This is a genomic window from Algibacter aquimarinus, from assembly GCF_039543265.1.
GTDB classification, from domain to species: Bacteria; Bacteroidota; Bacteroidia; order Flavobacteriales; family Flavobacteriaceae; genus Algibacter_B; species Algibacter_B aquimarinus.
On sequence record NZ_BAABJK010000004.1, the window covers coordinates 173,015 to 230,086 of the forward strand.

General features: G+C 32.6%; 64 protein-coding genes (2 of these 64 only partly in view). 19 read left to right on the forward strand and 45 right to left on the reverse strand.

The features are described from left to right. The 10 genes from ccoN to ABD939_RS03595 form a co-directional block, all read left to right on the forward strand. Window positions 1-1,509, forward strand: the 3' portion of a protein-coding gene (gene ccoN, locus ABD939_RS03550) for a cytochrome-c oxidase, cbb3-type subunit I (RefSeq protein ID WP_345164601.1). The gene continues 687 nt to the left of window position 1, outside the view; the window shows 1,509 of its 2,196 coding nt (coding positions 688-2,196); its start codon lies beyond the left edge, outside the window; its stop codon occupies window positions 1,507-1,509. A 21-nt stretch (window positions 1,510-1,530) separates the two neighbouring features. Beyond that, the gene (locus tag ABD939_RS03555) at window positions 1,531-1,725 is read left to right on the forward strand and encodes a CcoQ/FixQ family Cbb3-type cytochrome c oxidase assembly chaperone (protein WP_298345438.1); all 195 of its coding nucleotides are present in this window, start codon (window positions 1,531-1,533) and stop codon (window positions 1,723-1,725) included. After that, a complete protein-coding gene (locus ABD939_RS03560; protein ID WP_345164603.1) occupies window positions 1,713-2,642 on the forward strand; it encodes a cbb3-type cytochrome c oxidase N-terminal domain-containing protein in 930 nt (309 codons plus the stop codon). The genes ABD939_RS03555 and ABD939_RS03560 overlap by 13 nt, the downstream gene beginning before the upstream one ends. Window positions 2,643-2,702: 60 nt before the next feature. After that, window positions 2,703-4,127, forward strand: coding sequence for a cytochrome c oxidase accessory protein CcoG (ccoG, locus tag ABD939_RS03565; protein WP_345164605.1), 1,425 nt, complete (start codon window positions 2,703-2,705; stop codon window positions 4,125-4,127). Between the two features lie 138 nt (window positions 4,128-4,265). Beyond that, window positions 4,266-4,712 carry a FixH family protein gene (locus tag ABD939_RS03570; protein ID WP_345164607.1) on the forward strand — a complete coding sequence of 149 codons (447 nt, stop codon included), beginning with the start codon at window positions 4,266-4,268 and terminating at the stop codon, window positions 4,710-4,712. A gap of 1 nt (window position 4,713) precedes the next feature. After that, on the forward strand, window positions 4,714-5,415 hold the full coding sequence (locus tag ABD939_RS03575; RefSeq protein WP_345164609.1) for a sulfite exporter TauE/SafE family protein: 702 nt from the start codon (window positions 4,714-4,716) through the stop codon (window positions 5,413-5,415). Window positions 5,416-5,603: 188 nt separating this feature from the next. Next, window positions 5,604-6,275: a TetR/AcrR family transcriptional regulator gene (locus tag ABD939_RS03580; RefSeq protein WP_345164611.1), complete on the forward strand. Its 672-nt coding sequence runs from the start codon at window positions 5,604-5,606 to the stop codon at window positions 6,273-6,275. 2 nt (window positions 6,276-6,277) lie between these two features. Next, window positions 6,278-7,936, forward strand: coding sequence for a peptidase domain-containing ABC transporter (locus ABD939_RS03585; protein ID WP_345164612.1), 1,659 nt, complete (start codon window positions 6,278-6,280; stop codon window positions 7,934-7,936). A gap of 11 nt (window positions 7,937-7,947) precedes the next feature. Continuing rightward, on the forward strand, window positions 7,948-9,309 hold the full coding sequence (locus ABD939_RS03590) for an HlyD family secretion protein (protein WP_345164613.1): 1,362 nt from the start codon (window positions 7,948-7,950) through the stop codon (window positions 9,307-9,309). Further along, on the forward strand, window positions 9,306-10,709 hold the full coding sequence (locus ABD939_RS03595) for a TolC family protein (RefSeq protein ID WP_345164614.1): 1,404 nt from the start codon (window positions 9,306-9,308) through the stop codon (window positions 10,707-10,709). The genes ABD939_RS03590 and ABD939_RS03595 overlap by 4 nt, the downstream gene beginning before the upstream one ends. 61 nt (window positions 10,710-10,770) lie before the next feature. Here the strand turns inward: ABD939_RS03595 and ABD939_RS03600 are convergent, their stop codons facing one another. Continuing rightward, window positions 10,771-11,604 (reverse strand): universal stress protein, encoded by an 834-nt coding sequence (locus ABD939_RS03600; protein ID WP_345164615.1) that lies wholly within the window; start codon window positions 11,602-11,604, stop codon window positions 10,771-10,773. Between the two features lie 17 nt (window positions 11,605-11,621). Beyond that, window positions 11,622-12,986 carry an oxygen-independent coproporphyrinogen III oxidase gene (gene hemN, locus ABD939_RS03605; protein WP_345164616.1) on the reverse strand — a complete coding sequence of 455 codons (1,365 nt, stop codon included), beginning with the start codon at window positions 12,984-12,986 and terminating at the stop codon, window positions 11,622-11,624. A gap of 124 nt (window positions 12,987-13,110) precedes the next feature. Between hemN and ABD939_RS03610 the strand changes: the two genes are divergently transcribed. Further along, entirely contained in the window at window positions 13,111-13,686 is a 576-nt protein-coding gene (locus ABD939_RS03610) for a superoxide dismutase family protein (RefSeq protein ID WP_345164617.1), read from the forward strand. An 81-nt stretch (window positions 13,687-13,767) separates the two neighbouring features. Here the strand turns inward: ABD939_RS03610 and argS are convergent, their stop codons facing one another. Next, entirely contained in the window at window positions 13,768-15,552 is a 1,785-nt protein-coding gene (gene argS / locus ABD939_RS03615; protein ID WP_345164618.1) for an arginine--tRNA ligase, read from the reverse strand. A 438-nt stretch (window positions 15,553-15,990) separates the two neighbouring features. Here argS and ABD939_RS03620 point away from each other — a divergent pair, with 438 nt between their 5' ends. Further along, on the forward strand, window positions 15,991-18,054 hold the full coding sequence (locus ABD939_RS03620; protein ID WP_345164619.1) for an ATP-binding protein: 2,064 nt from the start codon (window positions 15,991-15,993) through the stop codon (window positions 18,052-18,054). A gap of 7 nt (window positions 18,055-18,061) precedes the next feature. Here the strand turns inward: ABD939_RS03620 and ctlX are convergent, their stop codons facing one another. From ctlX to rpsL, 37 genes are all read right to left on the reverse strand, one after another. Next, entirely contained in the window at window positions 18,062-18,997 is a 936-nt protein-coding gene (gene ctlX / locus ABD939_RS03625) for a citrulline utilization hydrolase CtlX (protein WP_345164620.1), read from the reverse strand. A gap of 5 nt (window positions 18,998-19,002) precedes the next feature. Next, window positions 19,003-19,917, reverse strand: a complete 915-nt coding sequence (locus ABD939_RS03630) for a dimethylarginine dimethylaminohydrolase family protein (protein WP_345164621.1) — start codon at window positions 19,915-19,917, stop codon at window positions 19,003-19,005. Between the two features lie 137 nt (window positions 19,918-20,054). Continuing rightward, window positions 20,055-21,341 carry a citrate synthase gene (locus ABD939_RS03635; RefSeq protein ID WP_345164622.1) on the reverse strand — a complete coding sequence of 429 codons (1,287 nt, stop codon included), beginning with the start codon at window positions 21,339-21,341 and terminating at the stop codon, window positions 20,055-20,057. A gap of 171 nt (window positions 21,342-21,512) precedes the next feature. Further along, window positions 21,513-22,808 (reverse strand): phosphopyruvate hydratase, encoded by a 1,296-nt coding sequence (gene eno / locus ABD939_RS03640; RefSeq protein ID WP_345164624.1) that lies wholly within the window; start codon window positions 22,806-22,808, stop codon window positions 21,513-21,515. Between the two features lie 152 nt (window positions 22,809-22,960). Further along, the gene (gene carA / locus ABD939_RS03645; protein ID WP_345164626.1) at window positions 22,961-24,067 is read right to left on the reverse strand and encodes a glutamine-hydrolyzing carbamoyl-phosphate synthase small subunit; all 1,107 of its coding nucleotides are present in this window, start codon (window positions 24,065-24,067) and stop codon (window positions 22,961-22,963) included. A 176-nt stretch (window positions 24,068-24,243) separates the two neighbouring features. Continuing rightward, a complete protein-coding gene (gene rplQ / locus ABD939_RS03650; protein ID WP_345164628.1) occupies window positions 24,244-24,717 on the reverse strand; it encodes a 50S ribosomal protein L17 in 474 nt (157 codons plus the stop codon). Between the two features lie 59 nt (window positions 24,718-24,776). Next, window positions 24,777-25,769 carry a DNA-directed RNA polymerase subunit alpha gene (locus ABD939_RS03655; protein WP_345164630.1) on the reverse strand — a complete coding sequence of 331 codons (993 nt, stop codon included), beginning with the start codon at window positions 25,767-25,769 and terminating at the stop codon, window positions 24,777-24,779. Window positions 25,770-25,864: 95 nt separating this feature from the next. Beyond that, window positions 25,865-26,470, reverse strand: a complete 606-nt coding sequence (gene rpsD, locus ABD939_RS03660) for a 30S ribosomal protein S4 (RefSeq protein ID WP_345164632.1) — start codon at window positions 26,468-26,470, stop codon at window positions 25,865-25,867. A 191-nt stretch (window positions 26,471-26,661) separates the two neighbouring features. Next, window positions 26,662-27,045, reverse strand: a complete 384-nt coding sequence (rpsK, locus tag ABD939_RS03665) for a 30S ribosomal protein S11 (protein ID WP_345164633.1) — start codon at window positions 27,043-27,045, stop codon at window positions 26,662-26,664. A 105-nt stretch (window positions 27,046-27,150) separates the two neighbouring features. Further along, entirely contained in the window at window positions 27,151-27,525 is a 375-nt protein-coding gene (gene rpsM / locus ABD939_RS03670; RefSeq protein WP_345164635.1) for a 30S ribosomal protein S13, read from the reverse strand. Between the two features lie 2 nt (window positions 27,526-27,527). Further along, entirely contained in the window at window positions 27,528-27,644 is a 117-nt protein-coding gene (gene ykgO, locus ABD939_RS03675; protein ID WP_013305171.1) for a type B 50S ribosomal protein L36, read from the reverse strand. A gap of 4 nt (window positions 27,645-27,648) precedes the next feature. Beyond that, complete coding sequence (gene infA / locus ABD939_RS03680) at window positions 27,649-27,864, reverse strand: translation initiation factor IF-1 (RefSeq protein ID WP_007094967.1); 216 nt, start codon at window positions 27,862-27,864, stop codon at window positions 27,649-27,651. 10 nt (window positions 27,865-27,874) lie between these two features. Next, complete coding sequence (gene secY / locus ABD939_RS03685; RefSeq protein ID WP_345164638.1) at window positions 27,875-29,221, reverse strand: preprotein translocase subunit SecY; 1,347 nt, start codon at window positions 29,219-29,221, stop codon at window positions 27,875-27,877. A gap of 14 nt (window positions 29,222-29,235) precedes the next feature. After that, window positions 29,236-29,688: a 50S ribosomal protein L15 gene (gene rplO / locus ABD939_RS03690; protein WP_345164640.1), complete on the reverse strand. Its 453-nt coding sequence runs from the start codon at window positions 29,686-29,688 to the stop codon at window positions 29,236-29,238. Window positions 29,689-29,704: 16 nt separating this feature from the next. Next, complete coding sequence (rpmD, locus tag ABD939_RS03695; protein WP_345164642.1) at window positions 29,705-29,884, reverse strand: 50S ribosomal protein L30; 180 nt, start codon at window positions 29,882-29,884, stop codon at window positions 29,705-29,707. 11 nt (window positions 29,885-29,895) lie between these two features. Continuing rightward, the gene (gene rpsE / locus ABD939_RS03700; RefSeq protein ID WP_092847729.1) at window positions 29,896-30,420 is read right to left on the reverse strand and encodes a 30S ribosomal protein S5; all 525 of its coding nucleotides are present in this window, start codon (window positions 30,418-30,420) and stop codon (window positions 29,896-29,898) included. A 6-nt stretch (window positions 30,421-30,426) separates the two neighbouring features. Further along, window positions 30,427-30,783, reverse strand: coding sequence for a 50S ribosomal protein L18 (gene rplR / locus ABD939_RS03705; protein ID WP_345164646.1), 357 nt, complete (start codon window positions 30,781-30,783; stop codon window positions 30,427-30,429). Between the two features lie 10 nt (window positions 30,784-30,793). Further along, the gene (gene rplF, locus ABD939_RS03710) at window positions 30,794-31,336 is read right to left on the reverse strand and encodes a 50S ribosomal protein L6 (RefSeq protein ID WP_345164648.1); all 543 of its coding nucleotides are present in this window, start codon (window positions 31,334-31,336) and stop codon (window positions 30,794-30,796) included. A gap of 18 nt (window positions 31,337-31,354) precedes the next feature. Next, a complete protein-coding gene (gene rpsH / locus ABD939_RS03715; RefSeq protein WP_345164650.1) occupies window positions 31,355-31,753 on the reverse strand; it encodes a 30S ribosomal protein S8 in 399 nt (132 codons plus the stop codon). Between the two features lie 68 nt (window positions 31,754-31,821). Continuing rightward, window positions 31,822-32,091 carry a 30S ribosomal protein S14 gene (gene rpsN / locus ABD939_RS03720; RefSeq protein WP_092579393.1) on the reverse strand — a complete coding sequence of 90 codons (270 nt, stop codon included), beginning with the start codon at window positions 32,089-32,091 and terminating at the stop codon, window positions 31,822-31,824. Window positions 32,092-32,094: 3 nt separating this feature from the next. After that, entirely contained in the window at window positions 32,095-32,646 is a 552-nt protein-coding gene (gene rplE / locus ABD939_RS03725) for a 50S ribosomal protein L5 (protein ID WP_345164656.1), read from the reverse strand. Between the two features lie 2 nt (window positions 32,647-32,648). Next, window positions 32,649-32,960: a 50S ribosomal protein L24 gene (gene rplX, locus ABD939_RS03730; protein WP_345164658.1), complete on the reverse strand. Its 312-nt coding sequence runs from the start codon at window positions 32,958-32,960 to the stop codon at window positions 32,649-32,651. A 15-nt stretch (window positions 32,961-32,975) separates the two neighbouring features. Then, on the reverse strand, window positions 32,976-33,344 hold the full coding sequence (gene rplN, locus ABD939_RS03735; RefSeq protein WP_013869034.1) for a 50S ribosomal protein L14: 369 nt from the start codon (window positions 33,342-33,344) through the stop codon (window positions 32,976-32,978). 2 nt (window positions 33,345-33,346) lie between these two features. After that, a complete protein-coding gene (gene rpsQ, locus ABD939_RS03740; protein ID WP_019386276.1) occupies window positions 33,347-33,604 on the reverse strand; it encodes a 30S ribosomal protein S17 in 258 nt (85 codons plus the stop codon). Window positions 33,605-33,622: 18 nt separating this feature from the next. Then, the gene (gene rpmC / locus ABD939_RS03745) at window positions 33,623-33,814 is read right to left on the reverse strand and encodes a 50S ribosomal protein L29 (RefSeq protein ID WP_345167320.1); all 192 of its coding nucleotides are present in this window, start codon (window positions 33,812-33,814) and stop codon (window positions 33,623-33,625) included. Between the two features lie 12 nt (window positions 33,815-33,826). After that, entirely contained in the window at window positions 33,827-34,246 is a 420-nt protein-coding gene (gene rplP, locus ABD939_RS03750) for a 50S ribosomal protein L16 (RefSeq protein WP_139697443.1), read from the reverse strand. A gap of 21 nt (window positions 34,247-34,267) precedes the next feature. Next, window positions 34,268-34,981: a 30S ribosomal protein S3 gene (rpsC, locus tag ABD939_RS03755; RefSeq protein ID WP_345164664.1), complete on the reverse strand. Its 714-nt coding sequence runs from the start codon at window positions 34,979-34,981 to the stop codon at window positions 34,268-34,270. Window positions 34,982-34,988: 7 nt separating this feature from the next. Next, window positions 34,989-35,396, reverse strand: a complete 408-nt coding sequence (gene rplV, locus ABD939_RS03760; RefSeq protein ID WP_345164666.1) for a 50S ribosomal protein L22 — start codon at window positions 35,394-35,396, stop codon at window positions 34,989-34,991. A 6-nt stretch (window positions 35,397-35,402) separates the two neighbouring features. Then, entirely contained in the window at window positions 35,403-35,681 is a 279-nt protein-coding gene (gene rpsS, locus ABD939_RS03765; protein ID WP_034043300.1) for a 30S ribosomal protein S19, read from the reverse strand. Between the two features lie 3 nt (window positions 35,682-35,684). Next, a complete protein-coding gene (gene rplB, locus ABD939_RS03770) occupies window positions 35,685-36,512 on the reverse strand; it encodes a 50S ribosomal protein L2 (RefSeq protein ID WP_345164668.1) in 828 nt (275 codons plus the stop codon). A gap of 10 nt (window positions 36,513-36,522) precedes the next feature. After that, window positions 36,523-36,813, reverse strand: a complete 291-nt coding sequence (gene rplW, locus ABD939_RS03775) for a 50S ribosomal protein L23 (protein WP_345164670.1) — start codon at window positions 36,811-36,813, stop codon at window positions 36,523-36,525. Between the two features lie 7 nt (window positions 36,814-36,820). Next, the gene (gene rplD / locus ABD939_RS03780; protein ID WP_345164672.1) at window positions 36,821-37,450 is read right to left on the reverse strand and encodes a 50S ribosomal protein L4; all 630 of its coding nucleotides are present in this window, start codon (window positions 37,448-37,450) and stop codon (window positions 36,821-36,823) included. Then, entirely contained in the window at window positions 37,450-38,067 is a 618-nt protein-coding gene (gene rplC / locus ABD939_RS03785) for a 50S ribosomal protein L3 (RefSeq protein ID WP_345164674.1), read from the reverse strand. The genes rplD and rplC overlap by 1 nt, the downstream gene beginning before the upstream one ends. Before the next feature lie 165 nt (window positions 38,068-38,232). Further along, window positions 38,233-38,538: a 30S ribosomal protein S10 gene (gene rpsJ / locus ABD939_RS03790; RefSeq protein WP_007650482.1), complete on the reverse strand. Its 306-nt coding sequence runs from the start codon at window positions 38,536-38,538 to the stop codon at window positions 38,233-38,235. An 11-nt stretch (window positions 38,539-38,549) separates the two neighbouring features. Next, window positions 38,550-40,676 carry an elongation factor G gene (gene fusA / locus ABD939_RS03795; protein ID WP_345164676.1) on the reverse strand — a complete coding sequence of 709 codons (2,127 nt, stop codon included), beginning with the start codon at window positions 40,674-40,676 and terminating at the stop codon, window positions 38,550-38,552. A gap of 3 nt (window positions 40,677-40,679) precedes the next feature. Further along, window positions 40,680-41,156 carry a 30S ribosomal protein S7 gene (rpsG, locus tag ABD939_RS03800; RefSeq protein WP_345164678.1) on the reverse strand — a complete coding sequence of 159 codons (477 nt, stop codon included), beginning with the start codon at window positions 41,154-41,156 and terminating at the stop codon, window positions 40,680-40,682. Window positions 41,157-41,177: 21 nt separating this feature from the next. Then, window positions 41,178-41,552, reverse strand: coding sequence for a 30S ribosomal protein S12 (gene rpsL / locus ABD939_RS03805; RefSeq protein ID WP_019386263.1), 375 nt, complete (start codon window positions 41,550-41,552; stop codon window positions 41,178-41,180). A 176-nt stretch (window positions 41,553-41,728) separates the two neighbouring features. Between rpsL and ABD939_RS03810 the strand changes: the two genes are divergently transcribed. The 5 genes from ABD939_RS03810 to ABD939_RS03830 all read left to right on the forward strand — a co-directional run bounded on the left by ABD939_RS03810 (window position 41,729) and on the right by ABD939_RS03830 (window position 48,954). Beyond that, the gene (locus ABD939_RS03810; protein WP_345164681.1) at window positions 41,729-43,423 is read left to right on the forward strand and encodes a POTRA domain-containing protein; all 1,695 of its coding nucleotides are present in this window, start codon (window positions 41,729-41,731) and stop codon (window positions 43,421-43,423) included. A gap of 117 nt (window positions 43,424-43,540) precedes the next feature. After that, a complete protein-coding gene (locus ABD939_RS03815; protein ID WP_345164683.1) occupies window positions 43,541-45,505 on the forward strand; it encodes a SusC/RagA family TonB-linked outer membrane protein in 1,965 nt (654 codons plus the stop codon). A gap of 403 nt (window positions 45,506-45,908) precedes the next feature. Further along, window positions 45,909-46,586, forward strand: a complete 678-nt coding sequence (locus ABD939_RS03820; protein ID WP_345164685.1) for a hypothetical protein — start codon at window positions 45,909-45,911, stop codon at window positions 46,584-46,586. Window positions 46,587-46,597: 11 nt separating this feature from the next. Next, on the forward strand, window positions 46,598-48,097 hold the full coding sequence (locus ABD939_RS03825) for a RagB/SusD family nutrient uptake outer membrane protein (RefSeq protein ID WP_345164687.1): 1,500 nt from the start codon (window positions 46,598-46,600) through the stop codon (window positions 48,095-48,097). Window positions 48,098-48,120: 23 nt separating this feature from the next. Beyond that, window positions 48,121-48,954: a hypothetical protein gene (locus ABD939_RS03830; RefSeq protein ID WP_345164689.1), complete on the forward strand. Its 834-nt coding sequence runs from the start codon at window positions 48,121-48,123 to the stop codon at window positions 48,952-48,954. A gap of 543 nt (window positions 48,955-49,497) precedes the next feature. On the opposite strand, the gene ABD939_RS03835 is transcribed toward ABD939_RS03830, so the two are convergent. Beyond that, window positions 49,498-50,163 (reverse strand): hypothetical protein, encoded by a 666-nt coding sequence (locus ABD939_RS03835; RefSeq protein ID WP_345164691.1) that lies wholly within the window; start codon window positions 50,161-50,163, stop codon window positions 49,498-49,500. A gap of 67 nt (window positions 50,164-50,230) precedes the next feature. Further along, window positions 50,231-51,958 (reverse strand): T9SS type A sorting domain-containing protein, encoded by a 1,728-nt coding sequence (locus tag ABD939_RS03840; RefSeq protein WP_345164693.1) that lies wholly within the window; start codon window positions 51,956-51,958, stop codon window positions 50,231-50,233. A gap of 183 nt (window positions 51,959-52,141) precedes the next feature. Here ABD939_RS03840 and rlmB point away from each other — a divergent pair, with 183 nt between their 5' ends. Next, entirely contained in the window at window positions 52,142-52,876 is a 735-nt protein-coding gene (gene rlmB / locus ABD939_RS03845) for a 23S rRNA (guanosine(2251)-2'-O)-methyltransferase RlmB (protein WP_345164695.1), read from the forward strand. Here the strand turns inward: rlmB and ABD939_RS03850 are convergent. Continuing rightward, entirely contained in the window at window positions 52,873-53,598 is a 726-nt protein-coding gene (locus ABD939_RS03850) for a rhomboid family intramembrane serine protease (protein WP_345164697.1), read from the reverse strand. The two genes, rlmB and ABD939_RS03850, sit on opposite strands and share 4 nt — an antisense overlap. 134 nt (window positions 53,599-53,732) lie before the next feature. On the opposite strand from ABD939_RS03850, the gene ABD939_RS03855 reads away from it, so the two are divergent. Next, window positions 53,733-55,010, forward strand: a complete 1,278-nt coding sequence (locus ABD939_RS03855) for a replication-associated recombination protein A (RefSeq protein ID WP_345164699.1) — start codon at window positions 53,733-53,735, stop codon at window positions 55,008-55,010. A 15-nt stretch (window positions 55,011-55,025) separates the two neighbouring features. Here the strand turns inward: ABD939_RS03855 and ABD939_RS03860 are convergent, their stop codons facing one another. Both ABD939_RS03860 and ABD939_RS03865 read right to left on the reverse strand, forming a co-directional pair. Beyond that, window positions 55,026-55,889: a hypothetical protein gene (locus ABD939_RS03860; protein WP_345164701.1), complete on the reverse strand. Its 864-nt coding sequence runs from the start codon at window positions 55,887-55,889 to the stop codon at window positions 55,026-55,028. Further along, window positions 55,879-57,072, reverse strand: partial view of a DUF5723 family protein gene (locus tag ABD939_RS03865; protein WP_345164703.1) — the 3' portion only. 216 nt of this gene lie beyond the right edge of the window; the window shows 1,194 of its 1,410 coding nt (coding positions 217-1,410); the start codon falls outside the window, past its right edge; the stop codon is at window positions 55,879-55,881. Before ABD939_RS03865 ends, ABD939_RS03860 begins: the two co-directional genes overlap by 11 nt.

A 57,072-nucleotide genomic window follows, 5' to 3' on the forward strand; every position in this document is an offset into this window, starting at 1 on the left:
AATAGACCTGTGTATTCTTATAGATTGTCTATTGTCCACTTTTGGTCTTTAATATTTATTTATATCTGGGCTGGACCACACCACTTATTATACACCGCTTTACCAGAATGGGCGCAAAACTTAGGTGTTGCTTTTTCTGTGATGTTATTGATGCCGTCTTGGGGTGGTATGATAAACGGACTTTTAACACTACGTGGTGCTTGGGATAAGGTTAGAACTGACCCAGTTTTAAAATTTATGGTGGTAGCCATTACGGGTTACGGTATGGCAACTTTTGAAGGCCCTACCCTATCGCTTAAAAACGTAAATGCGATTGCCCACTTTACCGATTGGATTATTGCTCACGTTCACGTTGGTGCATTAGCTTGGAATGGTTTTATGGCTTTTGGTATTATTTATTACTTAATTCCAAGGTTATTTAAAACGAAATTATACTCTTTGGGGCTAGCTAATTTACACTTTTGGTTAGGTACTTTAGGGATTATTATATACGCTTTACCAATGTATGTTGCTGGATTTACACAAGCAAGTATGTGGAAGCAGTTTAATCCTGATGGCACTTTAGTTTATGGTAACTTTTTAGAAACAGTTACTGAAATTATGCCTATGTACTGGATGCGTGCTATTGGTGGTACACTTTATATTGTTGGTATGTTTATACTGGTTTACAATGTAATTGCTACCGTAAGAAGCGGAAGCAAAGTACAAGATGAGCTGGCTGAAGCTCCTGCTTTAGAGCGTGTGACTAAAAAGCGTACAGCTAGCGAAGGATGGCATACTTGGTTGGAAAGACGTCCAATCCAATTAACACTTTTAGCTACTGTAGCTATTTTAATTGGGGGTATTATTCAGATTGTGCCAACCATTATGGTAAAATCGAATATCCCAACTATTGCTAGTGTGAAACCTTATTCGCCTTTAGAATTAGAAGGTAGAGATATTTACATCCGTGAAGGTTGTGTTGGTTGCCACTCTCAAATGATTCGACCGTTTAGAAGTGAAGTAGAACGCTACGGCGAATACTCAAAAGCTGGAGAATTTGTTTACGATCATCCATTCCTTTGGGGTAGTAAACGTACCGGACCAGACTTACACCGTGTTGGCTCTAAGTATTCTGACAATTGGCACTTTAACCACATGTATGATCCGCAGAGTACCTCATCGGGTTCAATAATGCCTCGTTATCCTTGGTTGATTACTGGTAGCAGTAGTGAGTTAGATAAATCAATGACAGAAGCAAAAATGGAAGCCATGGTTACTTTAGGTGTGCCTTACACGGAGGAAGATATTGCCAATGCACAACAGAATATGTTAGACCAAGGGGCTCAAATTGAGCAAAACTTATACAGCGATCCTGATTTTGCTAAAAACTATGAAGCTGATAAAAAATATGCTGCTGATAATGGCGAAAATTTTATAGAGATGAAAAACCGAGAAATAGTAGCACTTATTGCTTATTTACAGCGATTAGGAACTGATATTCAAGTGAAACCAGAACAGCAACAATAACCATCAAAACAATTTAAGACTATGTTGAAATTTGTAAAAAACCACATGGAGAGTATCACAGGCATAGAAATCTATCCTATTATATCACTGCTCATCTTTTTCATCTTTTTTGTTGCACTTTTTTGGTGGGTAGTAACTGCTAAAAAAGACTATATAAAAACTGTTAGTAATATACCATTAGACAACCAAAACGACGATATATCATGCGAAATTTAATCCCATCCTGGATTCGTGTTCCAGTAGCATTCTTTATTATTTTCGGAGCCGTAGAATTCTTTATCGATTCTGGAGAAAAACCTGCATTTATCGAATATCCTGCAGTATTACTTTTTTTACTGTTAGTGCTTTTAATTCTCATAGCTATTGAAGCCATTATTGGTGCCCTAGAAAACGTAATGCTTCATAAACTCGATGAAGAAGCTAAAGCCCGTTTTTTAGCTGAAAAAGAAAAGTCGTTTAAATTTACTTGGTTAAAAGAAACGTACCAAAAACTTCTTGGGCAAAAGCCTATTGAAGAAGAAGGAGAAATTATTTTAGACCATAACTATGATGGTATAAAAGAATTAGATAACAATTTACCACCATGGTGGCTATATGGTTTTTATGCTTCTATCATTTTTGCTGCTGTTTACTTAGTAAAGTATCATGTTTTTGATGGCGATAACCAAATTGATGAGTTAGAAACTGAATTAGCGGATGCTAGAATTGCGATAGAAGCTTATAAAAAAACAGCTAAGAACCTAGTTGACATAAATACGGTTACACAACTTACAGATGCTGCAGATTTAAGTGCTGGTAAAACTATTTTCCAAACCAACTGTGTGGCTTGCCATATGGCTGATGGAGGCGGTGGTATTGGACCAAATTTAACTGACGAATATTGGATACTTGGTGGCGGCATAAAAAACGTGTTTAGAACGGTATCTGAAGGTGGACGTTCAGGAAAAGGAATGATTCCTTGGAAAACACAGTTAAAACCACTAGAAATGGCTCAAGTAGCTAGTTATGTATTAACCTTTCAAGGTACAACATCTGCAAACCCAAAAACTGCAGAAGGCGATATTTGGATAGATGAAAATGCTGAAGTACCAGCTGAAACTGTTATAGACACGACACAAACCATATCAAACTAAGCTAAACACCAGACCTAACAGGATCATTTTAACTCTTGTTGGGTCTTAATCAAAAAAGCTGTGGAAACCCCAGATAACGAAAATTTTAGAGATTCTATTGGTACGGTTACAGAAGACGGTAAGCGTGCTTGGGTATTCCCTAAAAAACCTAGTGGAAAGTTTTATGAATACAGAAAATATGTAAGCTACTTTTTACTGGCTATTTTATTACTGTCTCCTTTCATAAAAATAAACGGTAATCAGTTTTTAATGTTCAATGTATTAGAACGTCGTTTTAATATTTTTGGTTTCCCGTTTTGGCCTCAAGATTTTCATCTGTTTGTAATTTCTATGCTGATTGGTGTTGTTTTTATCACACTATTTACGGTGGCATTTGGTAGAATTTTTTGTGGCTGGATTTGTCCGCAAACCATTTTTATGGAAATGGTATTTCGCAGAATTGAATATTGGATTGAAGGGGATAGAAACAAGCAACGTAAACTAGCTAGACAAAAATGGGATGCTGAAAAAATAAGAAAAAAAGGGCTTAAATTTATCATATTCGCGCTTATCTCTTTCATTATAGCAAATGTATTTTTAGCGTATTTAATTGGTAGTGATAAGCTTATTGAACATATAACTGAAGGGCCATTAAACAATATAAGCACCTTAATTTCTCTGCTTATTTTTACTGCAGTATTTTATTTTGTGTTCGCATGGTTTAGAGAACAGGTTTGTATTATTGCTTGCCCCTACGGAAGATTGCAAGGGGTTTTACTTGACACCAAATCTATTGTTGTGGCTTACGACCATAAACGAGGAGAAGGCGAAAGCGGCAGAAAGAAATTTAGAAAAAATGAAGATCGTGAAGCCTTAGGTCATGGCGATTGTATTGATTGTTTACAATGTGTACATGTTTGTCCAACAGGAATTGATATTAGAAACGGTACTCAATTAGAGTGTGTAAACTGTACAGCTTGTATTGATGAGTGCGACCATATTATGGAAAGTATCAACTTACCAAAAGGTTTGATTCGCTATGCTAGTGAAGAGGAAATAGAAAAGAAAACAAAGTTCAAACTTACACCAAGAATAAAAGGCTATATAGCTGTACTCTCTATAATGGTTGGGTTGTTAATTGGAATGTTGTTTTTAAGAAACGATGTTGAAGCCAATGTACTAAGATTGCCTGGGCAATTATACGAGCATAAAGATGGTAATATTATCAGTAATGTGTTTACTTATAAATTGGTAAATAAAACCTCATCAGATATTGAAGATGTGAGTTTTAAATTGATGTCTCATAAAGGCGAATTGAAATTGGTATCGACTAGTGACGATTTTATAGTACCAAGTCAAGGGATAGCAGAAGGGACTTTGTTTATCGAGATTAATAATTCGGCATTGTCTGGAGATAGGAATAAAATTAAAATTGGCGTTTATAAAGGCGAAAAACTCATTGAAACAACTACGGCTAATTTTTTAGGGCCGAGGAGTTATAAGTAAGTTGGAAGCTTGAAGTTGGAAGTGACTTTGGCGGATAAGTGCATTAGGGATTGAAACGGCATCCTTTTTTGAGGCACGAGAAAAAGATATAGTGGAAAGCCCGACCCGACAGGGTAATGCCATAAAAAAATAGAAATTATGAAATTTAATTGGGGTACCGGAATTGTATTAGCGTTTATTGGATTTATTTCCTTTATTATGTACTTTATTATTACCATGAATGTGGATAATAAGTACGACCACGACTTGGTTAGCGAGGATTATTATGCTGATGAATTGCAATACCAAAACGATATAAATAAGCTTGAAAACGCGAACACTTTAGAGACAAATTTAAGCTACGAAAAAACAGCCGCGGGGCTTTTGATACACTTTCCTGAAACTGTAAATTATAAAGATATTACTGGAAAATTGTTCCTATATAGGCCATCTAACAAACAACTAGACTTTGAGACTGCTATCTCTTTGTCTAATCCATATTTGCTCATACCTGACAAACGTTTGGTAGATGGCCGTTGGAACATTAAAGTGGATTGGCAATATAAGGGAAAATCTTATTTATTTAAAGAATCTATAAACTATTAACATGCTGTTATCAGCCATCATATTAGGATTATTAGGGAGTTTTCATTGCGTAGGGATGTGCGGCCCTATTGCGTTTATGTTACCTGTAGACAGAACAAATCAAGTAAAAAAAATATCTCAAATTGGTATATATCATTTTGGTAGATTAATTGCTTACAGTTTAATTGGGTTAGTGTTCGGACTTATTGGAAAAAGTCTGTTTATTTTTGGTTATCAACAACAACTCTCTATTATAATTGGTATTTTGATGATTTTGGTAGTGGTAATTCCACAGAAAACATTTAACAAATACAATTTTTCAAAACCTATTTATAACATTATTTCAAAAGTAAAATCTGCTTTAGGTTTAGCTCTCAAGAAAAAAACTATGGATACGTTTTTAACCATAGGTTTTTTAAATGGTTTTTTACCATGCGGATTGGTATACATGGCACTTTTTGCTGCTATGGCTTCAGGAAATGCTGCAAGTGGTAGTCTCTATATGGCTGTTTTTGGTGTAGGTACAATACCTTTAATGACAACTGCTATTTACTTTAGCCACTTTTTAAAAGGTACTGCCAGACAACGCATTCAAAAAGCTATTCCCATTTTTGTTGTAATTATAGGTGCACTATTTATCCTTCGAGGCTTGGGTTTAGGTATTCCTTACCTCTCTCCTACGCCAGTTTATGATTTGGTATCTAATAATATGGATTGTCATTAATATTTTATTTTTCAAGTTTTCAATAGCTTCAAAACAGGTATTCTATTAAAAAACGCTGTTTATCAATACTTTAAGTGTACAAATAATTTATCCATAAGATTTATTTATGAGTAATATTTACAAAATCAATAGTTATATATTCTATTATAATAGTATTACTATTATATTTGCAATCAAATTTATTGATTATGGATTCACTACTTTCAAATTTAAAGATTGCTGTTCCTGAAAAAATATACGTAAAAGATCCTGAATCTTCAGACTTAGGTAAACGTATTATAGAACACAGCATAATACTAATTGACGACATTGGTTTCGACAGTTTTACCTTTAAAAAACTAGGAAATAAAATAGGCTCAAACGAGAGTTCAATTTATCGTTATTTTGAAAGTAAACACAAACTATTACTCTATTTATCTTCATGGTACTGGGCATGGATGGAATATCAATTGGTGTTTGAAACGCATACTTTACAACCAAAAGATAAGGTAGAAAAAGCCATCGAAATTGTAACCAGAGAAATTAAAGAAGATTCTAACTTCTCACATATTAACGAGGTAATTTTAAACCGCATCATGGTTAATGAAAATTCAAAGTCCTTTTTAACTAAAGAAGTAGATCAAGAAAACAAAGATGGGTATTTCGTTATTTACAAACGCATTGTTCACCGGTTAAGAGATATGATAAAAGCGATAAAACCTGAGTTTAAATTCCCATCAAGTTTAGCTAGTACAATTATAGAGGGTAGCTTACATCAGCATTTCTTAAAAGACCATTTCACATCAATTACAGATTGTGGTGAGTCTTTAACGCCAACAGATTTTATGAAAAACTTAGTACTTAACACTTTGAAATCCTAACTATGGAAAACAAAAAAATGACTCCTTGGCAACGTCTAGTAGGCTTGCTTCAATTGGAGAAAAGAGATATTTTACAGATTTTTTACTATGCTATTTTCGCAGGAGTTGTTGCGCTATCATTACCATTAGGTATTCAAGCCATAATTAATTTAATTCAAGGTGCACAGATATCAACTTCATGGATAGTTTTGGTAGTTATAGTAACCCTTGGTGTTGCATTCTCTGGCGCACTACAATTAATGCAGCTAAGAATTATAGAAACCATACAACAACGTATTTTTACTAGATCTTCTTTTGAATTAGCTTATCGCTTTCCAAAAATAAAAATGTCGGAATTACGTAATTATTACCCGCCAGAATTAGCGAATCGTTTTTTTGATACGTTAACTATTCAAAAGAGTTTATCAAAAATTTTAATAGATGTACCTACAGCGGTTTTACAAATTTTATTTGCTTTAATACTGTTGTCATTTTACCACCCATTCTTCATTATTTTTGGGCTTTTATTATTGGTACTTGTGTTTGTAGTATTCAAATTTACTGCGAAAAAAGGTTTAGAAACTAGCTTAAACGAATCTAAAAACAAATATAAAGTTGCACATTGGATTCAAGAAATAGCACGCTCTGTTATTAGTTTTAAGCTCTCTGGAAGCACTAATTTAGGTGTAAATAAAAATGATGATTTAGTTAACGGATACCTAAAAGCAAGAGAAAGTCACTTTAAAATTTTGATGCTACAGTTTATACAAATGATAAGTTTCAAGGTTGTAGTAACAGCAAGTTTATTGTTAATTGGTGGAGCTTTAGTTTTAAATCAAGAAATGAATATTGGTCAGTTTGTGGCTGCAGAAATTATAATTTTATTGGTCATTGCATCTGTTGAAAAACTGATACTTGGTTTGGAATCTTTCTATGACACCTTAACGTCTTTAGAGAAAATAGGGCAAATTGTAGATAAAGATTTAGAGAGTCAAACAGGAGAAACCCCAAAATTTAGTAAAGGTATCTCCATTGAATTAGAAAATGTTGCTTACGAAGTTTCAAATAGAGAGAAGCATATTCTAAAAGATGTATCACTTAAAATAAATTCAAAAAGTAGAATTTTAATTACTGGTGAAAGTGGCTCTGGAAAATCCACATTGTTACGATTAATCTCTGGCGTTATTCAAGCTACTGCAGGCCATGTTTATGTAAACGATATGTCTATTAACAGCTTGCACTTAAACTTTTACAGATCGCAATTGGGATTGTCATTATCTGACGAAAATCCTTTTGAAGGTTCTATTAGAGACAATTTAACATTTAGCAATACAAATATTTCTGATGAAAAGATTCATGAAGTACTTGGTGTTGTTGGATTAAAAGATTTTTTAAAAGATCAACCTGATGGATTAAATACCATACTAGACCCAGATGGTAGGCAAATGTCGTACACATTATCTAAAAAAATTGTTTTAGCTCGTGCTATTTTAAAAGAGCCAAAAGTGCTTATTCTTGAAGACGCATTAGACCGTTTTAATAGAGGAGAAACAAAGACCATTGTAGATTATTTGTCTCATCCAGATAGACCGTGGGCTCTTGTAGTTGTTAGTTTCAGTAAAGTTTGGATAGATAAATGCACAGAAATTATCACGCTTGAAAAAGGAAGAATTAAATCTTAAAAAATATAGTTATGCTTAATATATCTCATAACCAATTGAATAAAAAAATCGATCTAGGCAAATACAAGTCTGGAAAAGATATAATGAATAAAAATTACTACAAATACTTTAACAGGTTTTTGTTAGCTGCTGCGATTATTCTATTAATAGTGCTTTTTCTGCCATGGACACAAAATATTACTGGCCAAGGCTTAGTAACAACTTTAAAACCTGACCAACGCCCACAACATATCCAATCTCAAATCCCTGGGCGTATTGAAGAGTGGTTTGTTCAAGAAGGGGATTTTGTAAAAGAAGGCGATACAATTCTAAGAATATCAGAGGTAAAAAGTGATTATTTTGATGATAAGCTGGTTGAAAGAACAAATGAACAAATACAAGCTAAATCCTCTTCAGTTGTAGCATATGACGGAAAAGTAAGTGCTTTAAACAGACAGATTTCTGCTTTAAGAAAGGAACAAGACTTAAAGATAAAACAAACCAGAAATAAATTGTTGCAGTCGCGTTTAAAAGTAAAAAGCGATAGTATTGATTTGGAGGCTGCAAAAACAAATTTAAAAATTGCTGAAACCCAATTTAATCGTATTCAAACATTACAAGATGAGGGTTTAAAAGCGGTAAAAGATGTTGAGGAAAAACGATTAAAACTTCAAGAAACACAAGCCAAATTTATTTCGCAAGAGAATAAATATTTAGCTAGTCAAAATGAAGTGATAAATGCGCAACTAGAACTATCTAGAACCAATGCAGCTTTTGCTGATAAAATATCAAAAGCGCAAAGTGATATGTTTACAGCTCAATCTAGTGGTTTTGATACTCAAGCACAAGTTTCAAAACTTGAAAATGCGTCTACAAATTACCAGCGTCGTAGTGATCTATTGTATGTAAAGGCTCCGCAAAGTGGTTATATTAATAGAGCCATAACAGGTGGTATAGGAGTCACTTTTAAAGAAGGTGCCGAATTAGTTGGCATTATGCCTGCACAAATTGATTTAGCAGTTGAAACCTTTGTAAGACCTATAGATTTACCGCTACTCCATTTAGGCGAAGAAGTACGTGTTCAATTTGATGGGTGGCCTGCTATTGTATTTAGCGGATGGCCTAATGTATCCTACGGAACATATGGTGCTAAAGTTGTTGCAATTGAGCGTTTTATAAGTAACAATGGCAAGTATAGAGTTCTTTTAGCACCTGATGAAACTGACCATGAGTGGCCTGAAGCTATTCGTGCAGGTTCTGGAGCCAGAACTATTGCATTGTTAGAAGATGTACCAATTTGGTTTGAATTATGGCGACAAATTAACAGTTTCCCTCCTAATTATTATCAACCAGAGGACAGTGGTAAATCTGGTAAAAAAGACTCTAAAAAATGAGACGATTCATATTAATAATATTACTTCTCTTGAGTGGTTTTGTTACTGCTCAAGATTCAATTTCGGTCATTTCTCTTTCTGAGTATTTAGGCTATGTGAAATCTTATCATCCAATTGTTAAGCAAGCTAACTTAATAATTAATGAAAGTGAAGCAAAGCTTTTGAAAGCTCGTGGAGCATTTGACCCGAAACTAGAAGTAGACTATGATAGAAAGAAATTTAAAAATACTGAATATTTTGATAAATTAAATGCTGCTTTTAAAATACCTACTTGGTATGGTGTAGAATTTAAAGGAAACTTTGAAGAGAATGACGGTGTATTTTTAAACCCAGAAGCAGACATCCCAGATGGAGGGTTATATAGCGCTGGTGTGTCGGTATCGTTAGCTCGTGGATTTTTAATAAATAAGCGAATGGCTATGTTAAAGCAATCTAAAATGTTTGTAAAACAGGCTCGAGCAGACAGGCAATTACTGGTAAATAATATACTATATGAAGCTACACTTACTTATTTTAAATGGTTAAAAACTTATAACGAAAAACGCGTTTATGAAGAGTTTTTAGTAAATGCAGAAGTACGTTTTAACGGGATTAAAAAGAGTTATGAAGTAGGAGAAAATCCAGCTATTGACACACTTGAAGCAAGAATTGCATTAAACGACAGAAAACTAAACCTTGAAAAATCAAGAATTAAATTCATAAAATCATCTTTAGAATTATCGAACTATTTATGGTTAAATGAGAATACACCTATAGAAATAAGAGACAATGTTATTCCAGATATTGATACTTTCCAAACTGTAGATGTTACTTTAAACACCTCTGAATTAGATATAGAAAGTTTAGATATTACGAATCACCCAAAGCTTCAGTCTTTAGACTATAAGCTACAGAGTCTTAATATTGAAAGGCGTTTAAAGCTTAATAATTTGTTACCCAAAATAGATTTGCAATATAATTTCCTGTCTGAAACTCCAGAAATAGCAAGATCTTTTAGTACTTCAGCCTATAAAAGTGGACTAAATATTAGTTTTCCACTATTTTTAAGAAAAGAACGTGGAGACTTAAGACTAGCCAAAATTAAAATGCAAGATACAAAGTTTGAAATTCAAACAACAGAAGTTACTTTAAAGAATAAAATTGATGCCATAAACCAAGAACTTGAATCATTCATTGCACAAAATGAATTTACAAGAGTTATAGTTAGTGATTATGGGGTTATGCTTCAAGCTGAAGAACGTAAGTTCTTTTTAGGTGAAAGCTCTTTATTCCTTGTGAACTCTAGAGAATCAAAACTAATTGATGCCAAATTAAAAGCTATTGCCTTAGAGAATGATTTCTTTAATACAAAAGCTGGCCTTTTTAATGTATTGGCAATTTCTGATATAGATATAAACTAATTAAAAAAGGAGTAACCATTTTAAGTCACTCCTTTTTGCAAGTTAGTTTAGTTATAGTAAATTATATTTTAAACGTCATAACAGGAAGCGTTGCATGGTTTGCAACATCTTCACCTACACTACCCTCAAAAAAGTGTGCTAATCCTTTTTTTCCGTGGGTAGGTATAGCAATAATATCTGCGCCTATTTTATTTGAGAAATTTAAAATACCATCTTCTATTGTATAGTCAGATACGTAATTTACATCTTCCATTCTATCCACATTTCCATCAGCTTGTATTAAAAAATCAACCACTCGTTTTTCAATTTCTAATGAACTTCTAAACCTGTCATTAGGCAAATTAACATAAACCAAATATACTTTTGATCCCGATTTTTCAAATATATTAATCGCCTTTTTATATGGCTCAATTGAGTCTTCTGAAAAGTCGCAAGCAAAAGTTACCACGTCAAAATTTATTTGTGATACGTTATTCTTAACAACTAAAACAGGAACATCTGAATTTCTAACTACTCGTTCTGTATTTGAACCAACAAAAAACTCCATAACTCCACTAGTGCCATGAGACCCCATCACAATAAGATCTGCTTCATGTTTTTCTGCAACATCATTAACTTCACTAAACACTTTAAAATGTTTAACTATTGGAGTTACTTTAATATCATTTAGGTAAGGTTTGTTTAAAAAATTCTCAAATTTTTGTTCAGCCAATTTAAAAAAGAATGCTGTTTTTTGATTTTGTAATCCGTCTGATGCAGACAAAATAATATCAGACATTTCTAACATATGTAGCGCTAACAATTCTGCATTGTATTTCTTTGCTAGTTTAGCTGCTGTTTCAAGTGCATATTCTGAATATTCAGAAAAATCGATGGGTACTATAATTTTTTTCATGATTTCTTTTTTTAGGGTTAAACAGTCATTGAAAACAACTCTGCATTTGGTTGTTTTCGTTGCAATAATAAATCGAAAGCCATACAAATGTTTCTAACAAATGGTCGACCTTTAGTTGTCACCTCAATACTATTAGAGTAAATATTGAGTAATCCATCTTCCTCCATCTCTTTTAATCGTATTAAAATATCTGGAATCTCTTTAAAATAGAGTTTATCTTTTGTCCAAGAGGTTTTAAATTGGCACATTAAATTAAGAATGTGCTTTCTTATAATTAAATCTTCATTATTTAAAATATGTCCTCTGTAAACCGGCAAAGTATTATGATTTAATAGATTATAATAAGCCTCTATTCCTTTTACATTTTGAGAAAATCCATACCAGCTGTCACTAATTGAAGATACACCTAAACCAATCATAGCTTGGGTTTTTGATGCTGTATAACCCATAAAATTTCTATGTAATTTACTGTTCAAAAATGACTTACATAGAGCGTCTGTTGGCAAAGCAAAATGATCCATACCTATCTCTTTATATCCAACTTCAGCCAGTAATTGTTTTCCTAGTTCATACTGTTTTCGCTTTAACTCTGCTGTTGGTAAATCAGAATCATTATATCCACGCTGCCCATTTCCTTTAATCCAGGGTACATGTGCATAGCTATAAAAAGCTAATCTATCTGGGAGTAACGCCTTAGTTTTTAAAATTGTTTCCTTAACATGCTCTATGCTCTGATAAGGTAAACCAAAAATAATATCATGTCCTACTGAGCTATATCCAATTTCTCTCGCCAACTCTGTAGCACGTTTTACATTATCAAAAGGTTGAATTCTGTTTATGGCTTTTTGTACAGTTTCATTATAATCTTGTACACCGTAACTTACACGTCTAAAACCAACATCGTATAATGCTTGTAGATGCTCTTTTGTAGTATTATTTGGGTGGCCTTCAAAACTGAATTCATATTTTTTTGCTAGTACAGCAGGTTTTAAAATTCCATTAATTAAGTGTTTTAAATTTTCTGGACTAAAAAATGTTGGGGTACCGCCACCTAAGTGTAATTCTTTAATAATTGGTTTTTCATCAAACAATTCTAAATATAAATACCACTCTTTTAAAACTGCACTTATATATGGAGTTTCAACACTATGTTGTTTAGTAATTCGTTTATTACACCCACAAAATGTGCACAAACTTTCACAAAATGGCAAATGAATGTATAAACTAATCCCTTCTGTAGAATTACTTTCTTTAAAAGATTTTTTTAAAGAATTCTTCCATTTCTTTAATGAAAATGTGTCTTGATTCCAATACGGAACCGTTGGATAACTTGTGTAACGAGGTCCCGCTACATTGTATTTATTTATTAACGAACTTAACATACCTAACATTTATAATTCAAAAATAGACCAAAGGTCAATTTAAAAATATGATATATGTCATGTAGAATATTTGCAATTGTTTTTTTAAACGCTTAACTTTCGATTAAATAAAAAAATATTTAAAATGAAAAAATTAAACTTCCTAGTAATCTTATTAGCTATGAGTATAATTGCTTGTAAAAGTGAGAAAAAAGAAACCATTGTTGAAGAAGAAATAGAAGAGATAGTAGAATCTGAAGTTGTTACTCCCAAAAAAGTCACTATGCAATTAGCATCTAAAAGTGATAGTAATGTAACTGGAAATATAGTTTTTACAGAAGAAAATGGTAATGTTAGTATGACAGCGGTTATGACCGGCTTAGAATCTGGTGAACACGCAATACATATACATGCGTCTTCTGATTGCTCATCACCAGATGGTAAATCGGCTGGTGGACATTGGAACCCAACTAACACACCACACGGAAAATGGGGTGCTGCTGAAGGTTATCATAAAGGTGATATAGGGAATTTTACAGCAGACGAAAGTGGGAACGCAACAGTTTCCTTTTCTACAGATGAATGGTGTATTGGCTGTGGAGATGATACTAAAGACATACTAGGTAAAGGTGTTATTGTTCATGCAGGAGCTGATGACTTTACTTCTCAACCCTCAGGTGCAGCTGGTGCTAGAGTAAGTTGTGCAGGTATAATTGAATGATATTTAGCTTTTAGAAAGAAGTATTAAATAAAAAAAGCTACCATAAACGGTAGCTTTTTTATGTTTTACATATATGAGATGTTACATTCTCTCAGGAACTTGAATTCCTAGAACACTAAATGAATTTTTAATAGTTTGAGCAACTGTTTTTGAAAGCTGAACTCTGAATACTTTTTTTGGTTCTGTTTCAGCTCCTAGAATGGAAACATTTTGATAAAACGAATTAAAGCCTTTTACTAAATCGTAAGTAAAATTAGCAATTAAAGCAGGACTATGATTCTCTGCTGCATTCTGAATAACTTCAGGAAACAACTGTAGTTGCTTCAACAACTCTTTTTCTTTAGGATGAAGTTCTAAATCAGTTGAGTTAATTGTAACATCTTTAGTTAAATCAGACTTTCTTAAAATAGCTTGAATTCGAGCATAGGTATATTGAATAAAAGGACCTGTATTTCCTTGAAAATCAATAGAATCCTTTGGGTCGAATAAAATACGCTTTTTGGGATCTACCTTTAATATATAATATTTTAAAGCACCTAAACCTATAGTTTTATAAAGTTCTTTTTTCTCAGCTTCAGAATAACCATCAAGCTTACCAAGTTCTTCAGATATCTCTTCAGCTGTAGCCGCCATTTCATTAATTAAATCATCAGCATCAACAACGGTACCTTCTCTACTTTTCATTTTTCCACTTGGCAAATCTACCATTCCATAGCTTAAATGATATAGATTATCGGCCCATTCAAATCCTAATTTTTTTAGAATTAAAAACAAAACTTGAAAATGATAATCTTGCTCGTTTCCAACAGTATATACCATACCGCCAACATCTGGAAAATCTTTGATTCTTTGAATGGCAGTACCAATATCTTGTGTCATGTAAACCGCAGTGCCATCTGCTCGTTGTACAATTTTTTTATCTAATCCATCATCGGTTAAATCGCACCAAACCGAGCCATCTTCCTCTTTTACGAAAACTCCTTTTTTCAAGCCTTCCTCTACAAACTCTTTTCCTAGCAAATAGGTATTACTTTCGTAATACAGGGTATCAAAATCTACTCCTAAATTCTTGTAAGTTATATCAAAACCGTCGTATACCCAACCATTCATTTTCTTCCAAAGAACTACTGTTTCTTTATCTCCAGCTTCCCACTTTTGAAGCATTTTTTGAGCTTCTAAAAGTAATGGTGCATTTTTTTTTGCGTCTTCTTCAGTACTTCCGTTTTTAACCAACTCTTGAATTTCTTTCTTGTATTCTTGGTCAAATTTCACGTAATAGTTTCCTACTAACTTATCACCTTTTAAACCTGTAGATTCTGGTGTTTCACCATTTCCACTTAGTTTCCAAGCTAACATACTTTTACAAATATGAATACCTCTGTCGTTAATGATTTGGGTTTTATAAACCTTTTTCCCGGAAGCTTTCAAAATTTCGGCAACACTAAACCCCAAAAGGTTATTTCTGATATGCCCTAAATGCAAAGGTTTATTCGTATTTGGTGAAGAATATTCAACCATAATAGCTTTATCTTCTTTTGAGGGTTTTAAATATCCAAAAGAATTATTGTCTTTTATAGTATTGAAAAAATCTACATAAAAAGAATCTGTTATTTCTATATTTAAAAAACCTTTAACCACATTAAACGATTTTACTTCGTTTATGTTTTCAACCAAATACTCACCAATTTTTTCTCCTATTTGCACTGGGTTTCCCTTAACAAAACGTAACATAGGAAAAACAACAACTGTAATGTCTCCAATAAATTCTTTTCGAGTTGCTTGAAATTCTACAGATTCTAAATTGATATTAAAAATTGTTGAAACAGCTTGTTTTACATGAGCTGTTAAAGTTTCTTGAAGGTTCATGGATTGCTACTCTTTTAAGTGAGCAAAGATAAAATTTTTATTAAAGTAGTATTATTAAATTTTATTTTAAATACTGAGTAAAATCTTCGAAAAACAGACTTCTTGTGGTAGTTCAAAAAAAAATAGTGAAACGACTAAAAACATGATGTATTTCATCGATAAAAGTGCTGTTTTTCTATGATTTTTGCCGTTAATCTATTCGTCGATTTTTGTCTTATTAATTACACAGCCTTTTAACTAATTTATAGGTATTAAAACCTAGAAATTAGATTTTAATAAGCCTTTTTGCAAATTTTGTTTTGTAAAGCTATTAATAACTTTCCGGCTAGCTGGAAATTTTAACAAATACATTACAACTTAATAAAGCCATCTTATTTCCCTCAAACTTAAGATATATTTAATTTTTGCTTTCATTGTTTGTTGTAATTGAAATGTTGTATGAGGATAATTTTTACTTTCTTTCTATTTTTATTTGTGCTCTTTGGTTACTCTCAAACCAAGGAAATAGATAGCCTATCCATAGAATTAGCATACAAAACTCAGGACTCTAGTAAAGTAGAAACATCTTTAAGCTTAATCAAGTCCCTATATGAAATAAATGAGTTTGACAAAGCTTTAAAATATATTATTCAAAGTGAAAAACTCGCTACTAGTTTAAATTTCAAAAAAGGAATTGCAGAAATAGGTTATTACAAAGCTTTAATATATGCTCAAAATAATGACTACATAAATGCCGTTAGCGGATATGAAAAATCAAAACAGTTATTTGGGGTATTAAATGACACACTAGGTATTGCCAAAGTAAATAACAGTATTGGTTTAATTGAAATTAAGCGTGGTAACTATAATAAAGGTTTACAATATGCACTTGCTGCAATTGAAGTTCTGGAAAGTAAAAATTTAAAAAACGAACTTCGTTTAGCATATAGTAATTTAGCAAAAGCTTATTACAATATAAATGCATACGAAAAAGCTATAGAGTTTTATTTAAAAGCATTAAACGTTCAAGAACAACTTAATGACCAACAAGGTATAAACGAGTCTAATTTAAAGTTGGCAGAACTTTACTCCAATAAAAAAGAGCACAGAAAAGCTATTGACTACTATGAAACCATCTTAGATGATGTAAAGGAAGATTCTATTAGGAGACTTGTTTTTCCTAAGCTAGGGGGAGAATACCTGAAATTTAATGATTACGAAAAAGCAACTCAGTATTTAATAAAAGGTTATAACTTAAACAGGCGTTTTAAAAATGATGTTAACTTACTTATAGTTTTAAATAATCTGGGAGAATTAAATTTACAAGAAGACAGATTAGCTACTGCCGAAAAACAATTGCTTGAAGCAGGAGATATTGCTAAAAAAATTAACAATAAAACTGAATTACTGAGGCACTACGAACTCATGAAATCCCTGGATTCTACAAGAGGAAAATTTGCTAATGCATACATTTGGCAACAAAGATACTATGATTTAAAAAGTTCGCTAAAGCAAGAAGTTGTTAAAATAGATAGTAATATTACTCCTCCGAAATTAGAATTAGATCCGAGTTTTGACAAATTAAATACTAATAATACTTCAGATAATATTACTCCTACAGAAAGTGATACTATAAATCAAAAAGAAATCAAAAAGTTTAAATTGATTTTTTATGCTTTACTAGCTGCGTTGGTTATTGTTTCAACCTTTTTAATTCTTATCTACTTAAAAAGGAATAACAATATAAAATACACTCAAGAATTAGAAGAAAAGAATATCAAAATTGAATTACAAAACGATGCTTTTCAAGAACAAACTAAACATCTTGAGAATGTAAATAATGTAAAAGACAAGCTTTTCTCTATTGTATCTCATGATTTAAAAGATTCACTTTCATCTATAAATGGCTTTATAGATTTACTAAAAGATGGCTCTTTATCTAGAGAAGAATTTGATAATTTAATTCCGGAATTAAGTGAAAACGCAAATAATGCCTCATTACTTTTATTTAATTTATTAAACTGGTCTAAATCTCAAATGCAATCTTTAGAACCTAAACCTTCATTATTTGATATTCAAGAAGTTTTTGAACAAAAAATTAGACTTGTTGAGCAGCGTATGGAGAGCAAAGGTATTAATTTAGTAGACCATTCATTAAGAGATTTTGCTTATGCTGATAGAAGTATGTTTGAAATAGTAATTCAAAACTTATTGGCAAATGCATTAAAATTCTCTAGAAGTGGTGATACAATTACAGTTTCTAACCATATAAGTAATGGTAGCTGTATAGTTAGTGTTGCAGATACTGGAATTGGTATTTCTAAAAAGAATATCGATAAATTATTTAATAAAAACACGTTCACTACAGTAGGAACTAATAACGAAAAAGGTACTGGTTTAGGTCTTTCTATTTGTAAAGAATTAGTTGAACTAAATAATGGTAAAATTTGGGTTGAAAGTACAGAGAATGTAGGTAGTACTTTTTATGTTCAATTACCAAAATCTAAACCAAACGATGCTTAATTTATTTTTAAGTTTTAGGTAAAAATACTTCAGCCATCATACAACGGGCACTTCCGCCACCACATGTCTCAATAGTTTCTAAGGAACTAGATAATATTTTTGTGTGTTTCTTTAAAATATTAATTTGATTTAATGTTAAAGAATCATGAGCTGCTTGACTCATAATTAAGTAACGTTCATCATTTAAACCCTTTACTTGAAGCATGTTTCCTGCGAAATTATTGACTTGCTGCTCAGTAATATCAATTATCTCTTTTCCATCTTCTTTTAAATGCTTTAGGACATTTTTTCGTTCTTTTCTATCATCAATACTACTCAAACAAATAACTGCAAAAGTTTCACCAACGCACATCATTACATTAGTATGATATATTGGTTTTCGTTCCCCTCCTACTGTTTGATTTGCAATAAAAATTACTGGGCTATATTCAAAATCTTCGCAAAACTCAATAAATAAATCTTCATCTGCTCTTGGTGATAATGCGCAATATGCCTTTTTGTTTACTCTATCTAAAGCAATGCTACCTGTACCTTCTAAAAAATAACTTTCTTCCTCTGCACTTGTGTAATCAACAATATTATTGATTAAAAAACCAGAACCTTCTAATTTTAAAAAAACATCTTCTCTTCGTTCCAATCGTCTATTTTCAGCAAACATAGGATATATAGCTGCCGTTCCATCTTCGTGAAATGACACCCAATTATTTGGAAAAACTGCGTCTGGTGTATCAAATTCATCAGTATCATTAACTACAACTACATTAACGCCAATACTTTTTAACTTCTCTACGTATACATCAAATTCTTTTTGCGCTTTAACGCTTATTGTATCGGGAAGTAAGCCATCAATATGTTCTTGATAATAGTTATTTATAGCTGTTTGCTCATTCATCCTAAAATTAATTGGACGAATCATTAAAATAGTATTTGTAGTTTGTTGCATATAAATTAATCTCTAATTAAAGGCATTGTAGTACAACGCAATAAGCCTCCTTGCTTAGATATTTGAGAATAAGGAACTTCTTCAACCGTAAAACCTTCCTGTCGAAGCCAATTATTTAAACGGGTAAAACTTTTTTCTGATATAACAACATCTTCTGAAATAGAAAAAATGTTACTATTCATCTCATACATTTCATCTTTAGTAATTTCAAATACATTATCCTTCCCAAAGAAATCTACCAACCATTGATATTCCTTTTCAATTAAAAAACCGTTTTTATGAATTATGGCTTTGCCTTTGCCTAAGGGTTGAAAACAGCAGTCTAGATGTAACGCATTTTCCTTAGCGTTTGTGTTTGATTTTCTGAGTTCAAAGGATTTTACAATCTTATTAGGAAACAATTCCTGAATAGCTATTACAGCATCAATATTTGTTCTTGCAGTAATTAATTCTGAATAGTCTTCACCTGAATATGTTCCAATAAAAATATAATCATTCCAAGGCATAACATCTCCACCTTCTACATGACATTCTTCAGGGAGTATTATACGTTTATCTTCCGCTACTTGATTCCAAATATAATCTATCGCATGTACTTCTTCTTCTCTGTCGGGCAAAATATTTGCTTCTATTAAAATATCATCAATTACAAAAGCAATATCTCTTGCAAAAATTTGGTTACAACCTTTTATAACTTGGGGTCTATAAACTTTTACATCATATTTATTAAAAACCGCCACTACAGCATCTAACTCATTAATCATGTCTTCCTCGGACGGGTAAGTACCAGCCAGAATATGCTCGATACTTTTAGGGTCATAACAGTCTTCAACCTTTGGAATAGGACCGTTACTATTAGCAGCTCCTAAAACAACAGACCGTAAAGTTGAAGTTTCATTTTTTACATTTAATTTCAGCATTCAATATTCATATTATAATATCAAAACTAATAATTATCAACAAGAAATTATATTATTCTTAAAAAAATTGTCTAAAAAAAGAAAAGTTTCACGAAAAAATCGTGAAACTTAAATATTATTCAAAATGGTAAATATATCTATCTTTTCTTGATAGGCACATATGAGCGTTCAGTTTCTCCAATATATATTTGTCTAGGTCTTCCTATAGGCTCTTTACGTAAACGCATTTCTCTCCATTGTGCTATCCAACCTGGTAAACGTCCAATAGCGAACATTACTGTAAACATTTCTGTTGGAATACCCATAGCTCTATAAATGATACCAGAATAGAAATCTACATTTGGATATAATTTTCTATCTACGAAATATGGATCTTCTAATGCCTCTTTTTCTAAACCTTTTGCAATTTCTAAAATAGGGTCTTCAACTCCTAAATCATGTAAAACTTGATCTGCAGCTTTCTTTATAATTTTAGCGCGTGGATCAAAATTCTTGTAAACACGGTGTCCAAAGCCCATTAATCTAAAAGGATCAGTTTTGTCTTTTGCTTTAGCCATGTACTTTTTAGTATCTCCTCCATCTTCTTGAATAGCTTCTAACATTTCTAAAACAGCTTGATTAGCACCGCCATGAAGAGGTCCCCATAGAGCAGATATTCCTGCTGAAATTGACGCAAATAAACCGGCGTGTGATGAACCAACAATTCTAACCGTTGATGTTGAACAATTTTGCTCGTGGTCAGCATGTAAGATTAATAATTTATCTAAAGCATCAACTAAAACTGGATTTTGAACATAACAGCTATTTGGTCTTGAAAACATCATCTTTAAAAGGTTTTCAACATAGCCAAGAGAATTATCACCGTAATCTAAAGGTTGTCCCTGTTTTTTTCGCATTGTCCATGCTACCAATACAGGCATTTTACCTAATAATCTTACGACTGACTTATACATTTCCTCCTCAGACTCTACATTTACTGAAGAAGGATTAAATGCTGTAAGTGCACTTGTAAGTGAAGAAATAACTCCCATAGGGTGAGCAGCCTTAGGAAATGCATCTAATATCTTCTTAATATCTTCGTCTACCGCAGACTCCGCTTTAATATCATTATGAAACTTATCGTTCTGCTCTTTAGTTGGTAACTCCCCAAAGATTAATAAATAAGCCACTTCTAGAAAGTCAACTTTATCTGCCAAACCTTCAATAGAATATCCACGATACCTCAAAACACCTTTTTCTCCATCTAAAAATGTGATAGCACTTTCACAAGATCCTGTATTTTTATATCCAGGATCAATTGTAATCACTCCATTTGTAGCACCTCTTAGTTTAGAAATGTCGATTGCAATTTCATTTTCCGATCCTTTAATTAGAGGAAATTCATACTTTTTATCATCAATTTCTATGGTCGCGTTTTTTGACATGTGTACTTGTAATTTATATTATTTAAGGATTGCTAAATTACGAAATAAGTGCCGATTTAAGAAACCTATTAACAAAGCTTTTAACAATTAACAAATCGGCAAATTTATGTTAAATAAAAAAGCGATTACTCAATAATAAGTAATCGCTTTTAAATATAAAATATTGGAGTATTATTGTTTCACTTTAAACGCATTTCCTTGTGGAAAATAAGCAACAGATCCTAATTCTTCTTCAATACGAAGTAATTGATTGTACTTTGCCATACGATCACTTCTTGATGCAGATCCAGTTTTTATTTGGCCACAGTTTAATGCTACTGCTAAATCTGCAATAGTATTATCTTCAGTTTCTCCAGATCTATGAGACATTACAGATGTATAACCTGCATTTTTAGCCATATTTACAGCTGCAATAGTTTCAGTTAGAGATCCTATCTGGTTTACTTTAATAAGAATTGAATTTGCAATACCTTCATTAATACCTCTAGATAAACGCTCTACATTTGTAACAAATAAATCGTCACCAACTAATTGCACTTTTTCTCCAATTAATTCTGTTAAATGACTCCAACCTTCCCAGTCGTTTTCATCCATTCCATCTTCAATAGATATAATTGGGTACTTAGAAGCTAATTCTGCTAAATACTCAGCTTGCTCTTTACTTGTTCTTACAACTCCTGTATCACCTTCAAATTTCTTATAATCATATTTTCCATCAACAAAAAATTCAGCTGCTGCACAATCTAAAGCGATTTTAACCTCATCACCAAATTTATATCCAGCATTTTCTACAGCTTTAGCAATTGTATCTAAAGCATCTTCAGTACCTCCAGCTAAATTTGGAGCAAATCCGCCTTCATCACCTACTGCTGTACTTAAATCTCTATCGTGTAGTACTTTTTTAAGATTATGAAAAATCTCAGTACCCATTTGCATGGCGTGCGTAAAATTTTTCGCCTTTACTGGCATAATCATAAATTCTTGAAATGCAATAGGTGCATCACTATGTGAACCTCCGTTGATTATATTCATCATTGGTAATGGAAGAGTATTTGCAGAAACACCACCAACATAGCGATATAATGGCAAGCCTAATTCATTTGCAGCTGCTTTAGCCACTGCAAGAGAAACACCTAAAATGGCATTAGCGCCTAATTTAGATTTGTTTGGAGTACCATCTAAATCTATCATGGTTTGATCTATGTAATTCTGCTCAAAAACAGAAACACCAAGTAATTCTTCTGCAATAATTGAATTTACATTCTCTACAGCTTTCAAAACACCTTTACCCATATATGTATCTCCACCATCTCGTAATTCTACGGCTTCGTGTTCTCCAGTTGATGCTCCTGAAGGAACTGCAGCTCTACCTAAAACATTATTTTCTGTTACAACATCTACTTCAACTGTTGGATTACCTCTTGAATCCAAAATTTGTCTTGCGTGAATATTAATTATTATACTCATAATTGGTTTGTTTTAAATCTTAATTATTACCTCAAATTTACGGCTTATTCTTGTTTATTTTTAGTTGTTCTTAAAGAAATATTCAAAAACACCTCTACAACGTTTTAGTTAACAAAAGCCTCAAAACAGACAGCTATTTTGAGGCTTATAAATTATTTATTTTTTATGTTTTCAATAAACTGATCAAAAAGATATTCAGAATCATGAGGTCCTGGACTTGCCTCAGGATGGTATTGAACTGAAAAACAATTTTTATTCTTCATTGCTAAACCTGCAACTGTATGATCATTTAAATGTACATGTGTTATTTCTAAATCTGGATGAGCCTCAGAATCCTCTCTATTAACCGCAAATCCATGATTTTGAGATGTAATTTCACCTTTTCCTGTAATCATATTTTTTACAGGATGGTTGATTCCTCTATGACCATTATGCATCTTGTAAGTTGACACACCATTTGCTAGTGCTATTACTTGATGACCAAGGCAAATACCAAATAATGGTAAATCTCTTTTTATAATTTCTTTAGCAACTTGTTGCGCCTCTACCAGAGGTTCTGGATCTCCTGGTCCATTTGACAAAAAGTAGCCATCAGGCTTAAAAGCTTCTAAATCTTCAAATTTAGAATTATATGGAAATACTTTAATGTAAGCATCTCTTTTTGCAATGTTACGGAGTATGTTCTTTTTAATTCCTATATCTAAAGCGGCAACTCTGTAAGTTGCATTTTCATCTCCAAAATAATATGGCTCTTTAGTTGAAACTTTTGAAGCGAGTTCTAGACCTTCCATGTTAGGTACTTCGGCTAACTGCTTTTTTAATCCTTCAATATTATCAATTTCTGTAGATATTACTGCATTCATTGCACCATGATCTCTAATATAACTAACCAAGGCTCTTGTATCTACATCAGAAATTGCTAATAAATTATTTTTATCCAAAAAGTCTTCTAGAGAACCTTCAGAATCTACACGAGAGTATTCGTAACTAAAATTTCTAACGATTAATCCTGCTATCTTTATAGAGTCAGATTCTACCTCGTCGGCATTTGTTCCATAATTACCAATATGAGCATTTGTAGCTACCATAAGCTGACCGTAATAAGAAGGGTCTGTAAAAATCTCTTGGTAACCCGTCATGCCTGTATTGAAACAAACCTCACCAAAGGCTGTTCCTTGTTTATTACCAACTACTTTACCATAAAAAATGGTTCCATCTGCTAATAGAATGAGGGCTTTTTGTCTTTTTTGATATTTCATTTGTTAGTTTAAATTATAAAAATATGTCACATGTAACACTATATTGTGTATCTAATTTTGATACTAACTTTAGTTTACAGATGCTTCATATTTATTTAAAAAGTTTCACAAAATTGCATAAAAAAAAGGATAAACTAAAATAGTTTATCCTTTATATATTAAATGCTTATTAACATTTACTCTTCTTCGTTTGATGCTTTAGTTTCAACTGGTACTGCAACAGCAGGTTTAGAACCTCCTCTTCTACTTCTACGAGTTGTTTTCTTAGCTTTTTTATCAGCATTATAGATTTCATTGTAATCTACAAGCTCTATCATTGCCATATCAGCATTATCCCCTAAACGATTTCCAAGCTTTATAATTCTTGTATAACCACCAGGTCTGTCAGCAACTTTAGCAGCTACATCTCTAAACAATTCAGCAACAGCTTCTTTTTGTCTTAAACGAGCCATAACTAAACGTCTATTATGTGTTGTATCTTCTTTAGACTTTGTAATCATTGGCTCAACAAATTGTTTTAAAGCTTTTGCTTTAGCAACTGTTGTATTGATTCGCTTGTGTTCAATTAAAGAACAAGCCATATTTGCTAACATAGCCTTTCTGTGGGCTGTCTGTCTACCTAAGTGATTTACTTTTTTTCCGTGTCTCATGACATTTGTTTTATCATCTTGCTACCAAACTCGTTAATCGAGGAGCAAAATATGATTAATTAATCTTTATCTAATTTATATTTACTTAAATCCATTCCAAAATTTAATCCTTTTACATTAACTAGCTCTTCCAGTTCTGTTAAAGACTTCTTACCAAAGTTTCTGAATTTCATTAAATCATTTTTATTGAAAGATACTAAGTCTCCTAAAGTATCAACCTCTGCAGCTTTTAAACAATTAAGTGCACGTACAGATAAATCCATATCGATTAGCTTAGTTTTAAGCAACTGACGCATGTGAAGTGATTCTTCATCATAAGTTTCAGTTTGTGCAATTTCATCAGCTTCTAAAGTGATTCGCTCATCAGAGAATAACATGAAGTGGTGAATTAATGTTTTTGCAGCTTCGGTTAAAGCGTCTTGTGGCGTTATTGAACCGTCAGTAATGATTTCAAAAACTAATTTTTCATAATCAGTTTTTTGCTCAACACGATAGTTTTCAATACTGTATTTAACGTTTTTTATTGGTGTGTAAATTGAATCTGTAAAGATTGTTCCCATTGGGGCAGAAGCTTTTTTGTTTTCTTCTGCAGGCACATAACCTCTACCTTTTTCAATAGTAATTTCCATATTAAAATTCACTTTTGGATCTAAGTTACAGATTACTAATTCTGTATTTAAAACTTGAAACCCAGAGATAAATTTTTGAAAATCACCAGCTGTTATTCTTTCTTGACCAGAAATTGAAATTGAAATTGATTCGTTATCAATATCTTCAATTTGTCTTTTAAAACGAACTTGTTTTAGGTTTAGAATGATTTCTGTTACATCTTCTACCACACCTGCAATTGCAGAAAATTCATGGTCTACACCTTCTATTCTAACCGATGTAATTGCAAAACCTTCTAAAGAAGATAATAAAACTCTTCTTAATGCATTACCTACTGTTAAACCGTAACCTGGTTCTAATGGTCTGAATTCGAATTTACCTTCGAAATCAGTAGAATCAATCATGATTACTTTGTCTGGTTTTTGAAAATTAAATACTGCCATATTGTTCTTCGTTTTAATTGTTATTTAGTTGCGCGATTTAAAAGTTTGAAGAAGACTAATAAATCCTTTGGCTAAATACCAATGTGATTAATTTATTATTTAGAATATAATTCGACGATGAATTGTTCGTTTATGTTTTCTGGAATTTGAATTCTAGCAGGAACAGAAACGTAAGTTCCTTGCTTAGTATCACTATTCCAAGTAATCCATTCATAAACATTACTTGAATTTGAAAGTGATCTTTCAATAGCTTCAAGTGATTTTGATTTTTCTCTTACAGCAACAACGTCACCAGCTTTTAAAGAGTAAGATGGAATATTTACTAATTCTCCATTTACAGTAATGTGTCTGTGAGATACTAATTGTCTCGCACCACTTCTTGTTGGAGCAATACCCATTCTGAAAACTACGTTATCTAATCTAGATTCACATAATTGTAGAAGAACCTCACCTGTAATTCCTTGTGCTGCTCTTGCCTTTTTAAATAATCCTCTAAATTGACGCTCTAAGATACCATAGGTATACTTAGCCTTTTGTTTTTCCATCAATTGGATTGCGTATTCTGATTTTTTTCCTCGTCTACGGTTATTACCATGTTGACCAGGTGGGTAGTTTCTTTTTTCGAAAGATTTATCATCTCCGAAGATAGCTTCGCCAAATTTACGAGCTATTTTAGTTTTAGGACCAGTATATCTTGCCATTTTAAATTTGTTTTGAGAGTGATTATGAATTAAGGTCTTAATCTTATCCTTCGATAATCGTTGATCTCTCGTTAATACTTGTTAATAATTTTTTCGGTCTGCAAATTTACACAAAAATTAACATCATCTGATATTCAGATGACATTAATTTTCTATTTGCTTTTATTTAATTCGCGTTAATTAAAACGTGATTAAACTCTTCTTCTTTTTGGTGGACGACATCCGTTATGTGGTAATGGTGTAACATCAATAATTTCTGTTACTTCAATACCAGCATTGTGGATAGAACGAATAGCAGATTCTCTACCATTTCCTGGGCCTTTCACATAAACCTTTACTTTTTTCAATCCAGCTTCTGATGCCACTCCTGCAGCATCTTCAGCAGCTAATTGAGCCGCATAAGGTGTGTTTTTCTTAGAACCTCTAAATCCCATTTTACCAGCTGAAGACCATGAAATTACGTCTCCCTTTTTGTTGGTAAGTGAAATAATGATGTTGTTAAAAGAAGCTGTAACATGAGCTTCTCCTACTGAATCAACTATAACTTTACGTTTTTTTGTACTTGTCTTTGCCATATTTTCTAGTGATTAGTTTTAGTGATAGTCGCTAGAATCCTAAACCGTAATTTCAAACAGATTCCTTCCAACGTCTAAATACTAAAGACCAAATATTTCTAATTATTATTTAGTTGCTTTTTTCTTGTTAGCAACTGTTTTTCTTCTACCTTTTCTGGTTCTAGAGTTGTTTTTAGTACGTTGTCCTCTTAATGGTAAACCAGATCTGTGGCGTATTCCTCTGTAACACCCAATATCCATTAATCTTTTAATGTTTAATTGTGTTTCAGAACGTAATTCACCTTCTATTGTGAAACTACCAACAGCATCACGAATACCAGCTATTTGGTCATCGGTCCAATCTTGAACTTTTGTACTTTCGTCTACTTTAGCCGTTGCTAAAATTTCTTTTGCTCTACTTCTACCTATTCCATAGATATAAGTTAAAGAAATAACTCCTCTTTTGTTTTTTGGTATGTCTACACCTGCAATTCTTGCCATAATTACCCTTGTCTTTGTTTAAATCTAGGATTCTTTTTGTTAATTACGTAAAGTCTTCCTTTTCTACGCACGATCTTACAATCTGCACTTCTTTTTTTAACTGATGCTCTTACTTTCATCGTATTAGTATCTATAAGTTATTCGAGCCTTCGTTAAATCATAAGGACTCATTTCTAATTTTACTTTATCACCTGGTAATAGTTTAATATAATGCATACGCATTTTTCCAGAGATATGTGCCGTCACAATGTGACCGTTTTCTAATTCAACACGAAACATAGCATTTGATAACGCTTCTATAATAGTTCCGTCTTGTTCTATTGCTGCTTGTTTTGCCATAGTATAATAATTAAGCTACTGCTTTTCTATTTTTACCTGTCTTCATCAAACCATCATAGTGTCTATTTAACAAATAGGAATTTATTTGTTGCATAGTATCTATTGCAACTCCTACCATAATTAATAGTGAGGTCCCTCCGAAAAATAAAGCCCATCCTGCTTGTACTCCCATTAATTTAACAATAAAAGCTGGGAACACAGCAATAAGCGCTAAAAATATAGAACCTGGTAAAGTTATTTGAGACATTATTTTATCTAAATATTCTGATGTTTCAGAACCTGGACGAATTCCAGGAATAAAACCTCCACTACGTTTTAAATCGTCAGCCATTTTATTTGTAGGTACAGTAATCGCTGTATAAAAGTATGTAAATACAATTATTAACAGAGCAAAAGTAACATTATACCAAAAACCAAACATATCTGAATAGTTAGTTTGCATCCATGCACCAGCTGTAGTTTCTTTTAAAAACGAAGACCCACCAATTAAACTTGGTACAAACATAATAGCTTGAGCAAATATAATTGGCATAACCCCAGAGGCATTAAGCTTTAGTGGAATGTATTGTCTTGATCCTGCCATAGCACTTTTCTCATAACCACCACTTGCAGTTCTTCTTGCATATTGTACAGCAATTTTTCTAACACCCATTACTAACATAATTGAAGCTAAAATTATTACAAACCATATTACCAATTCAAAAAGAATAAGCATTACATTATTACCTTCTAATCTAGTAGCTGCATTTTGTAAAAACGATTGTGGTAAAGTAGCGATAATACCAACCATAATTAATAGTGATATACCGTTGCCAATACCTTTATCAGTAATTTTTTCTCCTAACCACATCGCAAAAATACAACCTGTTACCAGTATCGTAACTGATGAGAAATAGAATAAAAATCCGGTTCCTAATAAAAAAGCACTTGGTGGAATACCTAAAGCTGGTAAGCTAGCTAAGTAGCCTGGTGCTTGTAATAAACAAATTGCTATGGTTAACCATCTAGTAATTTGAGTAATCTTCTTTTGACCACTCGCTCCTTCTTTTTGTAATTTTTGCAAATAAGGAATAGCTATACCCATTAATTGAACCACAATAGAAGCAGAAATGTATGGCATAATACCAAGTGCAAATACAGATGCGTTTGCAAAAGCTCCACCAGTAAAGGCATTAAGTAAACCTAATATTCCTCCATCTGTTTTATCAGCCAAACCACCTAATTGGGCAGCATCAATACCTGGTAATACAACTTGGGCACCAAATCGATAAACTAATAACAAACTCAACGTTACGATGATTCTGTTTCTCAGTTCCTCAATTTTCCAAACATTCTTTATTGATTCTATAAATTTCATACTTGTAAAAAGTCTTATATAGTTACAGCTTCTCCTCCTGCAGCTTCAATAGCAGCTTTTGCTGAAGCAGTAAACTTATGTGCAGATACTTTTAATTTTGCTTTTAACTCTCCACGGCCCATAATTTTAACTAAATCATTTTTTCCAGCTAAACGGTTAGTGAATAATATTTCAAAATCTACTGTATCTTTAATTTTCTTATCATCAACCAATTGTTGTAATGTATCTAAATTGATACCTTGATACTCAACGCGGTTAATGTTAGTAAAACCAAATTTAGGAACACGTCTTTGAAGTGGCATTTGCCCTCCCTCAAATCCTAGTTTCTTAGAATAACCTGAACGAGATTTTGCTCCTTTGTGACCACGTGTTGCCGTACCACCTTTACCAGAACCTTGTCCTCTACCTATTCTTTTACCTTGGCTTTTTACTGAACCTTCTGCAGGTTTTAAATTACTTAAATCCATTTTTCAGTTTATATTTTTAAGCTTCTTCAACAGAAACTAAATGTGAAACTTTAGCAACCATACCAAGAATATTTGGTGTAGCTTCATGCTCTTTTACTTGACCAATCTTTTTAAGACCAAGAGCTTCTAAAGTTCTTTTTTGTCTTTGCGAACGATTGATTGCGCTTTTAACTTTTTTTACTTTAATCTTTGCCATCTCTGTCTGTATTAAGCGTTAAAAACTTGTTCAAGTGTAATACCTCTGTCTCTAGCAATAGCATTCGCATCTCTTAATTGTAATAAAGCATCAAAAGTTGCTTTCACTACGTTATGAGGGTTTGAAGATCCTTGAGATTTAGATAATACATCGTGTACACCTACGGCCTCAAGAACAGTTCTTACAGCACCTCCAGCAATTACACCTGTACCAGGAGCAGCAGGAATAATATTTACTCTAGCTCCACCATATTTACCTTTTTGCTCATGTGGTAATGTTCCTTTGATAATAGGAATACGTACAAGATTTTTCTTAGCATCTTCAACAGCTTTTGCAATTGCGCTAGCTACGTCTTTAGATTTTCCTAAACCTTGTCCTACAACACCAGCTTCATCACCAACTACAACAATTGCTGAAAAACCAAATGCTCTACCACCTTTAGTTACTTTTGTAACTCTTTGTACACCAACTAAACGATCTTTAAGATCTAACCCACCTGGTTTTACTAATTCTGCACTTTTATATTTTTTAAACATAATTTCTTAGAATTTAAGTCCTGCTTCTCTAGCTCCTTCAGCTAATTGTTTAACTCTACCGTGGTATAAATATCCACCTCTATCAAAAGAGATTGTTTCTACACCGGCCTTTAAAGCTTTTTCAGCAAGTGCTTTACCTACTAATTTAGCTACCTCAGATTTAGTTGCTTTTGCAGCACTAATGTCTTTATCTCTTGAAGATGCTGCACTGATAGTGTTACCAGTTACGTCATCTACTAATTGAGCATAAATTTCTTTATTACTTCTATAAACAGCTAATCTTGGTCTTGCTTCTGTACCAGAAACAACCTTACGGATTCTGTTTTTTATTCTTAGTCTTCTTTCGTTCTTTGTCAATGCCATAACTTAATTATTAAGCTGATTTACCTGCTTTTCTTCTTATTTCTTCACCAACAAACTTGACTCCTTTTCCTTTGTAAGGTTCAGGTTTTCTAAATCCGCGGATTTTCGCAGCTACTTGACCAACAAGTTGTTTATCGAATGATGTGAGTTTCACTATTGGATTTTTTCCTTTTTCTGATATTGTTTCAACTTTTACTTCTGGAGCAATGTTTAAAATAATATTGTGAGAAAATCCTAAGGCTAAATCTAATTTTTGTCCTTGGTTTGATGCTCTATAACCTACACCTACCAATTCTAATTCTTTAGTCCATCCTTTAGATACACCTTCTATCATATTATGCATTAATGATCTATACAAACCATGTTTTGCTTTCTGATCTTTAGTATCAGAAGAACGTGTTACCATAACATTTCCTTCTTCTACTTTAATTTCAATAGAGTCGTAATTTTGTGTTAACTCTCCTAATTTTCCTTTTACAGTTACAACGTTATCTTTAACATCAACTGTTACACCTTCTGGAATGGCTACTGGATTATTTCCTATTCTTGACATTTCTTTCTGGCTTTAAAATTAGTATACGTAACATAAAACTTCGCCACCAACATTATCTCTTTTGGCTTGTTTACCTGTCATAACTCCATGAGAAGTTGAAACAATAGCAATACCTAAACCGTTTAAGATACGTGGTAACTCATTAGCACCAGCATACTGACGTAAACCTGGTGTACTAATTCTTTGAAGTTTCTTAATTACTGGTTCTTTTGTTTCTTTATTGTACTTAAGGGCTATTTTAATAGTTCCTTGTACAGTAGAATCATCAAACTTGTAACTTAAAATATATCCTTGTTCGAATAATATTTTAGTGATGTCTTTTTTAAGATTAGATGCAGGAATTTCTACCACTCTGTGGTTAGCACGCACTGCATTTCTAATTCTTGTCAAAAAATCCGCAATTGGATCTGAGTACATAATGAATTGATTTTGTGGTCTTGGTTTTCGAACTATTTCGAACCTTAAACCCGATTATTTAAATAATATTACCAACTAGCTTTTTTAACTCCAGGGATAAGACCTTGATTCGCCATTTCTCTGAAAGTTACACGAGAAATTCCAAAAGTTCTCATATAACCTTTTGGTCTTCCTGTTAATTTGCATCTATTATGCTGACGTATAGGAGATGCATTTTTTGGTAACTTTTGTAATGCTTCGTAATCACCAGCTTCTTTTAAAGCTTTACGTTTTTCAGCATACTTAGCTACTGTTTTAGCTCTTTTTACCTCACGGGCTTTCATTGATTCTTTAGCCATATCTTAATTCTTTTGAAAAGGTAATCCTAATTCAGTTAATAATGATTTTGCTTCTTTATCAGTATCTGCAGTAGTTACAAATGTAATATCCATACCAGAAATTTTATTCACTTTATCAATGTTTATTTCTGGAAAAATAATTTGTTCAGTAACTCCTAAATTATAGTTACCTCTACCATCAAATCCTGTAGCTTTAATTCCGTTAAAATCTCTAACACGTGGAAGTGCTGAAGTTACTAAACGATCTAAAAACTCGTACATTTTTTCACCACGTAAAGTTACTTTAGCACCAATAGGCATGCCTTTACGTAATTTAAAAGATGCAACATCCTTTTTAGATAATGTAGCTATAGCCTTTTGTCCAGTTATTGTAGCTAACTCTTCAACTGCATAGTCAATAAGTTTTTTGTCTGCTACTGCAGCACCAACTCCTTTAGATACAACTATCTTAGTAAGTTTAGGTACTTGCATTATATTTTTATAACCGAATTCGTCTGTAAGAGCTGCAATTACTCTGCTTTTATACTCTTCTTTAAGTCTAGGTGAATATGCCATAACTATATTACTTCATTAGATTTTGTTGAAAATCTTACTTTTTTATCGCCTTCCATTCTATATCCAACTCTAGTTGTTTCTCCTTTTGAAGTTAACAACGATAAGTTAGAAATATGAATAGCTGCTTCTTTCTCTACGATTCCGCCTTGAGGATTTTGTGCACTTGGTTTAGTATGTTTCTTAACCATGTTTACTCCCTCTACAATCGCTTTGTTCTTTTCTATTAATACCTTTTGTACTTTACCTTCAGACCCTTTATGATCTCCAGCAATTACCTTTACAGTATCTCCAGTTTTTATTCTAAGCTTTGTCATCTTACTTATAATGTATTAAAGCACCTCAGGTGCTAATGATACAATCTTCATGAATTGTTTATCACGAAGTTCTCTAGCAACAGGACCAAATACACGTGTTCCTCTCATTTCACCCGTTGGGTTTAACAAAACACAAGCATTATCGTCAAATCTTATATAAGATCCGTCTGGTCTTCTTACTTCTTTCTTAGTACGAACAACTACTGCTGTAGAAACTGCTTTTTTCTTAATGTTTCCATTAGGAGTTGCATCTTTTACAGAAACAACAACTTTGTCTCCTACAGAAGCGTATCTTCTTTTAGTACCGCCTAATACACGTATAACTAAAACCTCTTTAGCGCCAGTGTTATCTGCTACTTTAATTCTTGATTCTTGTTGTACCATAATTATTTAGCTCTTTCTAAAATTTCAACTAATCTCCAACATTTAGATTTACTTAAAGGTCTTGTTTCCATGATCTTTACTGTATCTCCAATATTACAATCGTTTGTTTCGTCGTGTGCTACGTACTTTTTCGTTTTTAAAACGAATTTTCCATACATAGGGTGTTTTACTTTTTTAACCTCTGCAACAACTATTGATTTTTGCATTTTGTTACTAGTAACAACTCCTATACGTTCTTTTCTTAAATTTCTTGTTTCCATTTCCATCTTTCAGCAGAATTATTGTGAATCTCTTTTAGTTAATTCAGTCGCAATTCTAGCTACAGTTCTTCTTATAGAACGTAATTGAATTGGATTTTCTAAAGGAGATATTGCATGAGCCAATTTTAGGTCTGAATAACTCTTTTTTGTTTCACCAAGCTTCTCTTGTAACTCGGCTACTGATAATTCTTTAATTTCTGATTGTTTCATCATCTTAAATTATTATGCTTCGTAATCGCGAGCAATTATAAACTTAGTTTTTACAGGTAGTTTTTGTGCTGCTAAACGTAATGCTTCTTTTGCAATGTCTAGTGGCACACCACCAACTTCAAATAAAACACGACCTGGTCTACAAACAGCTACCCATAATTCAACGGCACCTTTACCTTTACCCATACGTACTTCAAGAGGCTTTTTTGTAATAGGCTTGTCTGGAAATATTTTAATCCAAAGTTGACCTTCTCTTTTCATGTAACGTGTAGCGGCAATACGAGCTGCTTCAATTTGACGTGCAGTAATAAACGTGGCGTCTAATGCTTTTATTCCAAAAGTTCCGTTTGAAAGTTGGTGCCCTCTTCCAGAGAGACCTTTCATACGTCCTTTTTGTTGTTTACGAAATTTTGTTCTTTTAGGCTGTAACATTTTTCTTTACTTTATAAAAAATTACTTTCTACGACGAGGTCCTTTATTTCCACCTCTTCCACCTTTTCCTTGCTTCTTAGATAATCCAACAAGCGGAGAAAGCTCTCTTTTACCATATACTTCACCTTTCATGATCCATACTTTAACACCCAATCTACCATAAGTAGTGTGTGCTTCAACTAAAGCATAATCAATATCGGCTCTAAAAGTTGATAAAGGAATACGTCCTTCTTTGTAGTGTTCTGAACGTGCCATTTCAGCACCATTTAAACGACCACTAATTTGGATTTTAATTCCTTCAGCGTTCATACGCATTGTAGCAGCGATAGCCATCTTAATTGCACGTCTGTATGAAATTCTATTTTCAATTTGACGAGCAATACTAGATCCTACTAAAAATGCATCAAGTTCAGGTCTTTTAATCTCAAAGATGTTAATCTGAACTTCTTTTCCAGTAATTTTCTTAAGCTCTTCTTTTAACTTGTCTACCTCTTGACCGCCTTTACCAATAATGATACCTGGGCGAGCCGTTGTGATAGTAACGGTTACAAGTTTTAAAGTTCTCTCAATAATTACTCTACTTACACTAGCTTTAGATAAACGCGCGTGAACGTATTTTCTAATCTTATCGTCTTCGGCAAGTTTATCACCATAATCGTTTCCTCCGTACCAGTTAGATTCCCATCCTCTGATAATTCCTAAGCGATTTCCGATTGGATTTGTTTTTTGTCCCATACTCTTATTAAGCTTGTGTGTTATTGTTAGCTCCAACCACTAATGTTACATGGTTTGAACGTTTTCTTATTCTGTGTGCACGACCTTGAGGAGCTGGACGTAATCTTTTTAACATAGATCCACTGTCCACTTTAATCTCTTTTACAAATAATTCTGCAGATTCAACATCAGCATCTTCATTCTTTGCTTGCCAGTTAGCGATTGCTGATAATAACAACTTCTCTAAACGACCAGATGCTTCTTTTTGATTGAACTTCAAAATATTAAGTGCATTCTCTACCTTTTCGCCTCTTACTAAATCAGCTACTAAGCGCATTTTTCTTGGTGATGTAGGACAATTATTAAGTTTAGCAAAAGCAACATGCTTTTTTGCTTCCTTAATAGCGTCTGCCATTTGTTTTTTACGACTTCCCATAGCTTACTACTTTTTACCTTTATTTTTAGCACCAGCATGTCCACGGAATGAACGTGTTGGTGAAAATTCTCCTAACTTATGACCTACCATGTTTTCAGTTACATAAACTGGTACAAATTGACGGCCATTGTGTACTGCTATGGTTTGCCCAACAAAATCTGGAGTAATCATACTGGCTCTAGACCAAGTTTTAATTACAGTTTTTTTGTTGTTCTCAACATTCACAGCTACTTTCTTTTCCAATTTATAATGAACGTAAGGTCCTTTTTTTAATGATCTTGCCATGTCTTATTTCTTTCTACGTTCTACAATATATTTATTACTCGCTTTTGATTTAGAACGGGTTCTATAACCTTTAGCTGGAATACCGTTTCTAGAACGAGGATGTCCACCTGAAGATTTACCTTCACCACCACCCATTGGGTGATCAACTGGATTCATTACTACTGGTCTCGTTCTTGGACGTCTACCTAACCATCTTGTTCTACCTGCTTTACCACCAACTAATAATTGATGATCTGAGTTAGAAACAACACCGATTGTAGCCATACAGTTAGCAAGAATTAATCTTGTTTCACCTGAAGGTAATTTAACCGTAGCAAATTTACCATCTCTTGCCATTAATTGAGCAAAAGCACCAGCACTACGAGCCATAATAGCTCCTTGACCTGGACGTAACTCTATACAAGAAATAATAGTTCCTAATGGAATTTCACTTAAAGGCATTGCATTTCCAATTTCTGGAGCAACACCTTCTTTACTAGACACTACATTTTGCCCAACCTGAAGTCCATTTTGAGCAATAATATATCTTTTCTCACCATCTTGATAATTCAATAAAGCGATAAAAGCTGTTCTGTTTGGATCGTATTCAATAGAAGCTACTTCACCAGGAATACCTGCTTTGTCTCTTTTAAAATCGATAATACGATACTTTTTCTTATGACCTCCACCAATATAGCGCATGGTCATTTTTCCTCGATTGTTTCTACCACCAGACCTTTTGTTCGGAACGAGTAAACTCTTTTCCGGCTTATCAGTAGTAATGGCATCGTAACCGTTTACTACTCTAAAACGCTGTCCTGGTGTGATTGGTTTTAATTTTCTTACTGACATTAGTCTTTAATTACATGTTACTGTATAAATCAATCATTTCACCTTCCGCCAGTTGTACAATTGCTTTTTTAACAGCATTTGTTTTACCATGTTGAATACCAGTTTTTGTAAACTTGGTACTACGATCTGGACGGACATTTATAGTACGAACTTTTTCAACAGAAACACCATAAGCAGCTTCCACCGCTTTTTTGATTTCTACCTTATTCGCCTTTGTGTTCACCGAGAACGTATAGCAGTTTCTTAACTCGCTATCCGCTGTCGCTTTTTCTGTGATTATAGGTTTAATTAAGATACTCATCTGTTTCTTATTTACTTAAGTTTGTTTGAATTCCTTCTAAAGCACCTTCTAAAAGTACTACTTGATTTGCATTTAAAATCTTGTAAGTACTTAATTCTGAAGAAGTTATAACCTCAGAGCCTTTTAAATTGCGCGATGACAAATATACGTTATTATTTGACCCACCCAACACAAACAGAGATTTTTTGTTTTCAAGCTCTAAAGCCTTTAAAACCGCTGTAAAGTTTTTTGTTTTTGGAGCGTCAAAATTAAAGTCTTCTAAAACTGTAATTGACTTCTCTCCTGCTTTGATACTTAAGGCTGATTTACGCGCTAAACGCTTTAAGTTTTTATTAAGTTTGAAGTTGTAGTTTCTTGGTCTTGGACCGAACATACGACCTCCACCTTTAAATACACCAGACTTAATACTACCTGCTCTAGCTGTACCAGTTCCTTTTTGCTTTTTAATCTTACGTGTACTTCCAGAAATCTCAGCTCTCTCTTTTGATTTGTGAGTTCCTTGTCTTTGGTTTGCTAAATATTGTTTAACATCCAAGTATACTGCATGATTATTAGGCTCAATAGCAAACACATCTTTAGAAAGGTCTGCCTTTCTACCTGTGTCTTTTCCGTTTATATCTAAAACTGCTACTTTCATTACTTCTGAATTGTTACATAAGCGTTTTTGTGACCAGGTACACAACCTTTAACCACAAGTAGATTCTTATCAGCAACTACTTTTAAAACTCTTAAATTTTGAACTTTTACAGTATCTCCCCCCATTCGTCCAGCCATTTTCATGCCTTTAAAAACTCTTGCAGGGTAAGATGCTGCTCCAATAGATCCTGGCGCTCTTAAACGGTTATGTTGACCGTGAGTAGCTTGACCTACACCACCGAAACCATGACGTTTTACAACACCCTGAAATCCTTTACCTTTAGACGTTCCTGCTACATCAACGAATTCTCCTTCGTTAAAATGTTCAACAGTGATTGCATCTCCTAATTTGTACTCCTCATCAAAACCTTTGAATTCAACAACTTTGCGTTTTACAGAAGTACCCGCTTTTTTAGCATGACCTAAGTCTGCTTTAGTAGCGCTTTTTTCTGTCGCGTCATCGAAACCAAGTTGAATGGCTTCATAACCATCAACTTCTTCAGTTCTGACTTGGGTAACGATACATGGTCCAGCTTCAATTACCGTACAAGGAATATTCTTCCCGTTCTCGTCGAAGATGCTGGTCATACCGATTTTTTTTCCAATTAACCCAGACATATTTATTTATTATTAATTATTACTATTTCGTTGAAACTTAATTCAACATTGTTATTAAAAAATTTCAGGGACAAAATACCTTTCGTCCCTGAAATGTATTTATCCGTTTTTCCCTCGACCGCATCGGTGGGACATGTTATTCAACAATTAATGCTGAAAATTCACTTATACTTTAATCTCTACTTCTACACCACTTGGCAACTCAAGTTTCATCAAGGCATCAATAGTTTTTGATGACGAAGAGTAGATATCTAATAATCTTTTATATGAAGATAACTGAAACTGCTCTCTTGATTTCTTGTTTACGTGAGGAGAACGTAATACAGTAAAAATTTTCTTGTGCGTTGGTAATGGAATTGGTCCCGTTACTACAGCGCCAGTACTTTTTACCGTTTTTACAATCTTATCAGCAGACTTGTCTACTAAGTTGTGATCGTAAGATTTTAATTTTATTCTGATTTTTTGACTCATTTTCTTAGATTTTAAGCTTCAACACCTTTTGCTGCTTTAATAACCTCTTCAGAAATATTTGAAGGTGTTTCAGCGTAGTGAGAAAATTCCATTGTTGACGTTGCACGACCTGACGATAATGTTCTTAATGTAGTAACATAACCGAACATTTCAGATAATGGCACAGTAGCTTTTACAGTTTTTGCACCAGCTCTATCACCCATATCGCTTACTTGTCCTCTTCTTCTATTTAAATCTCCAACAATGTCACCCATGTTTTCTTCAGGAGTAATTACCTCAAGTTTCATGATTGGTTCCATAATTACTGCTTTTGCAGCTTTTGCAGAATTTTTAAATCCAAGTTTAGCAGCCAATTCGAAAGATAACTGATCCGAATCCACATCGTGGTAAGATCCATCTTTCAATGTTACTTTCATAGAATCAACCTCGTAACCTGCTAAAGGACCATTAACCATAGCCATTTTAAATCCTTTTTCAATTGAAGGGATAAATTCTTTAGGAACGTTACCACCTTTAATTATAGATTCGAACTGAAGTCCAGTAACACCTTCATCAGCTGGCTCAATAGTAAATACAATATCAGCAAACTTACCACGACCACCAGATTGTTTCTTATAAACCTCTCTATGATCAGCAGCTTGTGTAATAGCTTCTTTGTACTCAACTTGTGGTTGACCTTGGTTTACTTCAACCTTAAACTCACGCTTAAGACGGTCAACAATAATATCTAAGTGAAGCTCACCCATTCCAGAAATAATAGTCTGTCCTGAAGCTTCATCTGTTCTTGCTGTAAATGTTGGATCTTCCTCAGCTAATTTTGCTAAAGACATACCTAATTTATCAACATCAGCTTTTGTTTTAGGCTCAACCGCGATACCAATTACTGGATCTGGGAAGTCCATAGATTCTAAAACAATAGGATGTTTTTCATCAGACATGGTATCACCTGTTTTGATATCTTTAAATCCTACTGCTGCTCCAATATCTCCTGCTTCGATATAATCGATAGCGTTTTGTTTATTAGAGTGCATTTGATAGATACGAGAGATACGCTCTTTCTTACCTGAACGGTTGTTCAAGATATATGAACCCGCATCCAAACGACCAGAGTAAGCTCTAAAGAATGCTAAACGACCTACAAAAGGATCGGTAGCAATTTTAAATGCTAATGCAGCAAACGGATCTTTTGCATCTGGTTTACGTATGGCTTCTTCTCCTGTATCTGGATTAGTTCCTACAATGTTATCTCTATCTGTTGGAGATGGTAGGTAACGACATACAGCATCTAATAAGAATTGAACACCTTTATTTTTGAATGCAGAACCACAAATCATTGGGATGATAGCCATATCCATTACAGCAGCTCTAAGTGCAGCATGCACTTCTTCTTCTGTAATAGAATCTTCATCTTCCATGAATTTCTCTAAAAGATTTTCATCATAAGTTGCTACTTCTTCAATAAGTAATGCTCTATATTTTCTAGCTTCTTCCTTAAGCTCTTCTGGAATTTCAATAACATCAAAAGTTGCCCCTTGAGTTTCATCATGCCATACAATAGCTCTATTCTTAACTAAATCTATAATACCTTTAAAATCTATTTCGTCACCAATGTTTAAAACGATTGGCACTGCATTAGATTTTAACATATCTTTTACTTGTTGACAAACACCTAAAAAGTTTGATCCTTGACGATCCATTTTGTTAACAAAACCAATTCTTGGAACTTTATAGTTGTCAGCTAATCTCCAGTTAGTCTCAGATTGTGGCTCAACACCATCAACCGCACTAAATAAGAAAACTAAACCATCAAGTACACGTAATGAACGGTTTACCTCTACGGTAAAATCAACGTGACCTGGTGTGTCAATTATATTAAAGTGATATCCTTTAGTTTCTGGAGTTGGATTTCCATTCTCGATTGGAAATTTCCACTCACAGGTTGTAGCAGCAGAAGTAATTGTAATACCTCTTTCTTGCTCTTGCTCCATCCAGTCCATTGTTGCAGCACCATCATGTACTTCCCCAATTTTGTGTGAAACACCTGTATAATAAAGAATACGCTCTGTTGTAGTAGTTTTTCCTGCATCAATATGTGCAGCAATACCTATATTTCTAGTATATTTTAAATCTCTTGCCATTTCTTAAAATCTAAAGTGAGAGAATGCTTTGTTTGCTTCTGCCATTTTATGAGTATCAACTCGTTTCTTAACGGCTGCTCCTTCTTCTTTAGCTGCTGCTAAAACTTCAGATGCTAAACGTAATGCCATTGATTTTTCGTTTCTTTTACGAGCATAGCTAATTAGCCATTTCATCGCTGTTGAAACTTTACGATCTGGACGAATTTGCATTGGAATTTGGAATGTTGCACCACCAACACGACGACTACGTACTTCTACGTGAGGCATCACATTAGACAAGGCATCTTTCCAGATTTCTAACGCTGTTTTTTCTTCGTCAGTTTTTTTTGAGTCTACAATATCAATTGCATCGTAGAATACTTTAAAAGCGACAGACTTCTTACCATCCCACATCATCATATTAACGAAACGAGTAACTAACTGGTCGTTAAATTTTGGATCCGGTAAAAGCGGTCTCTTTTTTGCTGCTCTTTTTCTCATGTCTTCTTCTTAAAGTTTTAATTACTTCTTAGGGCGTTTAGCACCATACTTAGATCTACGTTGCGTTCTACCTGAAACACCTGCTGTGTCTAAAGCACCACGTACAATGTGATATCTAACTCCTGGTAAATCTTTTACCCTTCCACCTCTAACCAATACTATCGAGTGCTCTTGTAGATTGTGTCCTTCACCACCGATGTATGCATTAACCTCGTTACCGTTTGTTAAACGAACCCTTGCTACCTTACGCATTGCTGAGTTAGGTTTTTTAGGAGTTGTTGTGTAAACACGAGTACACACACCACGTCTTTGCGGACAAGAATCTAAAGCAGCCGATTTACTCTTCTTGGTTATTTTGGCTCTTCCTTTTCTTACTAATTGCGAAATTGTTGGCATATATAATAATATAAATTTTATTAACCTCTTCTAAGAGGCGTGCAAAGGTAGAAATTAAAATTTGAAATTCAAATCCTAATTCATTAATTTTTAAGAGTTTTCAAAAATAATAACATAAGCTATATTATAAGCTTATATTTTCCGTTAGATTTACAGAAAAAATAGCGGTTGTAAACGTGCATAAAACTTCTTATTTAGTCATTATTATATATATCCTTTTTTCTTTTGAAGGGGAGTGTCAAGATCTTCACTTAAAAATTTATGGAGAAACAGAAGCTGAAACAGCCATTATAGACTCATTACAGTATTTAAAAAAGCACAATGATTTTGTTTCTATTAAATCGGAAGTTGATTCTTTACAAAACAGACTTTTTAAAATAGGATACATTGAAAATAATATTAAGGAAATTATAAAAATAAATGACTCATCTTTTCATTCTCGTCTTTCTTTAAAAAGAAAATTTAATACCATATATATACACTACAATAATTCCGTTACTGATAAATCAACTTTGAGTTTAATATCAGATAATGTTTTTGATAATTATTTTGAATTAGAATTTTATACGATTGGAGATGCACTCAATCAAATTAACTCTATAATCACTCAAAAAGGTTATCCTTTCTCTAAACTATACCTATCTGATATTATCGTCAACAACAAACAAAAACTTACTGCTAACTTAGTTATAGAAACTAAAGAAAAACAAAGAACTATTAATAGTATAGAAATAAAAGGATATGAGAAATTCCCTCGTTCTTATTTGAAACATTATTTAAAAATAAAACCAAATCAAACGTTTAATCTAGATAGAGTTAGAAATAGAACTAAATTACTGAATGATTTAAATTTTGCCAATCAGATAAAAAGTCCTGAAGTTTTGTTTTCCAAAGATTCAACAACATTGTATCTATATTTAGAAAAAGCAAAAAGTAATAATTTTGATGGCTTTTTAGGTTTTGGAACCAATGAAGAAACTAATAATTTGGAGTTTGATGGTTATCTTAATTTAAACCTAACAAATAACTTAAATTTTGGAGAAACATTTAAACTCTTATACAAGAGTGACGAAAATGACCAGAAAACATTTAAAACAGATATTACTTTACCTTATTTATTTAAATCGCCTGTTGGTATTGACTTACAATTACAGATATTTAAGAAGGACTCATCATTCACAACTGTAAATCAGTTTACTAAGTTGCACTACCAAATAAATTCTAAACATAAAATTTTTGCTGGAATAGTTAACTCTGAATCAAATAACTTATTAAACCAAAATACCTCCGCAAGTATTATAGATTACAAAACTTCATATTATTCGTTCGCTTATGAATATTTGAATCCTCAAAACACAAGCAGACTTTTTCCTATTAAGTCAAGATTATACTTAGAATCTAATTTCGGAACAAGAAAATTAACCAACGAATCTCAAAAGCAATCTCAATTTACAATTGATGCTTTTAAAATATTTAACCTTAATTTAAAAAATAGCATTTACACTAGAGTAAACAGCTCTATATTAAACTCTGATACTTACCTAGAAAATGAATTATTTAGATTTGGTGGCATAACATCTATCAGAGGTTTTGAGGAGAATAGTCTATTTTCTTCATTATACGGCCTAATTAATACCGAATACAGATATCAACTTAGCAATAGTATATATATACATTCTATTACAGATGTAGCTTATTTTGAAAATAAAGTATCAAATACGAAAGAAAAGCTCTTTGGTTACGGTTTTGGTTTTGGTTTATTAACAAAAGCAGGATTATTTAGATTTAATTATGCTAATGGTAAATTAGAGAATCAAAAATTTAGACTATCAAATTCTAAGATACATATTAGTTTGACTACAAATTTCTAGTGTTTTTTTACATTTATCTTAAAATTTACACCCAAATAGCAAATTTTAACCATTATTTATTGTTTAATTAACTTTTTATTATGATTTTTGGCATTGACTAATTCAAATAATTATAAAATGAAAACAAAGTTTAGTGGAATTCTAACGCTATTACTAGCGTTTGTCGTGCAACTTACGTTTGCACAAGAAAAGACAATTTCAGGTACGGTATCAGATGATTCTGGCTTACCTCTTCCTGGAGCTACTGTCTTAGTTAAAGGTACTTCTTCTGGTACATCTTCAGATTTCGATGGTAAATACTCAATCAGAGCAAATCAAGGGGCTACTCTTGTGTTTAGTTTTGTTGGATACTCGACTGTAGAAATGGTGATTGGATCTTCAAGTACAATTAATGCTACATTAACAGAGGATGCTGCTTCATTAGAGGAGGTAGTTGTAACTGGTTATGCAACTGTAGCAAAAAAGAAGTCTAATATAGCTGCTTCAAGAATTACATCTGAAACAATTGAAAACAGACCTAATGCAAGTTTTGTCCAGACATTAACAGGGCAAGTTGCAGGTCTTGATATTGCAACCAACTCAGGACAACCTGGAGCTAATTCTACCATAGAATTAAGGGGTGCCAATTCTATCAACGGTAATACAGAACCATTATTTCTTATGGATGGTATTCCAATTAACGAAGATAACTTTAGAAGTTTGAACCCTAATGAAATAGAATCTGTTACAGTTCTTAAAGATGCAGGTGCAACTGCTATATATGGAAGTAGAGGTGCAAACGGTGTTGTAGTAATAAAAACTAAAAGAGGTAAAAAAGGTTCTGGTTTACAAATTAACTATACTGGTATAACCAGTCTTTCTAATTTACAATACAGTAATGAAAGAGGGTATAATCTTTTCGAAAACTCTCAAGATATCTTAACCTTTGAGCGTAATGTAGGCATAGGTAGAGGTGCTGGAGATGGATTAGGTCCCTTATTCCCAGCAACTAATGTACCATTAACAGATGCTGAAATTGCAGCTTCTCCTACCACTGATTGGTTGGATTTCTTTTTAGGAACAGCTAGAACTCAAAATCATACGCTTACCTTTTCAACTGGTAGCGAGAATGCCTCATCATTCACCTCTTTAGGTTATTTTGCACAAGAAGGTTTGTTAAGAGGTAGTAATTTACAGCGTTTCAATTTAAGAAACAATGTAAGTGGTACAACCAAAAATCAAAAACTTAACTATACTACTTCTATATCTTTAAACTATTCTAAAGATGATGAGCCTACTAGTATTGGAACAAATGGAGTTAACCAAAACCCTCTTTTTGGTGCATTTTCTAGTTTACCTTATTTAACACCTCAAGATAATCCTGGAGGTCCTACTTTAGCTCAAAGTTTCATAGTGGGTTATGCACCCTTCTATAATATTGATAAATTAGCAACTTCAGTAGCTCTTGAAGAAGAGATGAAATTAATTGCTGGTTTTTCTGCTTCTTACAGATTAACTGATGACCTAACGGCTTCTATTAATGCTGGTGTTGATTACGAACATATTACTTTTTTAGATTTCCAAGATCCAGTCTCAAGAAATCAATTAAGATTTAATACACTTGTAGATGGATTTCAGGATCAGCAAACTACAAGACGTTTTTCTTTCCAAAATACAACATCCATTAACTACAATAAAACCATTGGAAAACATACTTTTGGAGCTGGAGCATATTTAGAATACTTTAAAGCACATTTTAGAACTTTTGGTTTTGATGCGAACGGTTTAAACCCGAAAACATTGTTCCCGGGTGATGGTAGTGGTTTTATTCCTGACGGACCAGACAACGATGCGCTGGTTGATCAAATTAATGCGAATATTTTAAATGCTGGTTTATTATCTTACTTCGGAACACTTAATTATGATTTTGATGCTAAGTATGGTGTTTCGCTTACTTTAAGACGAGATGCATCTTATCGTTTTGCTTCAACAAACAGATGGGGTACTTTTGGGTCAATTGCAGCTTTTTGGAATATAGCTGATGAAAACTTTATGAGTAATACCGCTTTTAATAGCTTAAAACTTAGAGGTTCTTTATGGTGAAACTGGTAACCAAAGAATTACTGGTAATTCTTATTGGTCTGGACCAGACTTATCTGAAACATTTTTTGGTGTAGGTGCAGGTTACGGAAATAATCAAGCTATTTTTAGAGGTCAAATTGGAAACAGTACACTAAGATGGGAAACTGTAATACAAAGTAACATTGGTCTTGATTTTGGCTTATGGAATAACAGATTTAGAGGAGCTTTTGATGTATACCAAAAGAAAACTGAAGATTTATTCCAAAACGCACCATTATCGGCAGTAACAGGATCATTTGCTCAAAATGCAAACATTGGTTCACTTTTCAATAGAGGTTTTGATTTTGATTTACACTATGATTTAATACAAACACAAGACGTTAATTTAACATTAAACTTTGTAGGTAATTACAATAAAAGTGAATTGCAAGACATACCAGATGAAACAGGTGAAATAATAGGTATTGGAAGAAACGGTGGTATTTTAGGTGAAAGAAAACTAGTTCGTTATGCTGGTGTTAATCCAGCAAATGGTAATCTGTTATACTTAGACATAGATGGAAATGCAACTGAATCTCCAGATTTTGATAGAGACGCAGTTTGGACAGAAACAAACAATGTACCTGAATTTTTAGGTAGCTTTGGTTTTGACTTAGACTATAAAAACTTCTTTTTAACTACGCAATTTAACTATGAAGTAGGAATAACTAGATTTGATTTTGATTACTCAAATGCAATAGATAGAGATGATATTGGAGTTTTTAATTTATCTCAAGACTTATTAAGAGCTTGGACTCCAGATAATAGAATAACAGATATTCCTAGTTTAGATGCAACTAACTTAGGTGTTATTGGTGGTGGTGCAAGTGATAGGTTTATCAAGAATTCAGATTACCTAAGACTTCGTTTTCTTCAATTAGGTTATAATGTACCTCAAAAAGCAATTGAAAACTCAGGTATTAGAAGTATTAGAATTTTTGGAAACGCTGAAAACTTATTTACTTGGACTGAATTTAGAGGTTTTGACCCTTCTGCAAGAGCAGGATCAAGATCATACCCAACAGCAAGAATTATGTCTATAGGATTAGAAATCGGATTTTAAAAAAAATAAAAATGAAAAAAATTAAATATTTACTTATATTAAATTTAGCATTCTTCTTTAATTGTCAGGATGCTATTGATATTGCTCAACCAGGTCGATTAACACCAGATAGAGCTTTTGAAAATGTTGCTGATTTGCAACAGGGGTTATTAGGTGTTTACAATGCCTATGACCTTACACCAGAAATAGCAATGGGTGCTTACACAGATGAAGTTGCTGTTGGATTTGCTGGAGGCGGACAAGGTTTCACTACTAGTTTAGCGTTTATTTTAAATTCTCAATCAGCAGCCTCTACTACTTTTTGGTCAAATGGTTACATTGGTGAGTTATTTTCTTGTAACATAGTAATTAATGCTGCACTTGCTATAACTCCAGAAGCTGGCGAAGAAGATGAGTACAATGACATTTTAGGTCAATTATATGCTTTGAGAGCGTTTTCACACTTTCAATTATTATCTTACTATTCTACTGATTATGCAGATGATAGTGCATTAGGAGTTCCTATTATTGATTTTGTACCAGGTACGGATGCTCAACCTTTAAGAAACACAAATGGTGAGGTATTTGCTGCAATTAATGCTGATTTAGATAGAGCAGAAGATTTATTATTAGATGCAAACGCACCTATTCTTGTTACAAAAGACTTTGTTACTGCACTAAGAGCTAGAATGGCTGCTTACAGACAAAATTATTCAAGCGCTGCTACGTTTGCTCAAGAATTATTAGACAAATATCCTTTAGCTGACAGAACTCAGTACACTAATATGTTTTTAGATACTGATAACACTGAAATTATCTTTAAGCTAGATAGAACTGCTAATGGCCCTTATGATGGTCAAGGAGCAACTGGTTCAGTTGCTGCTGGTGGTGGAGCCGGTTACATATATGCATTCGTAAATCCTACAATTGGTGGTGGTGTTTATTTTGAATTTAGTAGAAACTTATTCAATTTATTCGATCCTGCAGATGTTAGATATGATGTTTGTGTAGCACCTACATCTGTAGTTTCTCCAGATTACCAAAATGCTGCTGATTTTGTGGAAGAAGATAAATTAGTTATACAAAAGTATCCTGGAATTTCAGGTGCTCTTTTAGTAAACGACTTAAAAGTATTTAGATCTTCTGAGATGTTATTAATATTAGCAGAGAGTCTTGCAGATGCTGGTAACATCAATGGTGCAACAAATTCTACTGCTGCGTTAATTAAGGAATTAAGAGATGCTCGTTTTGGGTCAGCTCAACCATTACCTGTTTACTCAAGTCAACAAGCTGCTTTTGCCGCTATTTTAAATGAAAGACGTGTAGAGTTTGCATTTGAAGGTCACCGTTGGAAAGACTTAAAAAGATTAGGTGTAAGAGCTAATCAAGGAGTTACTAGGGATCCTCTTGACTGTGCGTTTAATGGTGCTTGTACTTTAGCCCCAGATGATTTCAAATTCACATTACCTTTACCATCAGTAGAATTTAATGGGAATCCTGGACTAAGAGCGCAACAAAATCCTGGTTATTAATAATAATTAAAATTTAAAATATTATGAAAAAATATATATATAAACTTATGGCTCTACTAGTAGTCTTTTCATTCGCATCATGTGAAGAAGATCCGGTAGTGTTCGATGCTTCAGGTGGCTTTGTTCAATTTTCATCTGAATCTGCAGCAATTACAGAAGATTCAGGCGATGTAGTATCAACTGTTATACTAGGAAGTGGAAGTAATCCGAGTGGTGTTTCTGTAGACTTTACTATAACTACGGACGATGCTTCAAGATTTTCTGTTAGTCCAGCTAGTGGTACTGTTGAAATACCAGCAGGAGAATTTTCAGCTGATATTACAATAACTGCAATCGATAACTTTGATGTTGATGGTGATGTAGAACTTGTTATAAATTTATCAACTAGCAGTAGCTTACCTGTAGGTATTGGTGGCGAAGGAGTTAATTTCGCTTCTAGAGCTATAACCATAATTGATAATGATTGTCCTCTAGATATTAATGCTTTTGTTGGAACGTACATGGTATCTGAGCAGTTTACAGCAGGTCAAAACGCTCCAAGGGGGTTAAGCGATTTTTTCAGTGAAAGTTACCAAGTTGAAATAGCTTTAGACCCAAATGATACTAGTGGAACAAAAGTAATTATTACTAATAGTGCAGGTTTTAACACTTATATAGGAGATGGAGGACCAGTGGTAATGTCTTTCAATTCTTGTCCTGGTACTCTTACATTTGATGCTGGTTTTCCTACTGTTGGGCTTTTTAGAACTTTTGAGTATACAGCTTCTTCATATAGTGAAGATTCACCACAAGTAATAAAATGTGAAGGTCCTTTAGCTACGTTTGGAGATTATGAATTTGTATTCACAAAAATGTAAATAGAGATTATAGTTATTATAATTTAATAACTATTTACCATTAAAAAAAACCTCTGAAGTTTGATACTCAGAGGTTTTTTTATGTTTATAATTATCCCTTTTAATTAAACTAAAATTACTCTAATTTTAATCTTGCTGATGTTTACCTTATATTCAAACTATTTAGAACATGATGATATAAGCCAATATCCTGATTTAAAAATTACTATTTGCTTACTCATAAGCTTAATAAGTTATTATATAAAAACTATTTTGAATTCTATTTATGAATACTAAAAAAATTATTAGAATATTTTTAATAACGTTATTCATATTAATTTGATTATTAATAAGATAGATAAAAATAACATGAGGAGCGTTGGTTAAATTCAATAAAAAACATCTAAGTATATACATAACATTATACGTATTATACTAAGATGTTCTATTACTAATTAAAATTTTAGAATAAATAGCAATTCATAGTTTTTTACTAAATAACGAAATAAACATAAATTCTATAATTGCAAAAAACTTAAAATGTAATCTAAGTCAGTCTAATATTTATAAATTATTATAAAAATCTATAAGCTTAATATATGGCTCATGATCCTTTTTTAACTTTAACTTGTTATCAGAAATATGATTATTTAACTCCTTATTTTTATCATCTAAAGATTTTAAAATATTCTTTTTAGAAAGTTTTAATAAATTTAATTCATCATTTTTGTACAAAAAATAAGAAATTTCGTCTCTAAAAGTAGCAGGTGCATCTACACCATAAGTAGTTTCAGATTTTGTTCCTTCTACATATTTTTTTCTTTTATGAACTAATAACTGTGCTTTGCCAGGTTTTGACAAATTAACAAAGTAAGCAGTTTCATTTGCTCCAGATTTATCAGTATAATTATAGACTTCAAAAGTTTCACCATTAAGAGTTATTCTACTACCTTCAAACTTTAACAAGGCAATAATATTACCATTTTGCTTCATTTGCATTTCATCATTATAAGCATTGTATCTGAGAAGTGCTTTGAAAGATTTATTATCATTAGTGAAGATTGTGCCTGTAACAAATGCTTCATTAAAATATGGCGAACCTTTAACATTATCTGGTAAATTATTTCCAACAACTTTTTGTCTTATATACTCTCCAGGTAAATCCATAAGTTGAGAATATGCTGAAATAAACGTTAATATAAAACTTAATGTACAAATAGACTTTTTCATTTTTTTTCTTTTGTTTTGGGGATTAATTTAATTCTTGAAATAATAGATTATCTTGACAAATATATTTCTAATCTAACACTAATTTTCTGGTAATTTTAGCGACATCCGAATGGATATTTACAAAATACACACCTTTAGACATTGCTTCCAAATTGATAACTTTAGTAGCATTACTTTGTGTATTAGCATAGTTTTTCTCTGACACCAATCTACCACTTACATCAAAGACAACTATTTTTTGTAGATTAATAGATAAATTATTGGTTATATAAAAAACGCCGTTTGTAGGGTTAGGATACAAATTAACTGATTCATTTAAAGCTAATTCGTCTAAGCCTAATGATGGGCATGTTATTGTGCTCATTAGCGTTTTACCACATTGCGCATTAGTAGAGCTTTCAATATTAATAAAATTTCCTCCATTTATATTTTCAACACCAAATGTTCTATTATCTACACCATTACCAACTGATCTGAACATTAAATCTCCATTTGTTTTTACATGACCAAATCCGTGACCATGACCTAATTCGTGTAAAGCTACAGTTTCAAAATCAATTTGATTTCCTGGAGTAGAACCAGGACCATAATTCCAATTAGAGCGTTCATTATCAAATACAAAATCTATTTCATCTACTACAACTCCCGTGACACATGAGGTTGTCCAATTAAGAGCAGCACCTAATACCCCAGCAGCAAATTCATCTCCGGGAGGGTCAAAAGCTATAACATTAATACCATCTCTAAAAAACCCACCTCCTGATGTATTAGTAGGTGATAATACCCAATTAATACCTGTGGAACAAACTACATTATTAAAAGCTCGTAAAAAAGGAGCCTTTGCCGTACTATTGAAAAACTCAACTGACATCTGCCATGTGTAGCCACCATTATTATCAGTATCGTAATGTTGCATCATTAATCCGTTTCTGTTTTGTATTGCAAATGGAATTGTTAATTGTCCAGTATCACTAAAACCATCATCATTTCTAACTCTAACAACACCTGTACCAGCTCTATGTGGAACCTTTACGGTAATAGAAGTATTAGTCCAGTTGGTGATATCTGAACTTAGAGCATCTACAAAGCCTGATACTTCATCAGCATTGGTAAATTGAACGGTGCCTTGAGTAGCACCAAAATTAAAACCATTAATTGTTATTGTATTTCCAGTTCCTGCTGTAACTGTACTTGGTGAAAAATTAGAAACAAAAGGAATGGCTAAACTACTGTTACTTTCCTTGACTAATGATAACTTACTTGTTTTTTTTATTTCAGTAAATTTCTTTTTTGTCATACTCTCAACAGCCTCATAAAACTCATCTTCAATATCTCCGTAAGTTTCAAAAACATTACTAACTTTATTAGTAACATTGTCGTATCTATAAAAACCTTGTGCACTACTGTAAACCTTATATTTTGGATTATCAGTTTCACTTCCAATTAATTGAACGTTTGAATCGTTGAGCAAAAATACTCCGGTTTCATTTTTGGATAATTCTAGATGGTGTGTTACAGATAATCCAGTATCTCCTACAACTCCTCCTAGAGTTACAACTTCAATTATAGGTTTAGATTGTCCTTTGAAAGATTTTGAAACTTCAATTGTATTTAGCGTATATATTAATTTATAATCTTCATCCCAAAAAGATTCAGTAGAAATTACTTTACCTTCTACAATAAGTTGCGAATTATTAACTTGTTCGTCTAATGGTACCTCATAGAGCCCTCCTTGTGCTAATAAAAAGTTTGAAAACAATAGAATACTAAAACTTAAAAAGGTGATTTTTCTCATTTTTATTGATTTTTTACCAAAAATAGTGAAATATTATAACAACATTAGATTTGATTAAAAAATTTAACATAAGATAATCTCACAAAAAAAATCTAAAAAACATACACAAACACCAATAATATTTTTTTTAAAAAAAATGATTAAATACGAGTCTAAATTTAAGTTTTTATACCTTTACCTCAAATGGAAAAACAAACGCAAATTTTTGGAATTAGGGCTATTATTGAAGCAATAAATTCTGGTGAGACTATAGATAAAGTATTTCTTCAAAAGGGCTTACAAGGAGACCTTTTTAAAGAATTAGAAACATTATTGAATAAAAAATCAATCAATAAATCTTACGTACCTGTTGAGAAACTAAATCGTCTTACAAAAAAAAATCATCAAGGTGCAGTAGCACAAATATCGCCAATTGAGTTCCATGATATTGAAACTTTAGTGCTAAACGTTATTGAGTCTGGTAAAACGCCACTTTTTCTTTTACTAGACCAATTAAGTGATGTTCGTAATTTTGGAGCTATTATAAGAACTGCAGAATGTACAGGAGTTGATGGTATAATTATTCAAAAAAAAGGTGGTGCTCCTGTAAATGGAGATACTATTAAAACTAGTGCTGGTGCTGTTTTTAAAATTCCTATTTGTAAAGTAGACCACATTAAAGATGCTGTTTTTCATATGCAGGCGTCTGGTATAAAAGTTATTGCTGCAACAGAAAAAACAAATGATTTTTTATACGATATATCATTTACTGAACCATGCGCAATCATTATGGGGTCTGAAGGTAGAGGTATAAATCCGTCTACATTAAAGGTTGTAGACGCTAAAGCTAAACTTCCTTTACTTGGCGATATAGAATCTTTAAATGTTTCTGTAGCCTGTGGCGCTTTTTTGTATGAAGTTGTTAGGCAACGTAGCTAGTCTCTATTTTCTTTATAAGTGTAATTTACAAAAGGTTCCTCCTGCTCTATTTCTGGCTCTATTGACTCTATAAAATTTCCATTTTCATCGAAATGTTTTAAAAAGGGATCGTCGTCTTCATTATAGTTTTCTTGCTCCCAAATATATTTTTTAGGTTTTGCTACTTGCTTCCTAAAAAATAAAGCAAATATTAAACCCGTTACTAAACCTGCCATATGCCCTTCCCAAGATATTCCTTCTTCAATTGGTAAAGTATACCAAATCATACTCCCATATAAAAATATTACCAGCAAGGACAGTGCAATTAACCTATAGTGACTGGCAAAAACACCTTTAAAAAAAGTAAAACTTACAAGAACATAAATAAGTCCGCTTGCACCAATGTGGTATGATGAACGACCAATAAACCAAGTAAACAATCCAGAAAAAAGAATTCCAAATAAGATAACTTTCCAAGCAATGGGCCTGTAAAAATAAAATAAAGCCGTTGACAACACGAATAAAGGAATGGTATTATGATAAATGTGTTGTATATCTCCATGTATAAATGGACTCAATAAAACGCCTCTGAGACCTTTAGTTGTTTGCGGATAAATACCATACTTACTAAAATTATATCCGAAACGCACTTCAAACCAAAAAACCAACCATATAATTAGCACAAAAAATATTGGGTATGCTATTACACCTGTGGAGAATTTAAACTGATCATTTGTTTTCATTAAACTAAAGATAGCAAATAGTTATCCAAATTAATATTTGATGCTAAATTGACAGATTTACATCTTAAAGGAAATATTGCTTTTTTAATGAATGCCTCGTAAATAAGATAAAAATTTACTTTAATTTTACAATTATGAATGAACCTCTAGCCGAACGTTTAAGACCAAAAACTTTAGAAGACTATGTGAGTCAAACACATCTTGTTGGTGAAACGGGTTCGTTAACTCAGCATATAAAACATGGTTTAATTCCCTCAATGATATTATGGGGACCTCCCGGGACTGGAAAAACTACACTTGCTAATATTATTGCAAAAGAGTCTGGGAGACCTTTCTACGCCTTAAGTGCCATCAATTCTGGTGTTAAAGATATTCGTGAGGTTATAGAAAAAGCGAAACAAAGTGGTGGTTTATTTACCACCAAAAATCCGATTTTATTTATTGATGAAATTCATAGATTTAGTAAATCTCAACAAGATTCTTTGCTTCAAGCTGTTGAAAAAGGTTGGATTACTTTAATTGGAGCAACAACTGAAAACCCAAGTTTTGAGGTAATTCCTGCTCTTTTGTCCAGATGTCAGGTTTATATCTTAAATGCTTTTGATAAAACAGATCTAGAAACACTTTTAAAAAGAGCCATTAAAAGTGACGAACACATTTCTAAAAAAACAATAAAACTTAAAGAAACTAAAGCACTATTAAGACTTTCTGGAGGTGATGCTAGAAAATTATTGAATATTTTTGAACTTATAGTAAATTCTTATGGTACTGATAAAATAGTGATTACTGATGAAGAAGTTCTAAAAAAAATTCAGAATAATACAGTTCGCTATGACAAAACTGGTGAACAACATTATGATATTATTTCGGCATTTATAAAATCTATTCGAGGTAGTGATCCTAATGCAGCTGTGTATTGGTTGGCAAGAATGATTGAAGGTGGTGAGGATGTAAAGTTTATTGCTCGACGATTACTTATTTCTGCAAGTGAAGATATTGGCAATGCAAACCCAACAGCCTTGGTTATGGCAAATAATACTTTTCAGGCTGTAAGTACTATTGGTTTTCCTGAGTCTAGAATTATATTAAGTCAATGTGCAACCTATTTAGCATGTTCACCCAAAAGCAACGCCGCATATAGGGCCATTGGTGAAGCCCAACAATTAGTTAAACAAACTGGCGATTTATCTGTGCCTTTGGAAATAAGAAACGCACCAACAAAACTAATGAAAGAGCTTGGTTACGGAGATAACTATAAATACGCTCACAATTACGAGAATAACTTCGCAAATCAGGAATTTTTACCCAAAGAGATAGTGAATACTAAACTTTACGACCCCAGCGATAATGCTAGAGAAAATGCACATCGGGAATTTTTAAAAAAACGCTGGAAAGATAAATACCGATATTAATTATTTACTTGAAAATTAAAATTTCACATTAAGCTCTTGCTTACTTCCATAACTCTCTATAACCCAATTATCTCCTTCTTTATAAATAATAGCTGATTGATCTTCAACTAAATAAACATTGCTTAGACCAGTTTTAAAAATTTTATAGATTACCTTAGGTGAACTATCAACTAATTGAAAACCACCATCTATTTCTTGCGCATAAAGCACATTTGACGTTCCTTCTATTAATTTCTCCTTAACAACTTTTTCAGCTTTAACTACTTCTACTTTTTGCGTTGGTTTTTCTGTTATTGTAACAACTGGTTTTTTAACTTCAGTGATTTCAGCTTTTTTATCATTTTTAAGAACTTCTATTTCCTGTTTAAGTTTCTTTATTTCATCTGTAACTTCATTATTTCCTGAAATAGAAGTAGAGTTTGAAACTACCTCTTCACTCTCTTTTGGTTCGAAGGTATAATTCATAGCCTCAAAAGATTTAAAAGCTTGCCTAATAGCAGCTGTATATGCTTTTTTAAACTCTTTTTCCCTACTTTCGCCCATGCCAGATGTATACACCAACCTGTCATTACAATCTGTCAGTTGAATTGTTAATTTAGTTTTAAACATTCCAGACCCCTTTAACACATCAGCTTTTAAAGCCAAACATCTGTTTTTTATTAAATCTGCTGGGTATGGTTCGCCTTCCATTAAAGCCTCAAAACCATATTTATTAAATAAAAATTTCGATAATGAATTTAATTGATATTGATCTGCTCGCTTTAAAAAGTCATACTTTTTCGAAACTATAACATATTTATATTCGTTTAAGTTAGTTTGAGAAAACATGCTTGTTATAAAAAAACAAACAAATACTATTGATAAAAAACTAGTCTTCATTTTTGCTAAATATATAGTTAAACCCTAATTGTAAAGATACACTTTGTGCATTATATATGTTTTTATATTGTAAAAAATTATCTGCCATTAAGTAAAAATTGACGTTTCCTAAATTAGCAGAAATCCCCAACCCTAGATTATTAAACGAATAAGAATCTATAGTATAAATAGCTTTAGCGCTTAATCCTTTAAAAAGTCTTCTATAATAATATGCTGTTAAAGCTATTTGTGGTTGTTTGGGTCTACTCATTGCAAATAATTGTAAACCCGCCGCGTTTAAATAACCGCTTTCATCTTTAATACAATTACAATCTTTTTCTCTTTTTTTTCCAAAAGCGTAGTTTATTGATGTATTAAATTTAATGGGTCTCCATGTGGTATACGTTGTATTGGTAGTATCTGGTGTAAATAGTTCTTCAAAATCTTCTTCTATTTCACTCCAATATTCGTCGGCCGTTTGCCCACTTTCTGTTTCTGGAAAAAATGGATTAATCCCTTCAAAATTATAATTGCCTTGAACAGAATAATTTTCAACATCCTTACTATGGGTTATAAAACCAACATCAAGTAAACTGGCATCTAAAGTCCATTGTTTCGTTATTTTTTTGGTAAAACCTACATCAAAACCCAGACCTAAATTACCACCAAATAAAATTCTTTTGGTTAAATCTTTAGTTTCAAATTCAGAACTATCTTCGGTTAAACTCACTATACCAGAGGTTCTTAATTGTAAACTCAAATCGAAAATATGATTATAAAAATTATTATCTCCTAATTCAGTAACAAAAGTTCCTCTATTTTTTGTTGAATTTAAGTTTATTAAGCTTGAATATATTTTTCCTCTAAAACCATAGGTGAAATTTTTATTCACTTTTTTATTATAACCAACATGAAAAACAGATATTAACTCTGCATTGGCACTAAAATGATCAGCATTAAAAACTCTATTTATATTATTCTGATTTCCTTCTAAAGCCAAAATAGCATAATCTTTTGGAAAATAACTTATTACATCTAATTCTTGATATAATCCAAAACTTAAATACTCATTCTTTTCATAGGTTCTTCCAAATGCAAAACCTCCAGAAAAAATTTCTAATTGTTGATTAATGCTAAAAAAATCTTTAGAATTCATCTTATTAACCGCATTCTGAAGTTTGGTATTAAAATCTATACCATCATT

Excerpts from the sequence above, each read along its gene's own strand:
- ABD939_RS03555 (WP_298345438.1), top strand. The coding sequence starts at position 1,531 with ATGTTGAAATTTGTAAAAAACCACATGGAGAGTATCACAGGCATAGAA.
- ABD939_RS03560 (WP_345164603.1), top strand. The coding sequence starts at position 1,713 with ATGCGAAATTTAATCCCATCCTGGATTCGTGTTCCAGTAGCATTCTTT.
- ABD939_RS03570 (WP_345164607.1), top strand. The coding sequence starts at position 4,266 with ATGAAATTTAATTGGGGTACCGGAATTGTATTAGCGTTTATTGGATTT.
- ABD939_RS03575 (WP_345164609.1), top strand. The coding sequence starts at position 4,714 with ATGCTGTTATCAGCCATCATATTAGGATTATTAGGGAGTTTTCATTGC.
- ABD939_RS03580 (WP_345164611.1), top strand. The coding sequence starts at position 5,604 with ATGGATTCACTACTTTCAAATTTAAAGATTGCTGTTCCTGAAAAAATA.
- ABD939_RS03585 (WP_345164612.1), top strand. The coding sequence starts at position 6,278 with ATGGAAAACAAAAAAATGACTCCTTGGCAACGTCTAGTAGGCTTGCTT.
- ABD939_RS03590 (WP_345164613.1), top strand. The coding sequence starts at position 7,948 with ATGCTTAATATATCTCATAACCAATTGAATAAAAAAATCGATCTAGGC.
- ABD939_RS03595 (WP_345164614.1), top strand. The coding sequence starts at position 9,306 with ATGAGACGATTCATATTAATAATATTACTTCTCTTGAGTGGTTTTGTT.
- ABD939_RS03600 (WP_345164615.1), bottom strand. The coding sequence starts at position 11,604 with ATGAAAAAAATTATAGTACCCATCGATTTTTCTGAATATTCAGAATAT.
- hemN (WP_345164616.1), bottom strand. The coding sequence starts at position 12,986 with ATGTTAAGTTCGTTAATAAATAAATACAATGTAGCGGGACCTCGTTAC.
- ABD939_RS03610 (WP_345164617.1), top strand. The coding sequence starts at position 13,111 with ATGAAAAAATTAAACTTCCTAGTAATCTTATTAGCTATGAGTATAATT.
- argS (WP_345164618.1), bottom strand. The coding sequence starts at position 15,552 with ATGAACCTTCAAGAAACTTTAACAGCTCATGTAAAACAAGCTGTTTCA.
- ABD939_RS03620 (WP_345164619.1), top strand. The coding sequence starts at position 15,991 with ATGAGGATAATTTTTACTTTCTTTCTATTTTTATTTGTGCTCTTTGGT.
- ctlX (WP_345164620.1), bottom strand. The coding sequence starts at position 18,997 with ATGCAACAAACTACAAATACTATTTTAATGATTCGTCCAATTAATTTT.
- ABD939_RS03630 (WP_345164621.1), bottom strand. The coding sequence starts at position 19,917 with ATGCTGAAATTAAATGTAAAAAATGAAACTTCAACTTTACGGTCTGTT.
- ABD939_RS03635 (WP_345164622.1), bottom strand. The coding sequence starts at position 21,341 with ATGTCAAAAAACGCGACCATAGAAATTGATGATAAAAAGTATGAATTT.
- eno (WP_345164624.1), bottom strand. The coding sequence starts at position 22,808 with ATGAGTATAATAATTAATATTCACGCAAGACAAATTTTGGATTCAAGA.
- carA (WP_345164626.1), bottom strand. The coding sequence starts at position 24,067 with ATGAAATATCAAAAAAGACAAAAAGCCCTCATTCTATTAGCAGATGGA.
- rplQ (WP_345164628.1), bottom strand. The coding sequence starts at position 24,717 with ATGAGACACGGAAAAAAAGTAAATCACTTAGGTAGACAGACAGCCCAC.
- ABD939_RS03655 (WP_345164630.1), bottom strand. The coding sequence starts at position 25,769 with ATGGCAGTATTTAATTTTCAAAAACCAGACAAAGTAATCATGATTGAT.
- rpsD (WP_345164632.1), bottom strand. The coding sequence starts at position 26,470 with ATGGCAAGATATACTGGTCCTAAAACTAAAATAGCTCGTAAATTTGGC.
- rpsK (WP_345164633.1), bottom strand. The coding sequence starts at position 27,045 with ATGGCAAAGACAAGTACAAAAAAACGTAAAGTTATAGTTGATTCAGTA.
- rpsM (WP_345164635.1), bottom strand. The coding sequence starts at position 27,525 with ATGGCAAGAATTGCAGGTGTAGACATACCAAAAAACAAAAGAGGAGTT.
- ykgO (WP_013305171.1), bottom strand. The coding sequence starts at position 27,644 with ATGAAAGTAAGAGCATCAGTTAAAAAAAGAAGTGCAGATTGTAAGATC.
- infA (WP_007094967.1), bottom strand. The coding sequence starts at position 27,864 with ATGGCAAAACAAGCAGCAATAGAACAAGACGGAACTATTATAGAAGCG.
- secY (WP_345164638.1), bottom strand. The coding sequence starts at position 29,221 with ATGAAATTTATAGAATCAATAAAGAATGTTTGGAAAATTGAGGAACTG.
- rplO (WP_345164640.1), bottom strand. The coding sequence starts at position 29,688 with ATGGATTTAAGTAATTTAAAACCTGCAGAAGGTTCAGTAAAAAGCCAA.
- rpmD (WP_345164642.1), bottom strand. The coding sequence starts at position 29,884 with ATGGCAAAGATTAAAGTAAAAAAAGTTAAAAGCGCAATCAATCGTTCG.
- rpsE (WP_092847729.1), bottom strand. The coding sequence starts at position 30,420 with ATGTTTAAAAAATATAAAAGTGCAGAATTAGTAAAACCAGGTGGGTTA.
- rplR (WP_345164646.1), bottom strand. The coding sequence starts at position 30,783 with ATGGCATTGACAAAGAACGAAAGAAGACTAAGAATAAAAAACAGAATC.
- rplF (WP_345164648.1), bottom strand. The coding sequence starts at position 31,336 with ATGTCAAGAATAGGAAATAATCCAGTAGCCATTCCAGAAGGTGTAACA.
- rpsH (WP_345164650.1), bottom strand. The coding sequence starts at position 31,753 with ATGTACTCAGATCCAATTGCGGATTTTTTGACAAGAATTAGAAATGCA.
- rpsN (WP_092579393.1), bottom strand. The coding sequence starts at position 32,091 with ATGGCTAAAGAATCAATGAAAGCCCGTGAGGTAAAAAGAGCTAAAACA.
- rplE (WP_345164656.1), bottom strand. The coding sequence starts at position 32,646 with ATGGCATATTCACCTAGACTTAAAGAAGAGTATAAAAGCAGAGTAATT.
- rplX (WP_345164658.1), bottom strand. The coding sequence starts at position 32,960 with ATGACAAAGCTTAGAATAAAAACTGGAGATACTGTAAAGGTAATTGCT.
- rplN (WP_013869034.1), bottom strand. The coding sequence starts at position 33,344 with ATGGTACAACAAGAATCAAGAATTAAAGTAGCAGATAACACTGGCGCT.
- rpsQ (WP_019386276.1), bottom strand. The coding sequence starts at position 33,604 with ATGGAAACAAGAAATTTAAGAAAAGAACGTATAGGAGTTGTTACTAGT.
- rpmC (WP_345167320.1), bottom strand. The coding sequence starts at position 33,814 with ATGAAACAATCAGAAATTAAAGAATTATCAGTAGCCGAGTTACAAGAG.
- rplP (WP_139697443.1), bottom strand. The coding sequence starts at position 34,246 with ATGTTACAGCCTAAAAGAACAAAATTTCGTAAACAACAAAAAGGACGT.
- rpsC (WP_345164664.1), bottom strand. The coding sequence starts at position 34,981 with ATGGGACAAAAAACAAATCCAATCGGAAATCGCTTAGGAATTATCAGA.
- rplV (WP_345164666.1), bottom strand. The coding sequence starts at position 35,396 with ATGGGAAGTCGTAAAAAACAAATGGCAGACGCTATTAAGGAAGCAAAA.
- rpsS (WP_034043300.1), bottom strand. The coding sequence starts at position 35,681 with ATGGCAAGATCATTAAAAAAAGGACCTTACGTTCATTATAAATTGGAA.
- rplB (WP_345164668.1), bottom strand. The coding sequence starts at position 36,512 with ATGTCAGTAAGAAAATTAAAACCAATCACACCAGGACAGCGTTTTAGA.
- rplW (WP_345164670.1), bottom strand. The coding sequence starts at position 36,813 with ATGAGTATCTTAATTAAACCTATAATCACAGAAAAAGCGACAGCGGAT.
- rplD (WP_345164672.1), bottom strand. The coding sequence starts at position 37,450 with ATGAAAGTAGCAGTTTTAGATATAAACGGAAAAGACACAGGTAGAAAG.
- rplC (WP_345164674.1), bottom strand. The coding sequence starts at position 38,067 with ATGTCTGGGTTAATTGGAAAAAAAATCGGTATGACCAGCATCTTCGAC.
- rpsJ (WP_007650482.1), bottom strand. The coding sequence starts at position 38,538 with ATGAGTCAAAAAATCAGAATAAAATTAAAATCTTACGATCACAACTTA.
- fusA (WP_345164676.1), bottom strand. The coding sequence starts at position 40,676 with ATGGCAAGAGATTTAAAATATACTAGAAATATAGGTATTGCTGCACAT.
- rpsG (WP_345164678.1), bottom strand. The coding sequence starts at position 41,156 with ATGAGAAAAAGAGCAGCAAAAAAGAGACCGCTTTTACCGGATCCAAAA.
- rpsL (WP_019386263.1), bottom strand. The coding sequence starts at position 41,552 with ATGCCAACAATTTCGCAATTAGTAAGAAAAGGAAGAGCCAAAATAACC.
- ABD939_RS03815 (WP_345164683.1), top strand. The coding sequence starts at position 43,541 with ATGAAAACAAAGTTTAGTGGAATTCTAACGCTATTACTAGCGTTTGTC.
- ABD939_RS03825 (WP_345164687.1), top strand. The coding sequence starts at position 46,598 with ATGAAAAAAATTAAATATTTACTTATATTAAATTTAGCATTCTTCTTT.
- ABD939_RS03830 (WP_345164689.1), top strand. The coding sequence starts at position 48,121 with ATGAAAAAATATATATATAAACTTATGGCTCTACTAGTAGTCTTTTCA.
- ABD939_RS03835 (WP_345164691.1), bottom strand. The coding sequence starts at position 50,163 with ATGAAAAAGTCTATTTGTACATTAAGTTTTATATTAACGTTTATTTCA.
- ABD939_RS03840 (WP_345164693.1), bottom strand. The coding sequence starts at position 51,958 with ATGAGAAAAATCACCTTTTTAAGTTTTAGTATTCTATTGTTTTCAAAC.
- rlmB (WP_345164695.1), top strand. The coding sequence starts at position 52,142 with ATGGAAAAACAAACGCAAATTTTTGGAATTAGGGCTATTATTGAAGCA.
- ABD939_RS03850 (WP_345164697.1), bottom strand. The coding sequence starts at position 53,598 with ATGAAAACAAATGATCAGTTTAAATTCTCCACAGGTGTAATAGCATAC.
- ABD939_RS03855 (WP_345164699.1), top strand. The coding sequence starts at position 53,733 with ATGAATGAACCTCTAGCCGAACGTTTAAGACCAAAAACTTTAGAAGAC.
- ABD939_RS03860 (WP_345164701.1), bottom strand. The coding sequence starts at position 55,889 with ATGAAGACTAGTTTTTTATCAATAGTATTTGTTTGTTTTTTTATAACA.